Here is a 57,391-nt window from a genome sequence, read left to right as displayed (position 1 = left end):
CGCCGCGTCCCGAAACCACGGGACAAATTACCGCCTGATACCGCGCGACAGAACGAATTTCCCGCAAGATCGGCGTACTGTACCCTAAGTCGCGTCTTACTTAGCACAAGCCACTGCTTACAGGCGGCGAATTTTTACAGGCTGTCGAGCGTGCGTCTCAACTCCGCGGCATCGACTTCTCCCAATTTTGTCGAGCGGATCTGTCCTTTGGAATCGATGACCACGGTGAACGGCAAGCCACCCGCGTTATTGCCGAAGCTGCGCGCAAGATCCGCGCCGCCAAAGCCTGTGACATAGACCGGATAGGCGACGGGCACCTTTCTCAGGAAGTCGTTGACATTTTTCTCGCTATCTACGCCAAGTCCGATGAACTTGATGCCTTTCTTCTCGTATTCGCGCTGCATGGCGGAGAGCGTCGGCATTTCCTTGACGCACGGCCCGCACCACGACGCCCAGAAATTGACGACGACCGGCTGGCCCTTGAACGAGGCGAGCGGCGCGGACGTGCCTGACGCGCCCGGCGGCGTCGCTTTCCAGAGTTGGTCGACAGCGTTCCCGCCCGACTGGGTCGCGGCGACGGTATCGCCGCCGGTGAACATGTGACCCGCGTAAAAGCCGCCGACCGTCGCGGCGACCGCGACCACGAGGGCCGCCAAAATGCGTGTGCTTTTCATGAGCGTCCAGAAGAAAGTTCAGCCGCCGATTTCCAGCGGCGGGACATCGGGATGATCGAGCAGCGTGCGTACGGCCGCCGCGTTGGCGCGGGCGAGGCGTCCGCGACCGTCGGCGCGAACGGCGCCGCGCAGATCATCGGCGCCGTAGAGCGCGATATGCACGCCGATCGGCTCTTCATTGCGCACCCGATGCAGAAAACTCAGCGTCTCGACATAACCGCGGCCGGCGAAGTGCCGCGTCTCCGACACGTCGTACTGCACGTTCGCGTTCAGCAGATAGATCGCGACTTCCTTCGGATTGTCGCAGAAGCATTGCAGATGGACGTCGGAATGCTCGCCCGCCGTGCCGTTGAGCACCGCGCCCGTCAAGTACGGATCGAAGGGCTTCAGGCGCTCCATCCATTCGAGCGCGACTTCGCGCATGCGCCGCAAGACGAGCGGCTGGCTGTCGCTCTGGAAAATCGCCTGATACTCGCGGATTTCTTCTTCGATTTGATCGTTATCGGGCAAAAACTCGCCGCCGATCTTCGCCTCGCCGACGACCTGCCGCGCGGCCTTGCGCTTGGCGGTGGAGTAGTCGAGCCCATCTTCGGCGATCATTCTCGCGGCGGCAATCGCGATTTCCTCGCGCACGCGCTGCGGATCGAAATGTGATTTGCGAACCATGCCGGAATGATACTAGATAAGGTCGAACGGCCCTTTCGCGGACTGCGTGCGGCACGCTCGCGCCGGCGAAAGAGCGCCTGGCGTGCTCGGTTACAATATGCGCCTTCAGGCGCCTTTCTGCACGGGTTTGCCCCCACTTTCGCACGTACGGCGCCGTTCCTGTTTTGCATCTCAATCGCCCGCGCGGCGCGACACGGTTTATGCACATCCACATCCTCGGCATCTGCGGCACCTTCATGGGCGGACTCGCGGTTCTGGCGCGCGAGGCGGGCCACAAGGTCACTGGCTGCGACGCGGGCGTCTACCCGCCGATGAGCACGCAGCTCGAAGCGCAGGGCATCGAGTTGATCGAAGGTTACGGCGTCGAACAGCTCGCGCTCGAACCGGATCTGTTCGTCATCGGCAATGTGGTGACGCGCGGCAATCCGCTGATGGAGGCCATCCTTGATCGCGGCCTGCCGTACACGTCCGGTCCGCAATGGCTCGGCGAGCACGTGCTGAACGGGAAATGGGTGCTGGCCGTCGCGGGTACGCACGGCAAGACTACGACGAGCTCCATGCTGGCGTGGCTGCTCGAAGACGCGGGTATGAACCCCGGCTTTCTGATCGGCGGCGTGCCGCTCAACTTCGGCATCTCGGCGCGTTTGACCGATTCGAGCTTCTTCGTCATCGAAGCCGACGAATACGACACCGCGTTCTTCGACAAGCGCTCGAAGTTCGTCCACTATCGCCCGCGCACGGCGGTGCTCAACAATCTCGAATTCGATCACGCCGATATCTTCCCCGATCTCGCCGCCATCGAAACGCAATTCCATCACCTGGTTCGCACGGTGCCGGGCGTCGGGCGCATCGTCACGAACGGCCGCGAAGCCGCGCTCGAGCGCGTGCTCACGCGCGGCTGCTGGTCGGGCGTCGAGCGCTTCGGCGTCGACGGCGGCTGGCAGGCGCTGCCCGCCGAGCAGGGCGCGACCGTCGACGAGCGTTTCGCCGTGTATTGGGAGGGCGAGCGTCAGGGCGTCGTCGACTGGCAGGTGCAAGGCGAGCACAACCGCCTGAATGCGCTCGCGGCGATCGCGGCGGCGCGCTCGGTCGGCGTGCCGGCGGCGCAGTCGGTCAAGGCGCTTTCGAGCTTCCGCAACGTGAAGCGCCGCATGGAAGTGAAGGGCAGCGTGGACGGCGTCACCGTCTACGACGACTTCGCGCATCATCCGACGGCCATCGACACCACCGTCGCCGGATTGAGGACGCGAATCGGCGATGCGCGCATCCTCGCCGTGCTGGAGCCGCGCTCCAACACGATGAAGCTCGGCACGATGAAGTCGCAATTGCCCGCGAGTCTCGCGAGCGCGGATCTGGTATTCGGCTACGGCGCGCGCGAAGGCCGCGACAAGCTCGGCTGGGATCTCGCCGAGGCGCTGTCCCCGCTCGGCGACAAGGCGCGGGCATTCAACGAAATCGAACCTCTGGTGAAGGCGGTCACGGCCGCCGCGCGCCCCGGCGACCACGTGCTCGTGATGAGCAACGGCGGCTTCGGCGGCGTCCATCAGAAACTGCTCGACGCGCTTTCGGCGCGTGGCGCAGGAGGACATTCGTGATTCTCTATCTGCACGGCTTTCGCTCGTCTCCCCAATCGTTCAAGGCGCGCGTGATGCACGCGCGTCTCGCGGAACTCGGGCGGCTCGGCGAATGGCAGTGCCCGACGCTGCCGGTATCGCCGTTCGAGGCCGTCGCGCTGGCGGAATCGCTCGTCGCGGGCGAGCAAGAGACCGATGTGACCGTCGTCGGCAGCTCGCTCGGCGGCTATTACGCGACGTATCTCGCGGAAAAGCGCGGCTGGCGCGCCGTGCTGCTCAATCCCGCCGTGATGCCCGATCGCGATCTGAGCCGCTATCTCGGCGAACAGCCGTTGTGGCACGGCGACGGCAGCATCACCGTGTTGCCGCGCCATCTGGATGAACTGCGCGCGCTCGCGATCGACTCGATCACGCGGCCCGAGCGCTACTATCTGATCGCGGCGACGGGCGACGAAGTGCTCGACTACCGCACGATGCTCGACCACTATCCCGGCGTGCACACCACGCTGATTCAGGGCGGCGATCACGCGATCAGCGACTTTCCGGCCTATCTCGCCGATGTCATCGCGTTTTGCGATCAGGCGCCGCCACCGCTCGTCGCGCCGGCGGCGGCGTGAGCGTGGCGTCACACTAATTCAACCACCGGCGCAAATCACGCGGCCCGGTCCACCGTTTTACGAGAGTATTGAGTGAACGTTTTCTTCGAGGAATCGGGTAGTTTTAAGGCCGGATCGGTGTTGTCCAAACAGGGCGACGCGTTCCAGGTCGAGCTACCGGGCGGGCGGCGCGCCAAGGTGCGCGCGAAAGACGTGCTGATCGAATTCGACAAACCCGCCGCCGGCGACCTGATGCAGGAAGCCGACGCCATCGCGCAGGAGATCGATCTCGACTTTCTGTGGGAATGCGCGCCCGACGACGAATTTCCGTTCGCCGCGCTCGGAGCGGATTACTTCGGCGACAAATTCGGTCCCACGGAACGCGCGGCGCTCGTCCTGCGCATGCACGGCGCGCCGGTCTATTTCCGGCGCAAGGGGCGCGGCCAGTATCAGCGCGCGCCGCAGGAGCAATTGCAGATGGCGCTCGCGTCGCTGGAGCGCAAGCGTCAGCAGGCGCTCGTGCAACAAAGCTACGAAGACGATTTGAAGGCGGGCAAGCTGCCCGACGCGCTGAAGGACAAGGCGCTCGGCCTGCTCACCAAACCGGACAAGAATTCCATCGAGTACAAGGCGCTCGAAGCGGCGGCGGCCGCGCGCGGCATTTCGCAGGCGCGGCTGATGCTCGAATGCGGCGGCATCGCGTCGCCGCGCGCGTTGCATGAAGCGCGCTTCCTGTCGGAGTACTTTCCGCATGGCACCGGCTTTCCGTCGGTGCAACCGGGGCCGTTGCCCCAAGACTTGCCCGAGGCGGATGTCGAAGCCTTCTCCATCGACGACGTCACCACGACCGAAATCGACGACGCCTTCTCCGTCCAGCATCTCTCCGATGGCCGTGTGCGCGTGGGCATTCACATCGCGGCGCCGGCGCTCGGCATCGCGCGCGGCGACATGATCGATGCGATCGCGCGCGGGCGTCTCTCGACGGTCTACATGCCCGGCGACAAGATCACGATGCTGCCGGACAACGTCGTCGACGTGTTCACCCTCGGCGAAGGCGGGCTGCGCCCGGCGCTGTCGCTGTACATCATCGTGAATCGCGAAACGCAGGACATCGTCGCGACGGAAACGCGCGCCGAGCGCGTGTTCGTGAAGAGCAACCTGCGCCACAACCATCTCGACGCGTTCGTCACCGAGGAAAGCCTCGCCGCCGGCACCGGCGATTACGCGCACAAAGACGACATCGCGGTGCTGTGGCCGCTCGCGCAGGCGCTCTTCGAAAAGCGTCAGCAGGCGCGCGCGTCGTATGGTCTCAAGCGCGAAGTGCAGCGCAACAACGACTTCAACTTTTATGTCGATGGCGAGCACATCACGATCACGCCGCGCCGTCGCGGTTCGCCGCTCGATCTGATCGTCGCGGAACTCGCGATTCTCGCGAATTCGTCGTGGGGCGCGTTCCTCGACGACCACGGCGTGCCGGGCATTTATCGCTCGCAGCGCGGCTTCGGCGGTCCCGGACCGAAGCGCACGCGCATGCAGACGACGCCCGCGCCGCACGAAGGGCTGGGCGTCGCGCAATACGCGTGGAGCACGTCGCCGCTGCGCCGCTACGTCGATCTCGTCAATCAATGGCAACTGCTCGCGTGCGTCCAGCATGGCGTGACGGCCAAGCTCGCCGCGCCGTTCAAGCCGAAGGACGCGGATCTCTTCGCCGTCGTGCAGGGTTTCGACGACACGTACACCGCGTATGCCGATCATCAGCGCCGCATGGAGTATTTCTGGTGTCTGCGCTGGCTGAAGCAGGAGAACAGGAAGCATGTTCCGGCGTCCGTCATCAAGGACGATCTCGTGCGGCTGGAAGAAATCCCGCTGATCCTGCACGTGCCGGGTCTCGGCGTGCATGCGCGCGGCACGCGTGTGATGCTGGAAGTCGTGTCGATCGATGAATTGACCGTCGAGGCGTCCTGCCGTCTGCTGCACGTCATCGATGCGCCGTCCGCGAGCGCGCCGGCCGAGGAAGACGAAGCCGAGGAGGAGATCATCGAGACCGACGATCTGTCCGCAGAGAGCGAGGCGGAAGCGCAGGCCGAAGCCTCGGCGGAACAGCCACAACCGGAAGCGCCGGACAACGCGCAGGAGCCGACGCCATGAAAGATCGATACGCGGTGATCGGCAATCCGGTCGAGCACAGCAAATCGCCGTGGATTCACGCGAAGTTTGCCGAGCAGACTGGCGAGCCGATCGAATACGGGCGCATTCTCGGACCGCTCGATGGCTTCGAGCGTGAGGTGAAGAACTTCATCGCGTCGGGCGGGCGCGGCATGAACGTCACGGTGCCGTTCAAGCTCGAAGCGCACGCGCTCGCGGATTCGCTGTCGCCGCGCGCGGCGGCGGCGGGCGCGGTCAACACACTCGCCTTCGGTCCCGACGGCGTGCGCGGCGACAACACCGACGGCGTCGGCCTCGTGCGCGACATCGAAGCGAATCTCGGTGTGAGCTTGAAGGGCGCGCGCATTCTGCTGCTCGGCGCGGGCGGCGCGGCGCGCGGCGTCGTGTTGCCGATCTTCGATCGCGCGCCGGCGGCGCTCACCATCGTCAATCGCACGGCGGCGAGGGCTCATCAGCTCGTCGACCAGTTCGCGCGCAACGCGGCCGACTGCGGCGTACGCTTCTCGGGCGGCGGCGCCGGCAGCGCGGAAACGGGCCGCTACCACGTGATCGTCAACGCGACCGCGGGCAGTCTCGACGCCGCCTTGCCCGATTGCGACGACAGCGCATTCGGCGCGGGCACGCTCGCCTACGACATGATGTACGGCGCGCAACCGACCGTCTTCATGCAGCACGCCTCGACGCTCGGCGCGCGCGCGTCGGACGGCCTCGGCATGCTGGTCGAGCAGGCCGCGGAATCGTTCTTCATCTGGCGCGGCGTGCGCCCGGACGGCGGCGCGGTGCTGCGCGAACTGCGCCAGACGCTCGCTGCGAAAGCCTGATGACCACCGCGCCGCCCGGGACTCGCGCGCCACGCGTGCACAAAGCGGTGCGGCTCGGCCCGGCGCGATGGATCCTGTACGGCGTATCGGTGCTCGGCATCGCCTTCATCGCGACGCAACTCTACTTCTTCGCGCAGATCGGCATCTGGACGGTTGTGAATCCCGGCCCGACGGCCTTCATGCGCGCCGATGCATGGACGCTCGCGAAGACGCATCCCGGCGTGTCGCTGCAGCGCACGTGGGTGCCGTACGACCAGATTTCGCGCAACCTCAAGCGCGCGATTATCGCGTCGGAAGATGCCAACTTCGTCAACAACAACGGCTACGAAACCGACGCCATTCTTCAGGCGTGGGAGAAGAACAAGGCGCGCGGGAAAATTGTCGCGGGCGGTTCGACCATTTCGCAGCAGCTCGCGCGCAATCTCTTTCTGTCGCGCGAGAAGAGTTATGTCCGCAAGGCGCAGGAGCTCGCCATCACGTGGATGCTCGAATTCTGGATGGATAAGGAGCGCATCTTCGAGATCTATCTGAATTCGGTCGAGTGGGGCAACGGCGTGTATGGCGCGCAGGCGGCGGCGCAGTATTACTACAAGACATCGGCGGCGAATCTGACGGTCGGGCAGAGCGCGCGGCTCGCCGTGATGCTGCCGCGGCCGAAGTATTTCGACGACCATCGCAATGCGCCGTATCTGTCGCAGCGTTCCCGCGTGATCGCGCGGCGGATGGGTGCGGCGGAGCTGCCGCAGTGAAATTTAGCTTGCCAGCCTAAACAACGTAAAGCCCTGATTAATCAGGGCTTTTTTGCTTTCAAATCGCTGTCGTCTGTCAGGTTAATTCCCATTATGTGAGCGTGACGATCACATATTGAATAATTCGAAGTGCCGGAACTACAATCCGGCCAAAGCCTGAACGGCACATGCGTGCGACGACCGAAGGACCCAATGGCGCGCACGACCAGAACAATGGAGACACGTCATGCACTCGATCGCCTGCCCGCGCTCGCGGGCCTCTTCACACGATTCGCACGCCGCGGCGAGCGCGGACGCTTTCCGGCGCGTATCGTGATCGAGTCCCGCGCCATGACCAAATTCCAGGACCCGGAAACCGACGCCGCCGAAGCGCGATCAGCGCACGCCAGCGGCCCGAGCGTGAAGCGCAACGGCGCGAGCGGGACGAAGCACACGCCCGATCCCGATGCGATCGCGCTGCCGAGCGCGCTCGTCGACGTCACGCCGCAGCAAGCCGGCACGCAGACGCTCCTGCGCGGCCTCGCGATTCTCGAAGCCGCCGCGAATGGCGCACGCGATCTGCGCGCATTCGGCGCGGCGCTCGGCACGACGCGCAGCACGACGCACCGGCTCGTCAGCTCGCTCGTTCAGGCGCGCTATCTGCGCCAGGTTCAGGGCGGTTATCTGCTCGGGCCGAAGCTCATCGAACTGGGCACGATCGCGCTCGAACAGATGCCGCTCACGGCGGTCGCGCGCCCGCATCTGCAAGCGCTCGCCGAGCACACGCACGACACCATCCACCTCGGCGTGCGCGATGGCGACGACGTCCTCTACATCGACAAGATTCCGGGCACGCGCGGCCTGGAGATGCGCTCGCGCGTCGGGCATCGCATGCCGCTCGCGTCGACGGGCATCGGCAAGGCGATGATGCTCGACCTCGAAGCGAACGCTTGGAAGAAGCTGCTCGAAGCGTCGCATCGCGTGCTCGCGAAAACGAGCTTCAAGCCCGACAACCGCCCCGACTTCGAGACCTTCCAGCAGCGCATGACGCGCTATTCGCAAGGCGGCTTCACGTTCGATCTCGAAGAGAACGAGGCATCGATACGCTGCGTCGCCGCGCCGGTGCGCGATGCGTCGGGCGCGATCGTCGCGGCTTTGTCGGTGGCAAGCACCATTCCCTATATGCCGCATGAGCGTATGGAAGAACTGATTCCGGTCGTGCAGCGCGAGGCGCGCGCGATCTCCGAGGAACTCGGCTGGCGCGCTCCGCTGGCGGCGCGCAGGATCAAGCGATGAAGGCAACCGTTTCCGCGCCCGCGCTCATTGCGCTCGACTGGGGCACGACGTCGCTGCGCGCCTATCTGCTGGGCGCCGACGGCGCCGCGCTCGACACGCGCGCGTCGTCCGCCGGCATCATGAATCTGCCCGCGGGCGGCTTCGATCAGGCGTTCGAGAAAACCTGCGGCGCGTGGCTCGATGCGCATGCGCCGTTGCCCGTGATCGCCGCGGGCATGGTCGGCAGCGCGCAGGGCTGGGTGGAAGCGCCCTACGTCGAAACGCCCGCGGGCGCGGATGCGCTCGTCGCGGGCATCGTCACGGTGAAGGCGTCGCGCGGCGTCGCGGTGCATGTGGTGCCCGGCGTGCTGGAGCGCGGCGTGTTGCCCAACGTGATGCGCGGCGAGGAAACGCAGATCTTCGGCGCGCTGGCGAGCGAGCCGTCGCTCGGAACCTCGGACGGCGCGCTGATCGGCTTGCCGGGCACGCATGCGAAATGGGCGTTCGTGAGCGATGAGCGCATCGAGCGCTTCTACACCTTCATGACGGGCGAGACGTTCGCCGCGCTGCGCGATCACTCGATTCTCGGCCGCACGATGCATCCGAGCGCGACGCACGACGAACAGGCGTTCGTGCGCGGCGTCGATACGGCGCGCGATGCCGGCGACGCAGGCATGCTCGCGACGATCTTCACCACGCGCACGCTCGGCCTCACCGGTCAGTTGTCGGGCGAGCAGCAGCCGGATTATTTGTCGGGATTGTTGATCGGCCACGAATTGCGTGGCCTGAACGAAGTGCTCACGCGCGAACACGCCGCGCTCGCGGGAAAGACGTTGCGCCTGATCGGCAGCGACGCGCTCTGCGACCGCTATCGCGTCGCGCTTTCGCGCTTCGGTTGCCATGACGCGCCGACCGTCGCGCAGGCCACCGAGCACGGCCTTTACCGAATCGCAGCACTTGCCGGGCTCGTCGCCGCGCCCGTGCGCACCGCCTGAGAAGGAGCCACACGATGCAGCCTCACATCAATTTGCCCGCGCCGTACGGCATGCACGGCGGCCTCGCGCACGCGCTCGCTGCGTGCCCGCTGATCGCGATCCTGCGCGGCGTGACGCCCGCCGATGCAGCCGAACAGGGCCGCGCGCTGTACGAAGCGGGTTTTCGCATCGTCGAAGTGCCGCTCAATTCGCCGCAGCCGTTCGACAGCATCGCGGCGATCCGTCAGGCGCTGCCAGCCGATGCGATCGTCGGGGCGGGAACGGTGCTGCATCCGAGCTACGTCGACAGCGTGAAGGCCGCCGGCGGCGAGCTCGTCGTGATGCCGCACAGCGACGCCGATGTCGTGCGCGCCGCGAAGGCGCACGGTCTCGCGTGCGCGCCGGGCGTCGCGACGCCGAACGAGGCGTTTCTCGCGCTGAAGAACGGCGCGGACGTGCTGAAGATGTTCCCCGCCGAGCAGCTCGGCCCGACCGTGACGAAGGCATGGCGCGCGGTGATCGCGCAGGAAGTGCCGCTCGTGCCGGTCGGCGGCATTTCGCCCGACAACATGGGGCCGTTTTTGAGCGCGGGCGCGAACGGCTTCGGCCTCGGCTCCGCGCTGTACAAGCCGGGCCAGAGCGCGGAGACGACGGCATCCAACGCGCGGGCGTTCATCGACGGACTCGCGAAAGCGCGAGGCGACATCAAATGAACCGGCTCGCCGGCAAAGTGACGATGGTCACGGGCGCGGGACGCGGCATTGGCGCGGCGATCGCGCTCGCGTTCGCGCGCGAGGGCGCGTCGGTGGCGCTGGCGGAGCTCGATATCGACACGGCGCGCGCGACGGCCGAGCGCATTTCGTCGGAAGTGAGCGGCGCGCGCGTGCTCGCGGTGCAGACCGACGTGACGCAAAGCGCGCAGGTGAGGGAAGCCGTCGAGCACATCGAGGCTTCCTTGGGCCCGCTCGACGTGCTCGTGAACAACGCCGGCATCAACGTGTTTTGCGATCCGCTCACGATGACCGACGACGACTGGCGCCGCTGTTTCGCCGTCGATCTCGACGGCGTGTGGAACGGCTGCCGCGCGGTGCTGCCGGGCATGGTCGAGCGCGAGCGGGGCAGCATCGTGAATATCGCGTCGACGCACGCTTTCAAGATCATTCCCGGCTGCTTTCCGTATCCGGTGGCGAAGCACGGCGTGATCGGACTGACACGCGCGCTCGGCATCGAATACGCGCCGAACAACGTGCGCGTGAACGCAATCGCGCCGGGTTACATCGAAACGCAATTGACGCTGGATTGGTGGGAATCCCAAGCCGATCCGCAGGCCGCGCGCCAGGCGACGCTCGATCTTCAGCCTATGAAGCGCATCGGCCAGCCGCAGGAAGTCGCGATGACGGCGGTGTTCCTCGCATCGGACGAGGCGCCGTTCATCAACGCGAGCTGCATCACCGTGGACGGCGGCCGTTGCGCGCTGTACCACGACTGAACAACGAACCACCGAAGAATGACGCACTGGCCGCGGTGCGGCATCACGAAAGAAAACAACGCGGCCACACACCTTCGTTAGCGCCCGTGCGCGGGCATTGTTCGACATCGGAAGAAGTCGGGAGACAAAAAATGAAACGCAGACTGTTCCTCACGCTGATCGCCGCCGCCACGGCAACGAGCGCGTCCATGATCGCGGCGCCCGTCGCGCAGGCCGCCGACGACGTCAAGATCGGCTTCCTCGTGAAGCAGCCGGAAGAACCATGGTTCCAGGACGAGTGGAAATTCGCGGAAATGGCCGCGAAGGAGAAGGGCTTCACGCTCGTGAAGATCGGCGCGCCGTCGGGTGAAAAGGTGATGAGCGCGATCGACAACCTCGCCGCGCAGAAGGCGCAGGGCTTCATCATCTGCACGCCGGACGTGAAGCTCGGACCGGGCATCGTCGCGAAGGCGAAGGCCGACAAGCTCAAGATGATGACGGTCGACGACCGCCTCGTCGACGGCTCGGGCAAGCCGATCGAAGCCGTGCCGCACATGGGCATTTCGGCCTACAACATCGGCAAGCAGGTGGGCGACGGCATCGCCGCCGAAATCAAGAAGCGCGGCTGGGACATGAAGGACGTCGGCGCGATCGACGTGACCTACGAACAACTGCCGACCGCGCACGACCGCACGAGCGGCGCGACCGACGCGCTCGTCGCCGCCGGCTTCCCGAAGGCGAACATCGTCGCCGCGCCGCAAGCGAAGACCGACACCGAGAACGCGTTCAATGCCGCGAATATCGCGCTCACGAAGAACCCGCAGTTCAAGCACTGGGTCGCGTACGGCCTGAACGACGAAGCCGTGCTCGGCGCCGTGCGCGCGGCGGAAGGCCGCGGCTTCAAGGCGGACAACATGATCGGTATCGGTATCGGCGGATCGGACTCGGCGTTGAACGAGTTCAAGAAGCCGAATCCGACGGGCTTCTACGGCACCGTCATCATCAGCCCGAAGCGGCACGGCGAAGAGACGTCCGAGCTGATGTACGCGTGGATCAAGGACGGCAAGGCGCCGCCGCCGCTCACGCTCACGACCGGCATGCTGGCCACGCGTGACAACGTGGCGTCGGTGCGTCAGCAGATGGGTCTGGCGTCGAACTAAAAGTGCAATGGCGGGCCGCGTTTCGATGATGCGGCCCGCGCGAAACCAGGAGGCGATGTGTCAGCGACGCTGCGTTTTGACAATATCGGCAAGGTGTTTCCAGGCGTGCGCGCGCTCGATGGCGTGTCGTTCGACGTCAACGCCGGCGAAGTTCACGGCTTGATGGGCGAGAACGGCGCGGGCAAGTCGACCTTGCTCAAGATTCTCGGCGGCGAGTATCAGCCCGATTCGGGGCGCGTGCTCATCGACGACAAGGAAGTGCATTTCGCGAGCGCGGCGGCTTCGATCGCGTCGGGCATCGCGGTGATTCATCAGGAATTGCAGTACGTGCCGGACCTGACCGTGTCCGAAAACCTGCTGCTCGGCGCGCTGCCGAACCGGCTCGGCTGGGTCGACAAGCGTGCGGCGAAAGCGCACGTGCGCGAGCGGCTCACGGCGATGGGCGTCGATCTCGATCCGAACGCGAAGCTGCGCAAGCTCTCGATCGCGCAGCGGCAGATGGTCGAAATCTGCAAGGCGCTGCTGCGCAACGCGCGCGTGATCGCGCTGGACGAACCGACGAGTTCGCTGTCGCATCGCGAGACGGAAGTGCTCTTCAAGCTCGTGCGCGATCTCAAGGCGGACAATCGCGCGCTGATCTACATCTCGCATCGCATGGACGAGATCTACGAGCTGTGCGATGCATGCACGATTTTCCGCGACGGACGCAAGATCGCGTCGCATCTGGCGCTTGCGGACGTGCCGCGCGAAACGCTCGTGCAGGAAATGGTCGGCCGGGAAATCAGCGACATCTACAACTATCGGGCGCGGCCTTTGGGCGAAGTGCGCTTTTCAGTGAAGGACGTGCAGGGCGATGCGTTGAGCGCGCCCGCGAGCTTCGAGGTGAAGCGCGGTGAGATCGTCGGTTTCTTCGGGCTGGTCGGCGCGGGCCGCAGCGAGCTGATGCATCTCGTCTACGGCGCGGATAAAAAGAAGGACGGCACGATCACGCTCGACGGCCAGGCAATCCGCGTGCGCAGCACCGGCGAGGCGATTCGCCACGGCATTGTGCTGTGTCCGGAAGATCGCAAGGAAGAAGGCATCGTCGCGATGGCGACGGTCGCGGAGAACATCAACATTTCGTGCCGCCGTCACTATCTGCGTGGCGGGCTGTTTCTCGATCGGAAGAAGGAAGCGCAGACGGCCGAGCGTTTCATTCAGCTTCTCAAGATCAAGACGCCGAGCCGCAAGCAGCGCATTCGCTTTCTGTCGGGCGGCAATCAGCAGAAGGCGATTCTTTCGCGCTGGCTCGCGGAGCCGGATCTGAAGGTCGTGATTCTCGACGAACCGACGCGCGGCATCGACGTCGGCGCGAAGCATGAAATCTATAACGTGATCTATCAGCTCGCGGAGCGCGGCTGCGCGATCGTGATGATTTCGTCGGAGTTGCCGGAAGTGCTCGGCGTGTCCGACCGAATCGTCGTGATGCGGCAGGGGCGGATCGCGGGCGAATTGCCGCGCGACAAGGCGAGCGAACAGGCGGTGCTGAGTCTCGCGCTGCCGCAGAGCGATAGCGTCGCCGAAGCGGCGTAAGGACAAGAGGAGCGAATCATGGAAGCAAGAGAAAACATCGTGGGGCAGGCGACCGAGACCGTCGCGAACGCGCTGATCCCGCAAAAGAACGACAAGCAGAAGTGGTGGCAGCAGATCACGGAATACAGCTTGATCGTGATCTTCGTCGTCATGTTCCTGACGATGTCGCTGACCGTCGATCACTTCTTCTCGATCGAGAACATGCTGGGCCTGGCGTTGTCGATTTCGCAGATCGGCATGGTCGCGTGCACGATGATGTTCTGTCTCGCCTCGCGCGACTTCGACTTGTCGGTCGGTTCGACGATCGCGTTCGCCGGCGTGCTCTGCGCGATGGTGCTCAACGCGACGGACAACACCGCGATCGCGATCGTCGCGGCGGTGGCGGCGGGCGCGGTGATCGGCTTCGTGAACGGCGCGGTGATCGCCTATCTGCGCATCAACGCGCTGATCACCACGCTGGCGACGATGGAGATCGTGCGCGGGCTCGGGTTCATCGTGTCGCACGGACAGGCGGTCGGCGTGTCGTCGGATACGTTCATCGCGCTCGGCGGTTTGTCGATGTTCGGGATTTCCCTGCCTATCTGGGTGACGCTTGCGTGTTTCATCGTTTTTGGCGTATTGCTCAACCAGACTGTGTATGGACGCAATACGTTGGCGATCGGCGGCAATCCGGAGGCTTCGCGGCTCGCGGGGATCAATGTCGAGCGCACGCGCGTGTGGATCTTTTTGATTCAGGGCGCCGTCACCGCGCTGGCGGGCGTCATTCTCGCTTCGCGGATTACGTCGGGGCAGCCGAATGCGGCTCAGGGTTTCGAGCTGAACGTGATTTCGGCTTGCGTGCTGGGCGGGGTTTCGCTCCTCGGCGGGCGGGCTACGATTTCTGGCGTCGTGATCGGGGTGCTCATCATGGGCACGGTCGAGAACGTCATGAATCTTTTGAATATCGATGCGTTCTATCAGTACCTCGTGCGGGGGGCGATCTTGCTGGCTGCTGTGTTGCTCGATCAGTTGAAGAATCGCGGTTCCAGAGATTGAGGGTGAGGGTGCTTCGGCTTTCGTGGAGTTCTGCTTTCGTGTCGGTTTATTAGCGTTGCCCCTGTGCGGGGCGGCAGTCACTTTCTTTGCTGCTGCAAAGAAAGTAACCAAAGAAAGCAGCTTCTCACCGCCCGCGGTCACACGCAGTTTGGCCACGCGTGCCAGCCGCCGATGGCCCTCGCCTAAGTGTCGCCCTCAAAGGCCCAACCGGGCTTGGCTCGCGCACGGTCTGACGCGCTAATAGTTTAAGGGCGCTGGTTCCGCACGAAAGCGTTCCGGCACAGCGCTACGCGCTGCCGCCGGGTCTGCAAGGGAAACCGACGGAGCATATGTGCAGTGCGTTGAGCTGAGATGGCGGTGTGAGTAGAGAAGCATAGAAGTATGCGCGGACCCGATTGACCGGTCGGCCGCGAAGCGGGCCGGAGCTATTTGGTGCTGAACCAGCAAGTAAGGCGGTGCGATGTGACAGACCGTGCGCGAGCCAAGCTCAGTCAGGCCTTCGAGGGCGACACTTAGGCGAGTGCCACGGGCGGCTGGCAAGTATGGCCAAACTGCGTGTGACCGCGGGCGTGTGGAGCTGCTTTCTTTGGTTACTTTCTTTGCAGCAGCAAAGAAAGTGACTGCCGCCCCGCACAGGGGCAGAGCCGATAGACCGACACGAACACAGGATTCCACGAGCTCAAAAGCAAAGAGACAACCCAACATGGCACTCACCAACAATTCACTAGCAAGCTACCCCAGCCTGAAAGGCAAAACCGTCCTCATCACCGGTGGAGCAACCGGCATCGGCGAGGGCTTCGTCGAACACTTCTTCGATCAAGGCGCGAAGGTCGCCTTCTTCGACATAGACACTGACGCCGGCGAAGCGCTCGCCGACCGCCTCGGCGCAGCCCTGACAGCAAACCAGACCCGCCCGATGTTCCTGCGCGTCGACCTTACCGACATCGACGCACTGCGAAAAGGCATCGCAGATGTAAGAACCGCGCTCGGCCCGATCGGCGTGCTCGTCAACAACGCAGCCAACGACAAGCGCCACGCGATCGAGGACGTCACGCCGGAGTCCTACGACGCAGGCATCGCGGTCAACATCCGCCATCAGTTCTTCGCGGCTCAGGCCGTCATCGACGATATGAAGCGCCTGGGCGGCGGCTCGATCATCAATCTCGGCTCGATCAGCTGGATGCTCAAGCAAGGCAACTTCCCCGTCTACACGACGTCGAAATCAGCGGTGCAGGGCATGACGCGCGGCCTCGCGCGCGACCTCGGCAAGTTCGGCATCCGTGTGAATACGCTCGTGCCCGGCTGGGTGATGACCGAAAAGCAAAAGCGCCTGTGGCTCGACGAGGCCGGCAAGGAAGCGATCAAGCAAGGTCAGTGCATCGGCGGGGAATTGCTGCCCGCGCATCTCGCGCGCACGGCGCTCTTTCTCGCTTCGGACGATAGCAGCATGATTACGGCGCAAGACATCATCGTCGACGGAGGTTGGGCCTGATGAACTCGACTCGCGCGCAGCTTCTGGTCGACAGTCAATGTTCGCTCGGCGAGGGCGCGACGTGGTGCGCCGCGAGCGGCCGCTTCTGGTGGACCGATATTGAAGGCAAGGCGCTGTGGCGCTACGATCCGCGCGACGGCGCGAGCGAATCGTTCGCGATGCCCGAGCGGCTCGCCTGCTTCACGCCGTGCGCCGATGCGCGTTTCCTGCTGCTCGGCCTCGCGTCGCGGCTCGCGTTCTATGAAATCGCGACGGGTCACATCGACACCATCATGGAAGTCGAAGCCGATTTGCCGACGCGCCTCAACGATGGCCGCTGCGACCGCGAAGGCCGCTTCGTGTTCGGCACGAAGCACGACGTGGAAGATGCGCAGGCGATCGGCGGGTTTTATCGGCTGAACGGGGATCTGTCGCTGGAGCGCCTGCCGCTCGGCGATTGCGCGATCTCGAACAGCATCGGTTTTTCCCCCGACGGCGCGACGATGTATTACTGTGACTCCCCGACGCGCCAGATCCGCGTCTGCGACTATCCGACGTTCGCCAACGACCGCGTATTCGTCGAGCTGACGGATGCGGCCGGCGTGCCCGACGGCTCTATCCTCGATGCCGAAGGCGGCTTGTGGAATGCGCAGTGGGGCGGCGCGCGCGTCGTGCGCTACGGACGCGACGGCCGCGAGACGGCGCGCATCGACGTGCCGACCGCGCAGCCGAGCTGCGTCGCGTTCGGCGGCGCGGACTTCGGCACGCTGTATGTGACGAGCGCGCGCATCGGCCTCGCCGACGACACGCTGAAAAGCGATGCGCACGCAGGCGGCGTGTTCGTCGCGACGCCGGGTGCGCGCGGCATCGCCGAAGCGGTATTCGCGGGCAAGGCGTAACGAACATAGCGAGGCGGCGCGCGATCGACGCGCCGCCCGGCACACCCCGGCGCCGCCGGGTTCTTCGCCTCTCGATGGAGCACGAGTCATGGCTGTTGCGCGCACAGAGCAAAGACCGAATCCTGCATCGACGTCCAAGGCACAGGCGAACGCCCGCCGTTCGAGGCTCGCCGCTGCAGCCGAACCGCCAATCCGCCCCGGCCCGGGCACCGCGATGGTCGCAATGGGCGGCCGCGATGTCGACGGCTGTATCACGCTCGCGAACGCGCATCTGCGGCTCGAACTCGCGCCGTCGCTGGGCGGCGGGATCACGCGCTTCGACTGGCGGCATCAGGGCACGCTCGTGCCGATCTTCCGGCCGTGCGTCGATCCGGGACCGGACACCGATCCGAATCAGCTCGCGTGCTATCCGCTTCTGCCGTACTCGAACCGTATCGGCAACGGGCACTTTCAGTTTTCAGGACGCTCCATCGACGTGCCGTGCAATCGCGCCGGCGAACCGCTGCCGTTACATGGCGATGGCTGGCTCGGCGCGTGGGAAGTCGCGGAGGAAGCGTCCACGCGCGTGCGTCTGACGCTCGATCGCAGCGACGGCAAGCCCTATGCGTTTCGCGCCACGCAGACCTACACGCTCGACGACGCCACGCTCGCCGTAACGCTCGACGTCGAAAACACCGGCGACGAAGCGCTGCCGTTCGGCCTCGGGCTGCATCCGTTTCTGATGCGCGAGGCGGACACGGAGTTGTCCGCGGCGGCGGGCGGCGTGTGGCTCTGCGGCGACGACTGGCTCCCGGTGCGGCACGTGCCGGCGCCCCCCGCGTGGCAATTCGGCGTCGCGTATCCGATGCCGTCGGAGATGGTCAATAACGCGTTCACCGGCTGGAGCGGCCGCACGAGCGTGCTGTGGCCGAAGCGCCGCCTGTCGCTCACGATCGCCGCCGACACCGATTACTACGTGTTGTACGCGCCGCCCGGCGAGAGCTTTTTCTGCTTCGAGCCCGTCGATCACCCGATCAACGCGGTGAATTTGCCCGGCGGCGGCGAAGCGCACGGGATGACCGTGCTCGAACCGGGCGAGCGGCTGTCACGCGAGTTTCGGTTTACCGTCGAGCGCACCGGTGAAGCGGCGCGGCGTGCAAGGCCGCGCACGCGGGCGGGCGCGAAGGCGCGGGCGCGGGACGTTGCGCGCTGATCGGAAAGGGAAGCGAAGCCACGCACGTTAAAATGCGTGGCATCGACGTTCAACGAAATCCCGCCATGTCCTTCATCCAGACCCTCAACGCCGCGTGGTCGCGGACGCAATCGCTTCTGTGCGTCGGCCTCGACCCGGAACCCGCCAAATTCCCCGGCGCGCTTAACGGCCGCGCCGATGCGATCTTCGAGTTCTGCAAGACCATCGTCGATGCGACCGCGCCGTATGCGTCGTCGTTCAAGCCGCAGATCGCCTATTTCGCGGCGCATCGCGCGGAAGATCAGCTCGAAGCGCTGATCGCGCACATTCACGAGCAACACGCCGGCATTCCGGTGATTCTGGATGCGAAGCGCGGCGATATCGGCAGCACGGCCGAGCAGTATGCGAAGGAAGCATTCGAGCGCTACGACGCGGATGCCGTGACGGTCAATCCTTACATGGGCTTCGATTCGATCGAGCCGTATCTCGCGCATGAAGGCCGCGGCGTGATCGTGCTGTGCCGCACGTCGAACGCGGGCGGATCGGATCTGCAATTCCTCACGACGGACGGTAAGCCGCTATATCAGGTCGTCGCGACGCTCGCGGCGCAGAAGTGGAACGCGAGCGGCCAGCTCGGGCTGGTCGTCGGCGCGACGTTTCCGAAGGAAATCGAAACGGTGCGCGGGATCGTCGGCGATATGCCCTTGCTGATTCCGGGCATCGGCGCGCAAGGCGGCGATGTCGAAGCGACCGTGCGCGCGGGCCGCACCGCGAACGGCGCGGGCATGCTGATCAACTCGTCGCGCGCGATCATCTACGCGGGCAAGGGCGACGATTACGCGCAAGCCGCGGCCGAAGCGGCGAAGACGACGCGGGATACGATCAACGCGTACCGCTGAGCGCGCGCGTCAGGCATCAGGAATCGGCGCGAGCAGCGCGTCGATATCCTCGGCGGAGAACTTCTCCACGGCGCGCGCGTCATCGGACAGAATGCCCGCCGCGAGCGCCGCCTTGTGCTGCTGCATCGACACGATCTTTTCTTCGATGCTGCCCGTCGCGACGAGCTTGTACACGAACACCGGCTTGTCCTGCCCGATGCGATGGGCGCGATCCGTCGCCTGATTCTCGGCGGCGGGATTCCACCACGGATCGTAGTGGATGACGGTATCGGCGGCGGTCAGGTTCAGGCCGACGCCGCCTGCCTTCAGGCTGATCAGGAAAACCGGAACCTCGCCTGCCTGAAAGCGCCGCACGGGCGTCTTGCGATCCGCGGTCTCGCCGGTCAGCGTGACATACGCGAGACCGGCTTCGTCGAGCGCGGCGGCAATGATCGCGAGCATGCCCGTGAATTGCGAGAACACGAGCACGCGCCGGCCTTCTTCGATGAGATTCGGCAGCATTTCCATCAACAGCGCGAGCTTGGCCGATTCCGGCGGCTTCTTCGCGCCCGGCAGCTTGACCAGCGACGGATCGCAGCAGACTCGCCGCAGCTTCAGGAGCGCGTCGAGCATCAGGATATGGCTGCGCCCCGCTTGCCCTACAGCGCGTGGGTGTTGCCCGAATAGCCGCGCTCGGATCTGAGCGCGCGAATGCTGGCGTCGTCTTCCGAGGTCACGAATGTCGGCGGACTGTTCCAGGCTGCGTAGTTCGGGGTCCAGCTTTCGGTCGAGCGGATGGCGCCATCGACGCCGAGTCGCGCCTTGAAGGTCAACAGTCCGAAAGCGGACTGGGCGAGCAGGGCCGGCGCGAGCACGTGTACGATCCGGTACACCGCGCCCGTCGCGGGCTTGGCCGCATTCGCGCGCGCGAGCTGCGTCGACTCGACCTTTGTGCGAAAGCTGGAGAGCCATTGCTCGACTTCCATGCCTACCCCGGCTCGGGCGGCGCTTTCTTTTCTTTCCAGATAGGCGAGCAGCGTCGCGGCGACGTGCTTGCACGCATATCCGACCGGACACGAGCAATAGCCTATCGGCGGGTTGTTGATGAACGAGATCTCGACCACGTACGGCGCCGGTTGCGTACCCGGCACATGCGCGCGCAGGATGTCGTCCGCCCAGCCGATATCGCTGACGGCACGGACGTAGCCGCGCGCCTTGTCGATTGTCCTCGGGCCTAACCGGCGGGCGACCTGTTCTTCGGAATATGTCGGCGGATGTGCCGATTGGCCGTTTTGTCGTCGCATGCAAAGCGCTCGCGCATCAACGTTCGCGCTGCTCCAGAAACTCCAGCAGTTTGCGCAACGCATGCGCGGCCGCCTGCGTGCGCACCTGCTCGCGGTCGCCCTTGAAGAGTTGCGTCTCGACGCCGGTATGAAGCCGGTTGCTCCACGCGAACGAGACCGTGCCCACCGGCTTCGCTTCGCTTCCTCCCGCCGGGCCCGCGACGCCGGTGATCGCGACCGACACCTGCGCGCGGCTGTTGCGCAGTGCGCCTTCGGCCATCGCTTTCGCGACGGGCTCGCTCACCGCGCCGTGCTGCTCGATCAATGTCGCCGGCACGCCGATCATCTCGATCTTCGCGAGATTCGAATAGGTGACGAAGCCGCGCTCGAACCATGCGCTGCTGCCGGAAATGTCGGTGATGGCGCTTGCGACCATGCCGCCCGTGCACGATTCGGCGGTCGCGAGCATCAGCCGTTCGTCGCGCAGCTTGTTGCCGACGCGGATCGCAAGTTGGTGAACGACGGTGTCCGTTGGCATGGTGGTGTTCTCGAAGGATTGAAAATCAGACGGTCATGCGCCAGAGCGCGATCACGAGCAGCGTGGAAAAGGCCGCGACCAGGTCATCGAACATGATGCCGAAACCGCCTTTCAAATGGCGGTCGAAATAGCGGATGGGCGGCGGCTTCACCATGTCGAAGAAACGGAACACGATGAACGCCCACAACTGTCCGGTAAAAGTCGCGGGCGTGACGAGCAGCAGCACGAGCCAGAACGCGACGATCTCATCCCACACGACCGGCGACGGATCCGCGATACCCATCTTCTTCGCGGTGAAACCGGTGAACCAGCATCCGGCGACGAAGCCCGCTACGATCAGCGCGGCCCATTCCGCGACCGTCAGATGCGGATTGAACACGACGAACGATACCCACGCGAACAGCGTGCCGACCGTTCCCGGCGCAATGGGAGACAACCCGCTGCCGAAACCGAGCGAAAGAATATGAAGCGGATGGGTGAGCATGAAACGCGCGCTCGCCTTGCGCGGCGCGGCGCGCGGCGCATTGCGCGAATCGTTCGATTCGCCCGCGAGTCTCGGGTCAGTCTGCATGAAAATGATCGAAGCCTTGCAACGTCAGGGAGAGCGGGGCGCCCGAGGCATCGCGCCAGGCGATACCCGCGATACGCGGCGCACCGGATGATTCGATTGTACCGATGCGGGTCAGCGGCACTTCCACGCGCGTCGCGATATTCGCAAGCGCGTCGCGCGCATCGACAGGCGCGGTGAAGCAAAGCTCGTAGTCGTCGCCGCCCGCAAGCGTGCATGCGCGGCGCGCGGCGTCGGGCAGCGCGCGCACGGCGTCCGAGCACGGCACGGCATCGGCATCGACGACGGCGCGCACGCCCGAGCGCTTCAGAATGTGCATGAGATCGCCGGCGAGGCCGTCGGAGATATCGAGCGCCGCGTGCGCCACGCCGCGCAACGCGAGACCCAGCGCGACGCGCGGCTCGGGCCGCTCCAGCGCGCGCTTCCAGTCTGCGGCGACGGCGTCGTCGGGTGCGCGCCATTCGCCGCGAATCGCGCCGAGTTCCGCGCGCGCATCGCCCACTGTGCCCGATACCCAGATGTCGTCGCCGGGGCGCGCGGCGTCACGGCGCAATGCTGCGCCGTGCGGCACGTCGCCGAACACGGTGATGCAGAGGTTGAGCGGACCGCTCGTCGTATCGCCGCCGATGAGCGCGCAGTCGTGACGTTGCGCGAGCGCGAAGAGGCCGTCGCTGAACGCTTCGAGCCATGCTTCGTCGGCGCGCGGCAACGCGAGCGCGAGCGTGAACGCGTGCGGCTTCGCGCCCATCGCGGCCAGGTCCGAGAGGTTCACGGCAAGCGCCTTGTGGCCGAGCGCGTGCGGATCGACATCCGCGAAGAAGTGGCGGCCTTCGACCAGCATGTCCGTCGAAATGGCGAGCTGATGCCCGGCGGGCGGCGCGATGAGCGCGCAGTCGTCGCCAATGCCGAGCGGCGTAGCGGCCTCGTCGTCATGACGTGGCGAGGGCGCCGCCGCGCGGCGTGCGAAGAATCGGTCGATCAGTGAAAACTCGGAGAGCATCGTCGGCGATGAATAAGTTTTTGTGCGCTGCAAGAGGAAAGCGCGGGGCTCGCAAGGAACCACGAAAGCCTTCGCCCCGCATCTCGAAAAAATCGAACGATGTGCCACGAGCCTTGCTCCGCGAGGCGATCAGACCGTTTCCGGTCATGGCACTTGTAGCCGAAATGCATGGAGCGCGGTCCGAAACCGCCCCTGAATGGCGCTACAATGCGTTCGAACTTCCATTCTAATTCCCGCACTGCTAGCCCGCCTTATGACGACCGACGCCAATACCAAGTTGCGCGAAGCTGCGCTCGACTATCACGAATTCCCGGTTCCCGGAAAGATCGCGATCGCGCCCACCAAGCAGATGATCAACCAGCGCGATCTCGCGCTGGCCTATTCGCCGGGCGTCGCGTTCGCGTGTGAAGCGATCGTCGAAGATCCGCTGAACGCCGCGCGTTTCACCGCGCGTAGCAACCTCGTGGGCGTGGTTTCGAATGGCACGGCCGTGCTCGGTCTCGGCAACATCGGGCCGCTGGCGTCCAAGCCGGTCATGGAAGGCAAGGCCGTGCTCTTCAAAAAGTTCGCCGGCATCGACGTGTTCGACATTGAGCTGAACGAGAGCGATCCGCACAAGCTCGTCGACGTGATCGCCGCGCTCGAACCGACCTTCGGCGGCATCAATCTGGAAGACATCAAGGCGCCGGACTGCTTCATCGTCGAGCGGGAATGCCGCAAGCGCATGAAGATTCCCGTGTTCCACGACGACCAGCACGGCACCGCGATCGTCGTCGCGGCGGCGATCACCAATGGTCTGAAGGTGGTCGGCAAGGACATCGGCGAAGTGAAGCTCGTCGCCTCGGGCGCGGGCGCGGCGGCGCTGGCCTGCCTGAACCTGCTCGTCGATCTCGGCATGAAGCGCGAGAACATCTTCGTGACGGATCTGGCGGGCGTGGTCTACAAAGGCCGCACCGAACTCATGGATCCGGACAAGGAGCTCTTCGCTCGCGAAACCAGCGCGCGCACGCTCGCCGAAGTGATGGAAGGCGCGGACGTGTTCCTCGGTCTCTCGGCCGGCGGCGTGCTCAAGCAGGACATGGTCAAACAGATGGCCGTGAAGCCGCTGATTCTCGCGCTCGCGAACCCGACGCCGGAAATTCTGCCGGAGCTCGCGCTCGAAGTGCGCCCGGACGCGGTGCTGGCCACCGGCCGCACGGATTATCCGAACCAGGTCAACAACGTTCTGTGCTTCCCGTTCATCTTCCGCGGGGCGCTCGACGTCGGCGCGACCGTGATCACGAAGGAAATGGAAATCGCCGCGGTGAACGCGATCGCAGAACTCGCGCGTCAGGAACAGAGCGATATCGTTGCGACCGCCTATGGCATTCAGGATTTGTCGTTCGGCCCGGAATATCTGATTCCGAAGCCGTTCGATCCGCGTCTCATCGTGAAGATCGCGCCGGCCGTGGCGAAGGCCGCGATGGATAGCGGCGTGGCGACGCGCCCCATCGAGGACATGGAAGCCTACGAGCAGCATCTGCAGCAGTTCGTCTATCACAGCGGCACGACGATGAAGCCCGTGTTCCAGCTCGCGCGCAGCGTCGAGCCGGAGAAGAAGCGCATCGTGTTCGCGGAAGGCGAGGAGGAGCGCGTGCTGCGCGCGGTGCAGATCGCCGTCGATGAAAAGATCGCCAAGCCGATTCTCATCGGCCGGCCGGCGGTGATTCAGCAGCGCATCCAGAAGTTCGGGCTGCGTCTCGCGCCGGGCGTCGATTTCACGGTCGTCGACACTGATCACGACGAGCGTTATCGCGACTTCTGGCAGACGTACGCGAAGATGATGGCGCGAAAGGGCATCAGCGAGCAGATGGCGAAGCTCGAAATGCGCCGCCGCACGACGCTCATCGGCGCGATGCTGGTGCAAAAGGGCGAAGCCGACGGCATGATCTGCGGCACGGTGAGCACGACGCATCGGCATCTGCACTTCATCGATCAGGTGATCGGCAAGAAGGAAGGCGCGAAGGTCTACGCGGCGATGAACGCGCTGGTGTTGCCGGGCCGGCAGATTTTCATCGTCGATACGCACGTGAACGTCGACCCGACGCCCGAGCAGCTCGCCGAGATCACGATTCTGGCGGCGGAAGAAGTGAAGCGCTTCGGCATCGTGCCGAAGATTGCGCTGGTGTCGCATTCGAACTTCGGCACGAGCAACGCGCCTAGCGCGCAGAAGATGCGCGAGGTGCTCGCAATCCTGAAGGAGCGCGCGCCCGATCTCGACGTGGATGGCGAAATGCATGGCGACGTCGCGCTCGATGCGCGTCTGCGCCGCGAAGTGCTGCCGGAATCGACGCTCGAAGGCGACGCGAATCTGCTGATCCTGCCGAACATCGACGCGGCGAACATCTCGTACAACCTGCTGAAGACGGCGGCGGGAGGCGGCATCGCGATCGGGCCGATTCTGCTCGGCGCGGCGAAGCCGGTGCACGTGTTGACTTCGTCGGCGACGGTGCGTCGTATTGTCAACATGACGGCGTTGCTGGTGGCGGATGCGTCGGCGGCGCGCTGATCGCGGCTGTGGGGGATGAAACGCGGCGGGCTTGCCCGCCGCGTTTTTTTTGTCCGGGCGAAAAAAAAGCGTGCCGTGGGTCCACGGCACGCTCGAGAGAAAGCAAGAGGGGTATCTGCTTTAACCCGCAAAAAAAGCAGGATCGTCGGCGGAGCGCGATGCCGTGAAGCTGGCGATGAGTGAGGCGGCTCATCCAGGGGCTTCAAGATCCCACGAACGAAATTATTATCGCGTTCGCGATAAAAATCTCTCAGATTTGGGCTAATTCCTTGAACGGCGATCGATCAGAAATGGCCGCATTCCACCGAACCGCGAAAAAAATTCCGATTTTCCGCGCAACGTTGCTTCGCTCTGTCATTAGCGATACCCTTACATCTTTCATGGTCGCCGGTTTTTGGTGTAACGCGAGGACAGCCGTTTGGTGACACGCGCGCGAGGCATTTCCTTTTTCGTCGCTTTGAGCGTCCTGTTGGGCGCGTGCGGCAAGGAGGAACCTCGCAGCGGCGGTCAGGAACCGGTTGCTTCCGTGAGTCCGGCGCCGGTCCCGCAGACAGAGCCGGTCCGGGAGCCGCAGGCACGGCAACCGGACTCGACCCGCGGGCGGGAGCGTGACGGACTGGCCACCGTCCACATTGCGCAGTTGCCCAGGCAGGCGGTCGCGACCTTGCGGCTGATCGAAACGGGCGGCCCATTCCCTTACGAGAAGGACGGCGTCGTGTTCGGCAATCGCGAGCGTTTGCTTCCGCGGCATCCACGCGGCTACTACCACGAATACACCGTTCCCACGCCTCGCGCGAGGGATCGCGGCGCGCGCCGGATCGTATGCGGTGGTCCGAAGAAGCAGGTCGGCGACTGCTACTACACGGACGACCACTACGCTACTTTCAAACGGATTGCGGATTAACTACGGGATTTACGGCATGAGCGACAACATCTACGCGCACGACCACAGCGTCGCGAGTGATCTTTTCGCCACCGGCGACGGCAACCTGTTCCAGCGAGTATTGCGGCTACGCATGACAGAACACGACAACAGACCCGACGACGAGACGAGGCCTGAGGAGGGCCATCCGCACGAGGATCCGGAAGCGCTGTTCGCCACGGTGCGGCCGAATATCGTGCAGTCGATCCGCGCTTTCCGCGTGCAGGATCTCGCGGACGAGGCGAACCGCCTCGGCCAGCATTTTCTCTACGCCTATCTGGGCCAGGCCCAGAGCAAGCAGGAAGTGCTCGAAACCATCGCCACGTCGTTTCTGTTTCCGAAGCACTTTGGCAAGAACTACGACGCGCTCTACGATTCGCTCACCGATCTCGTCCACAAGGCGGGCTCTCAACCGGGCTTCGTGATCGTGCTCGAACAACTGCCGATCGCGCAGAAGTTCGACAAGGAAGGCCGCGAAGTGCTGCTCGACGTGTTTCGCGACGCTGCGGAATTCTGGGCGGAAAGGAAAGTGGCTTTCCGAGTGTTCTATTCGTTCGTCTGATTCAGCACGGCTGGCGTAAATACGTCAGTCAGAAAAGCAACAGCCCGCTGGACGCGGCCGCGCGTCGATCGGGCTGTTTTCATTTGCGTGCCGCGCGTATTACCAGCCGCCCCAGCGCGCGGCCAGCGCCCCGAGCACCGCGATGCCCGCCGTTTCCGTGCGCAGCACGCGCGGGCCGAGTCCGAGCGCGGAGAATCCCGCATCGATGATCGCGCTTTCTTCGCCGGGCGAAAAACCCGCTTCCGGTCCGATCAGCAAGGTGACGGGCTCGTGCGGCGCTTCGACCGGCAGCGCCGCGAAACTCACTTCGGCGCGCGGCGAGAGCAGCAGGCGCAATTCGCCATCGGCGGCGGCGGGAAGATCGGCGAGCCAGGCGTGGAGATCGCGCGGCGGCGCGACGTGGGGCACGCGGTTGCGTCCGCACTGCTCGCACGCCGCGCGCGTGAGCGCCTGCCAGTGCGCCTGACGCTTGAGCGCGCGCTCGCCGGTAAGGCGCACGACGCCGCGTTCGGCGGTAATCGGCGCGATGGCCGCCACGCCCAGTTCCACCGTCTTCTCGATGAGCCAGTCCATCTTGTCGCCGCCCGCGACACCCTGCGCGAGCGTCACGCGATAAGGCGGCTCGGCCTCGCGATCGCTGTGTTCGTCGATACGCGCCATCGTCGCGCGCTTCGCGATATCGACGAGCTCGCCGCGATATTCACCGCCGCGGCCGTCGAAGAGGGTGATCGCGTCGCCCGTTTGCAGACGCAGCACGTGCACGTGACGCACGACGTCATCGGGAAGGAGGAGGGTTTGGCCCGCGAACAGCGGACCTTCGACATGAAAACGTGGCATGAATGGTCGATCGCGGACGTTGCTGTTCGCGGATAGTGGTGATGCTTGCCGGCGACGCGCCGCTTCAGTTCAGATGCCGCGCGATCGCCCAGCGATAGCCGTCCGGGTCTTCGATCTGCGCGAAGCGGTCACCCCAGAACTGGTCTTGCGGCTCGATGAGCGGCTTCGCGCCGACGGCGAGCGCGTGCTGAAACGTCGCATCGACGTCATCGACATACAGATAGAACGACTGCGGCGCCATCAGCCCCGCGCTCTTCGGCGTGCGCGCCTGCGAACCGTATGCGCCTTCGGGCGCGAACATCACGATCAACTGTCCGCGATACGTCATCTCGACATGGATGATCGTGCCGTCGTCGTTCACGCTGTCGCGCACCGTGAAGCCGAGCGCCTTCTCATAGAACGCGATGCTTACGCGCGAGTCGCGCACGGTGAGATACGGGATCAGCCAGGGCACGTCGGCGGGGCGTGGGTCGGTCATCGAAAGCACTCCTTGAAGCCTTGCTGAACATTGGGAAACATTTTGCCATGAAGCCGTACTAACGACGGACCGGCAAGAACTTGCAAAACGGGTCGCGCCGGACGGATTTCGACGGAAGAACGTCCGTTGGCGGCGCGCGTTACCGTGTAATGTCACGCGTTGTCACAAGGTCGCGCTACTGTTGCAGCGCGACTCGCCGACCGTGTTTTGCACGGAACATGCCCGCGCGCCGGGACGCCCGGCCGCACCGGATTCGCTCCTTACAGGCGCGTGTCAATCGGACCGGTCTGTTAGAATGACGGCCTCCCGATCCTCGTCGTTTCTCGTCGTCCCGGTCCTGAAAACGTTGTGTCCCGCGGGTCCGGCTCAAGTGAGAAGTACGCCAGAGAAGCACCGCGGATCATTTCAGGACCTGCCCCAGACTCGACATGACGATCCCGACCTCCAGCCAGTCCGCCCTCATGGCCAACGCGATCCGCGCGCTTGCCATGGACGCCGTTCAACAAGCCAATTCCGGTCACCCCGGCATGCCGATGGGCATGGCCGAAATTGGCGTCGCGCTGTGGTCGCGCCATTTGAAGCACAACCCGACGAACCCGCACTGGTTCGATCGCGACCGTTTCGTTCTGTCGAACGGTCATGGTTCGATGTTGCTGTATTCGCTCCTGCACCTCACCGGCTACGACCTGCCGCTCGCCGAACTGAAGAATTTCCGCCAACTGCATTCGAAGACCCCGGGCCACCCGGAAGTCGGCATGACGCCGGGCGTCGAGACGACCACGGGTCCGCTCGGCCAGGGCGTCGGCAATGCGGTCGGCATGGCGCTCGCCGAAGCGCTGCTCGCCGCCGAATTCAACAAGGCGGACGCGAAGATCGTCGATCACTACACGTACGTGTTCCTCGGCGACGGCTGCCTGATGGAAGGCATCTCGCACGAAGCCTGCTCGCTCGCGGGCACGCTTAAGCTGAACAAGCTGATCGCGCTGTACGACGACAACGGCATTTCGATCGACGGCCACGTCGAACACTGGTTCCACGACGACACGCCTAAGCGCTTCGAAGCGTACGGCTGGAACGTGATCCGCGCCGTGGATGGCCATAACGTCGATGCGGTCGACGCCGCCATCGCCGCCGCTAAGAAGTCGGACAAGCCGACTCTGATCTGCTGCCGCACGGTCATCGGGAAGGGCGCGCCGACGAAGGCGGGCGGCCACGATGCGCACGGCGCGCCGCTCGGCGACAAGGAAATCGCGGCGACGCGCGCGGCCATCGGCTGGAACTATGGTCCGTTCGAGATTCCGCAGGAAGTGTACGCAGCGTGGGACGCGAAGGAACAAGGCGCGCATGTCGAAACCGAATGGAACAAGGCGTTCGACGCGTACAAGGCGAAGTACGCCAGCGAGGCCGCCGAATTCTCGCGCCGCATGAGCGGCGAGCTGCCGGCGAACTGGGCGGAAGCGGCCGCGAAGATCATCGAGGACGCGAATCAGAAGGCCGAAACGATCGCGACGCGCAAGGCATCGCAGAACACGATCGAAGGGCTGGCCGCGGCGCTGCCGGAACTGCTCGGCGGTTCGGCCGACCTGACCGGCTCGAACCTCACCAACTGGAAGGCTTCCAAAGCGGTCCGTGCCGCGGGCGACGCGGAAAACGCGAATCCGGAGCACGCGGGCATCCAGTGGGGCAACCACATCAATTACGGCGTGCGCGAATTCGGCATGAGCGCGGCCATCAACGGCATTGCGCTGCATGGCGGCTATCGTCCGTTCGGCGGCACGTTCCTGACGTTCTCGGACTACAGCCGCAACGCGCTACGCGTCGCTGCGCTGATGAAGTCGCGCTCGATCTTCGTGTTCACGCACGATTCCATCGGACTCGGTGAAGACGGCCCGACGCACCAGTCGATCGAGCACGTGTCGAGCCTGCGCCTGATCCCGAATCTGCAGACGTGGCGCCCGGCCGATACGGTCGAGACGGCCGTCGCGTGGACGCACGCCATCGCGCATCACGGTCCGTCGACGCTGATTTTCAGCCGCCAGAACCTGCAATTCTCGACGCGCAACGACATTCAGATCGCCAACATCGCGAAGGGCGGCTATGTGCTGCGCGACTGGAACGACGATATCCCCGCGCGCAAGATCATCCTCCTCGCGACTGGCTCGGAAGTGCAGCTCGCGATGGAAGCGGTCGAGGCGCTGGCGAAGGAAGGCATCGGCGCACGTGTCGTGTCGATGCCCTGCACGAACGTCTTCGACAGGCAGGACGCCGAATACCGCGAGCGCGTGCTCCCGAAGGGCGTGGCGCGTGTGGCGATCGAGGCGGGCGTGACGGATTTCTGGCGCAAGTACGTGGGCCTCGAAGGCGGCGTGGTCGGCATCGACACGTTCGGCGAGTCGGCCCCGGCGGGCGCGCTGTTCAAGCATTTCGGCTTCACGGTGGAGAACGTGGTCAAGACGGCGAAGGCCGTTCTCGCCGCGTAAGCACTGACGTCAGCGAAGCAAGGTTTTTTTAAGCCAAGGAGATAGACCATGACGATTCGCGTTGCAATCAACGGCTACGGCCGGATCGGCCGCAACACGCTGCGCGCCCTCTACGAGAACGGCAAGAAGCATGACATCGAGATCGTCGCCATCAACGACTTGGGCGATGCCAAGACCAACGCGCACCTGACGCAATACGACACGGCGCACGGCAAGTTCCCGGGCGAAGTGTCGGTGGACGGCGATTACCTCGTCGTCAACGGCGACAAGATCCGCGTGCTGGCGAACCGCAACCCGGCCGAACTGCCGTGGGGCGAGCTGAAAGTCGACGTCGTGATGGAGTGCACGGGCTTCTTCACGACGAAGGAAAAGGCGAGCGCGCACATCAAGGGCGGCGCGAAGAAGGTCATCATCTCGGCGCCGGGCGGCAAGGATGTGGACGCGACCATCGTGTACGGCGTGAATCACAACGTGCTGAAGGCTTCCGACACAGTCATTTCGAACGCTTCGTGCACGACGAACTGCCTCGCGCCGCTCGTCAAGCCGCTGAACGACAAGATCGGTCTCGTGAACGGTCTGATGACTACAATCCACGCCTACACGAACGATCAGGTTCTGACGGACGTGTATCACGAAGACCTGCGCCGCGCGCGCTCGGCGACGCACAGCCAGATCCCGACGAAGACGGGCGCGGCTTCCGCGGTCGGCCTCGTGCTGCCGGAACTGAACGGCAAGCTGGATGGCTACGCGATCCGCGTCCCGACGATCAACGTGTCGGTGGTCGATCTGTCGTTCATCGCCGCGCGCGACACGACGGTCGAGGAAGTCAACAAGATCATGAAGGAAGCGTCGCAAGGCGAGCTGAAGGGCATCCTCGGCTACAACGACGCGCCGCTCGTGTCGATCGACTTCAACCACAACCCGGCTTCGTCGACGTTCGACGCCACGCTCACGAAGGTCTCTGGCCGTCTCGTGAAGGTGTCGAGCTGGTACGACAACGAGTGGGGCTTCTCGAACCGCATGCTGGATACGGCTGTGGCGCTCGCGAACGCCAAGTAAGTTTCGGCTTGCTGAAACGACAAAGCCGCTCTTCGGAGCGGCTTTGTTTTTTGGTGCTTCAGCCTATCTCGGTTACGCGAGCTTTTCTCGCAGGAACGAGACGACGTAAGGCGTCGCCGCAGCGGCAACTGTCGATGCCGTGGCGGGATCGATTCCCATGCGTGCCGCGATCGATTCGGCGACGCGCCCCGTCAGGATGCCTTCGCCACCTTCTTCCATCGATTTCAGAAAGCCGTCGCCCCGCACGAGCCCTGCCGCGAACGCGGCGAAAAAGCTCTTGCCAGGATGATCACCCAGCAAGCCCTGATTCTGTTCTTCGGCGTGTGCGTGCGCGGTTTCCGCAGCGGTGCTGAGCATTTGCTGGCTATCTTCGGGACTGAAGCCTTGATCGGTCAGCGCTTGCGTGGCTTGCGCGCCGTGCTCCGAAGATAGAAATTCTGAAACGAGTTGTTGCATGTCCATCGATGCTGCTCCTCTTGATGTTCGCTAATTGCAGGGCAGCGCAAGCGGATAGAAACCTCCATCACGCACGGCCCTTGCTGAGACTGCGAACACGTCGAGAAGTGCCGTGCTTTATCTGTTCGGTACCGGAAAATGCACGCCCGCGCGCTGCGCCGCATTGACGATGTGCCCTTCGATCGCGCGGCCGGCCTTCTCTCCGTCGCGCGCCTTCAACGCTTCGATGATCACGGCGTGCTCGTGATACGTCGACAACACCAGCTCGCGCCGGTAGAAAGGCAAGCGCTGGCTTTCCTTCATGATGTCGGCGCTGCCGCGCAGGATGGATTCGATTGCCGCGTTCCCCGCGAGACTCACGATGCGCATATGGAATGCGAAATCCAGTTGCGCGGCTTCCTCGAGCGCCGATTCCGTCAACGCGGCGTGCAGCGAATCGAGATTGTCGTCGAGCCAGTCGATGTCGGCATCGCCGATCGAATGCGCCGCGAGCCGCGCGACGAATCCCTCCAGCGCGAAGCGCATCTGATACGTATCCGGCAGCGACGCCTGATCCGCGAAACGCCACGGATGCGCGGTGCTCGCCTGCGCGCTGCTGACGTACACACCCTTGCCCGGCCGGATATGCAACATGCCGAGCGCTTCGAGCGTCGAGAGCGCCTCGCGCAGCGACGCCCGGCTGATCGACAGTTCCTCCGACAGTTGACGTTGCGCCGGCAACAGGCTTCCGACCGGGTACATGCTCGATTCGATGCGCTCGCGGATGGTCGCGATAGCGGCGTCGGTCACGGTATGCGGAACGTTTTTCATAGGAAGAAAACAGTATTGGCCGGTCTGACCGCCATTGTATGCGTGTGCCGCGCGCGCGTGTGAACGGTCGTTCCACGCGTATTTCCATGCCCGGTCTGAACAGGGTAAACCGCTACCAATGCGTTCTTGACGGCGTTATATCGGCTTTCTAATATTCCTCATCACAGCACTGGTCCGACCAGTCGGAACAGTTGCTCGGGTCCTGAGACATTAGACGAGGAGACGGTCGTGTCGAGATTTTTGAATTCGCTGTTCGGCAGGGTGATGATCGCGCTGGTCATCGGCATCGTGGTGGGCGCGCTGTTTCCGCAATTCGGTCAGTCGCTGCGGCCACTCGGCGACGGCTTTCTGAAGCTCATCAAAATGGTGATCGGACCGATCGTGTTCTGCGTCGTCGTGAGCGGCATGGCGAGTGCGGGCGATCTGAAGAAGGTCGGGCGCGTCGGACTGAAGGCGGTCATCTACTTCGAAATCATGACGACGCTCGCGCTCGTGATCGGCGCGATTCTCGCGTGGGTAACGCGCCCGGGCGTCGGCATGAACATCGATCTGCATACGCTCAACGCCGCATCGCTCTCGACGTACACGGAGCACGCAAAGAGCCTGAAGGACACCGCGGGTTTTCTGCTCAAGATCATTCCCGATACCGCGGTCGATGCCTTCGCCAAAGGCGACATTCTGCAAGTGCTCGTGTTCGCGATTCTGTTCGGCGCGGCGCTCTCGATGCTCGGCGACAAGGCGCAGCGCGTGACGGTGTTCATCGACGAGCTGTCGAACGTGTTCTTCCGCATCATGGCGTTCATCATCAAGCTCGCGCCGCTCGGCGTGCTTGGCGCGATCGCGTTCACGACCGGTCAATACGGCGTCGCGTCGCTCAAGCAGTTGGGCTTGCTCGTGATCGTGTTCTACGCGAGCTGCTTCCTGTTCGTGTTCGTCGTGCTGGCCGTGGTGATGCGCCTCGCGGGCTTCTCGATCTTCAAGCTCGTGCGCTATCTGCGTGAAGAACTGTCGATCGTGCTCGGCACTGCTTCGTCCGATGCCGTGCTGCCCCAGGTCATGCGCAAGCTCGAATGGATGGGCGTGAAGGATTCGACCGTCGGTCTCGTGATTCCGACCGGCTACTCGTTCAACCTCGACGGCTTCTCGATCTATCTCACGCTCGCGGTGATCTTCATCGCGCAGGCGACCAACACGCCGCTGTCGCTGCATGACCTGATCGTCGTGGTGCTCGTGTCGCTGGTGACGTCGAAGGGCGCGCACGGCATTCCCGGCTCGGCCATCGTGATTCTCGCCGCGACGCTGTCCGCCATTCCCGCGATTCCCGTGCTCGGCCTCGTGCTGATTTTGCCGGTCGACTGGTTCGTGGGCATCGCGCGGGCGGTGACGAATCTCATCGGCAACTGCGTGGCGACGGTGGTCGTCGCCGTGTGGGAGAACGACATCGACCGGGCGCGCGCCAAGCGCGTGCTCGACCAGGACGCCGAATATCGCTTCGTGCCCGCCGCGCCGGAATCCGGGCACGGTCACGGTCATGAAAACGCACACGCAATGTGATTCACCGCAAAAGGAACTGAAATGGCCAACCCGATTCTCGACGCAGACGCTCCCGCTTTCGCCCGCCGCTACATGAATCTCGCGGACCCGCGGCTCGGCGCGCAGGCGCTCTTCGCCACCGACGAATTCTTCGCGCCCAAGGAGCGCATGCTGGAGCCGCAGCCCGCGGTGTTCATCCCCGGCAAGTACGACGAGCACGGCAAGTGGATGGACGGCTGGGAGACGCGCCGCAAGCGCACGACGGGCTACGACTACTGCATCGTCAAGCTCGCGCGAGCGGGCGTGATTCACGGCATCGATATCGACACGAGCCACTTCACCGGCAATTTTCCGCCGGCGGCGTCGATCGAAGCGTGCTACAGCGAGAGCGGCAATCCTCGGGAAGACGGCGACTGGCGCGAGATCGTGCCGTCGACGACGCTGCAGGGCAATCGTCATCACTATCTCGAGATCGCCGACACGCGCGCCTACACGCATCTGCGCGTGAACATCTATCCCGATGGCGGCATCGCGCGCTTGCGCGTCTACGGGCAGCCGAAGACGGATTTCTCACGCGTGGAACGCGGCACGCTGCTCGATCTCGCGGCGATCGAAAACGGCGCGTATCTTGTCGCGGCGAATAATCAGCACTTCGGTCCGGCGTCGCAGATGCTGATGCCGGGACGCGGCGTGAACATGGGCGACGGCTGGGAAACGCGCCGGCGTCGCGAGCCGGGCAATGACTGGGCGATCGTCGCATTGGCGAATCCCGGCGTGATCCGCGCGATCGAAGTCGATACCGCGCACTTCAAGGGCAACTATCCGGATCGCTGCTCGCTGCAGGCGGCGCGCGTGGAAGGCGGCACGGACGAATCGCTCGTCACTCAGGCGATGTTCTGGCCCGTGCTGCTCGGCGAGCAGAAACTTTCGATGGACAGCGTGCATCGCTTCGAGAAAGAGATCGCCGCGCTCGGACCGGTGACGCACGTGCGCTTCAACATCTATCCGGACGGCGGCGTGTCGCGTCTGCGCATCTTCGGTGAAATCGAATGAAGACGCTGACGCTCGAACCGTTGACGCGCGAAGCCTTCGCCCCGTTCGGCGACGTGATCGAACTCGAAGGCGCGCGCCATTTTCCGATCAACGCGGGCACGACCGAGCGCTTTCACGATCTCGCGAACGTGGAGGTCGGCTTCGAGAGCGGCGGACGGCCGCTCATCAACGTGTTTCGCGGCCAGCCGCGCACACAGCCGGTCGTGATCTCGATGATGGAGCGGCATCCGCTCGGCAGCCAGGCGTTCGTGCCGCTCGCGGACGTGCGCTATCTCGTGGTCGTCGCGCCCGCGGGTGAGTTCGATCCGGCCGCAATGCGCGCGTTCCATGTGCGCGGCTGGCAAGGCGTGAACTACGCGCGCGGCGTGTGGCATCACCCGCTGATCGTGCTCGACAAGGTGGCGGATTTTATCGTCGTGGATCGTGGCGGCGATCTTCCGAATTGCGACGAGATCGAACTGCCCGAGCGATACACGCTGATCGAACACGAAGTGCGCGCCGCATAGGGCAATTGGAGCGAATCGTAATGCAACTGCGAATCGATCGCAGACGCATATCACGAAACGTCGGGGCGAAACGAAACCGCCGTCCATCGAGCCGATGGACGGCGGTTTTTTCATCCACGCGCCGAAGAGCGGCGCGCGAATCTCAATGCTTGCGATGCGGGCAATTTTCCTTCGTGCATGCGCCGTACAGCGCGAGCGCGTGCTCGTGGAGCTTGAAGCCGCGATCCTTCGCGATCGATTGCTGACGGCGTTCGATCTCCGCATCGAAGAACTCTTCCACGCGACCGCAGTCGATGCACACGAGGTGATCGTGGTGCGATCCCTCGTTGAGCTCGAAGACGGCCTTGCCCGATTCGAAATTGCTTCGCGACAACAGGCCGGCTTGCTCGAACTGCGTGAGCACGCGATAAACCGTCGCGAGGCCGATATCGAGCTCTTCGTTGAGCAGGCTTCGATACACGTCTTCGGCGGTCAGATGGCGCACCGGACTATGCTGGAAAATTTCGAGAATCTTGAGGCGGGGCAGGGTCGCCTTGAGCCCGATATTTTTGAGATCGGCGGGATTGGTCATGGCTAGGCATCCCTAGAGTACAATTCAAGGTTCTCATAGTAATGCGTTTTTCCAATTCCCGACATCCCGTGCGGACGCAAGGCGAATTGGACGAAAAGAGCGCGACCTCGGAGCGCCTCGCGTGAAAGGTGAAATGTTTTCCAAATCTTTATCGAATTGCAGGGAGAGCCGTCGCATGCGGGGAACCGTGATCGCAGCAACCTTGGCCGCATTGCTCGCCGGCTGCTCGGCGTACGACAGCGTCACGCAGAAGATCGCGCAGAGCATCACACCGTATCGGATCACGGTCGTGCAAGGCAATTTCGTTTCGCAGGAAGCGGCGAATCAGATGCAGGTCGGCATGTCGCGCGATCAGGTGAAGCAGCTCCTGGGCACGCCGCTTTTGACCGACATGTTCCACGCGGATCGCTGGGACTATGTGTTCTATTTCAAGCGCGGGTCCACGTCCGTCGTGCAGCAGCGTGACTTCGTCGTGAACTTCGCGAGCGATCGGGTCGTGAGCTGGTCTGGCGGCGAGAACCTGCCGTCCAACCTCGAACTGCTCGCCGAAATCGACGGCGACAAGGGCGTGAAGGTGGCGAAGCCGGTCGCGACCGCGGCGGCATCGGCGCCGGTTGCATCGACGGCTGCGGTGACCGCGCCGTCCGGCGAGCCGTCCACGGAGCCGAATACCGCGGCCGCATTCGCAGGCGACGCCAATCAGCAAGCCGCGCAGGCCGCCAATCGCGCCACGGCGCAGGTCGATACGCCAACGGGCCGCACGCAGTCGTCGGTGCGCGTGAACGTGCCGCAGACAGCAGGCGGCGCGCCCGGTTCGAGCGGTCAAAGCGGCAGCAATTCGCAGATTCAATTGCAGCGCCGTCCGCAGACGATCAACATTCCGGACAGCAGCGCGGTAGGCCCGGCGGGCACCTCGCCGGCACCGGCCAACGCGGGCGGCCAGGCGCAGTTCTATCTGCCGCAGCAAAGCCAGTAAGCAGTTCAGCCGTTCGAAGCCGAAGCCGCGCCACGCGTTTGCACGGCGCCGCTTCGGCCGCATCGTCAATCCGCATCATCCAGCGCGCGTCTTGCGCGCGGTTCAATACGAGACTGCCATGAAGATCGCCATCGCCGGCGCATCGGGCCGCATGGGCCGGATGCTGATCGAAACCGTTCTCAACGATCCCGACACGCAACTCGCCGGCGCGCTCGACCGGCCCGGCGTGCCGCAACTGGGGCAGGACGCGGGCGCATTTCTCGGCAAGACCACGGGCGTTCTGCTGACCGACGACATCGAGCGCGTGTTCGCCGACGCCGACTATCTGGTCGACTTCACGCGCCCCGAAGGCACGATGGCGCATCTCGAAGCCGCGTTGCGCCACGACGTGAAGATGATCGTCGGCACGACGGGTTTCTCGGACGAGCAGAAGGCGCGGCTGAAGCAGGCGGGCGAGAAGATCGGTGTCGTGTTCGCGCCGAACATGAGCGTCGGCGTGAACGTCACGTTGAAGCTGCTCGAATTCGCCGCGAAGCATTTCGCGCAGGGTTACGACATCGAAGTCATCGAGGCGCATCACCGGCACAAGGTCGACGCGCCGTCGGGCACCGCGCTCGCGATGGGCGAGGTGATCGCCCACGCGCTCGGCCGCGATCTGAAGGACTGCGCCGTGTATGCGCGCGAAGGCGTGACGGGCGAGCGCGATCCGTCGACCATCGGCTTCTCGGCGATTCGCGGCGGCGATATCGTCGGCGATCATACGGTGCTCTTCGCAGGCATCGGCGAGCGCGTCGAGATCACGCACAAGTCGGCGAGCCGTTTGTCCTATGCGCAAGGCGCGCTGCGCGCCGCGCGCTTCCTGCAAGTGCACGAAAAGGGCTTCTTCGACATGCAAGACGTTCTCGGCCTGCGCTGATTCATCTTCCCGACAATGGCGGCAACCGGCGTTATCCACTATCTGCAATCCGGCGACGCCGTGACGCACGCGGTCGCGGGCTTGCTGCTCGCGATGTCGCTCGCGAGCTGGTGCTTCCTGCTCGTGAAGGCGTGGATTCTCGCGCGCGCCAAATGGCAAAGTCCGCGCGCGCTGCAGCGTTTCTGGCAGGCGCCGAGTCTGAAAGACGGGATCGGCGCATTGCGGCGCGCCGATCGCGAGCGCGTGTTTCTGCCGCTCGCCGAAGCAGCGTGGCGCGCATCGGAAGCCGAAATGCCCGGCGCGCTGCTCGCTCGTGTGGAGCGCAGCGAACGCGTCCTGCGCGCGCTACGTCATGCGTTGCTCCGTTCGCAACGCAGACTCGAATTCGGCCAGGTTCTGCTCGCATCTGTGGGCAGCACGGCGCCGTTCGTCGGCCTGCTCGGCACCGTGTGGGGCATTTATCACGCGCTCGTCAGCATTGCGTCGAGCGGGCAGGCGATGATCGAAAACGTCGCCGGTCCGGTCGGCGAGGCGCTCATCATGACGGCGTTCGGGCTGGTCGTCGCGATTCCCGCCGTGCTCGCGTACAACGTGCTCGGCCGCTACGTGCGGCAGATTTCCGAGGAGCTCGACGGCTTCGCGCACGACCTGCACGTGTTCGTCTGCGGCCCGGCCGAATAGGAGCGCACGGCGATGGCCTTCGGCGGACTCGACAAGAAATCCAACGGCCGGCCGATGGCCGACATCAACATGACGCCGCTCATCGACGTCATGCTCGTGTTGCTCGTCATCTTCATCATCACGGCGCCGCTTTTCACGCACGCGATCCGGCTGGATCTGCCGAAAGTCGCGTCGCAGCCCGCGCGCGAGACGCCGCAAACCATCACGCTTTCCATCGACGACGCCGGCAAGCTTTTCTGGAACGATACGCCGGTCAGTTTCGATCAGATGCGCGCGCGCTTTGCCGATGCAGGTAAGGCGGCGCAAAAGCCCGAACTGCATTTGCGGGCGTCGAGCGCGACGCGTTATGAAGTCATCGCGCAGGTGATGGGCGCGGCGCAGCAGGCGGGGCTGGAGCGCATCGGCTTCGTCACGCAGCCGGCGCGGCCGCAGGCACCGGCGCCCGCGCGATAAGCCCGCGAGTTGGCGCGCATCGAACGGTATAATCGCGATTTCTCCGTTCGGCGGGCCTTGCAGAAGCCAGCAGGCTCGATTTCCGACGCCGCGCCGTGTCAGCGATGCCGCGGCGCCTGGACTCGTCGCTCATATCGGTAGCGGCTGGTTCAAAGTCCGTTCCCAGCATTTGCCGAAAGCCAAACCACACCATGCACGATAAATACGTACCCGCCGACGTCGAATCCGCCGCGCAGAGCAACTGGCGCGCGAACGACGTCTACCGGACGACCGAGACGTCGGCCAAGCCCAAGTTCTATTGCGTCTCGATGCTGCCGTATCCGTCGGGCAAGCTGCACATGGGGCACGTGCGCAACTACACCATCAACGACGTGATGTACCGTTATCTGCGCATGAACGGTTACAACACGCTGATGCCGATGGGCTGGGACGCGTTCGGCATGCCCGCCGAAAACGCGGCGATGGCGAACAACGTGCCGCCGGCGAAGTGGACGTACGAGAACATCGCGTACATGAAGAAGCAGATGCAGTCCATGGGCCTCGCCATCGACTGGTCGCGCGAAGTGGCCACCTGCTCGCCCGAGTACTACAAATGGAACCAGTGGCTGTTCCTGAAAATGCTGGAAAAGGGCATCGCGTACAAAAAGACCGGCACGGTGAACTGGGATCCGGTCGATCAGACCGTGCTCGCGAACGAGCAGGTCATCGACGGGCGCGGCTGGCGCTCGGGCGCGCTCGTCGAGAAGCGCGAAATCCCAATGTACTACCTGCGAATCACCGATTACGCGGACCAGTTGCTCGACGACCTCGAAGGCCTCGGCTGGCCCGAGCGCGTCAAGATCATGCAGCAGAACTGGATCGGCAAGAGCTTCGGCGTGAACTTCGGCTTCCCGTATGAGATCGATGGCGAAGCGAAACTGCTGCGCGTCTTCACCACGCGCGCCGACACCATCATGGGCGTCACGTTCGCGGCGATCGCGGCGGAACATCCGCTCGCCACACGCCTCGCGCGCGACAACGCGGAGCTGCAGGCGTTCATCGACGAATGCAAGCGCGGCGGCGTCGCGGAAGCCGATGTCGCCACGATGGAAAAGAAGGGCGTGCCCACGGGCTTCTTCGTCACGCATCCGTTGACGGGCGCGCAGGTCGAAGTGTGGATCGGCAATTACGTGCTGATGTCCTACGGTGAAGGCGCGGTGATGGGCGTGCCCTCGCACGACGAGCGCGATTTCGCGTTCGCGAAGAAGTACGGTCTGCCCATCAATCAGGTGATCGATGTCGCCGGCAAGACCTATTCGACCGACGCATGGGAAGAGTGGTACGGCGACAAGACCGCGGGCCGTCTCATCAACAGCGGCAAGTACGACGGCTTGAGCACCGAGGAAGCGATCGACGCGATCGCCGCCGATCTCAAGGCGAAAGACCTCGGCGACAAGCAGATCACCTGGCGTCTGCGCGACTGGGGCATCTCGCGCCAGCGCTACTGGGGCACGCCGATTCCGATCATCCATTGCCCGAGCTGCGGCGACGTGCCGGTGCCGGAAAAAGATCTCCCTGTCGTGCTGCCGGAAGACCTCGTGCCGGACGGCTCGGGTAATCCGCTCGCGAAGTCGGAAGCGTTCCTGAATTGCGCGTGCCCGAAGTGCGGCGCGGCGGCGAAGCGCGAAACCGACACGATGGACACCTTCGTCGATTCGTCCTGGTACTTCTCGCGCTACAGCGCGCCGGACGCGCAGACAATGGTCGACGAGCGCACCGACTACTGGATGCCGATGGATCAGTACATCGGCGGCATCGAGCACGCAATTCTTCATCTGTTGTATTCGCGTTTCTGGACCAAGGTCATGCGCGACATGGGCCTCATCAAGTTCGGCGAGCCCGCGAAGAATCTGCTCACGCAGGGCATGGTGCTGAACGAAACGTTCTATCGTGAGGACGCGGCCGGCAAGAAGACCTGGTACAACCCGCTCGAAGTCACCGTCGCGCACGACGACAAGGGCCGCCCGACCGGCGCGACGCTCAACGCGGACGGTCGGCCGGTCGTGCTCGGCGGCGTCGAGAAGATGTCGAAGTCGAAGAACAACGGCGTCGATCCGCAGACGCTGATCGATCAGTACGGCGCGGATACCGCGCGCCTCTTCGTGATGTTCGCGGCGCCGCCGGAGCAGTCGCTCGAATGGTCGGGCGCGGGCGTCGAAGGCGCGAGCCGCTTTCTGCGCCGCGTATGGCATTTCGCGCACGACAACGCCGAAGCGCTGCGCCAGCACGCGAAGCTCGATGCATCGACGCTCAACGACGCGGACAAGACGCTGCGCCGCGAAATCTACACCGTGCTCAAGCAGGCCGATTTCGACTACGGCCGCCTGCAGTACAACACGGTCGTGTCCGCAGCGATGAAGATGCTCAACGCGGTCGAAGGTGCGAAGAACGCGGGCGTCGGCGTGCTGAACGAAACCTTCGGCGTGCTGTTGCGCGTGCTGTATCCGGTCGTGCCGCACGTCACGTTCCAGTTGTGGTCGGAGCTCGGATACGAGAAGGAATTCGGCCCGCTGCTCGACGCGCCCTGGCCGAAGGTCGACGAGGCCGCGCTCGAGCAATCCGAAATCGAGCTCGTGCTGCAGGTGAACGGCAAGGTGCGCGGCGCGTTGACGGTCGCGAAGGACGCATTGCGTGAAGACATCGAAAAGGCCGCGATCGCGCACGAAATGTTCGGGAAGTTCGCGGAAGGTCGCGCGCCGAAGAAGGTGATCGTGGTGCCCGGGCGTCTCGTCAACGTGGTCGTCTGATGCGCAAAACCAAGGGAGTCGATGTGACCGGGAAAGCCGTCGAGAAAGGCGTAAGCAGGCGTTCGTTCCTCGCGCTCGTGGGCGGCGCGGCCGCGCTGTCCGCATGCGGCTTCCAACTGCGCGGCCAGCAGGACTATGCGTTCAAGCGGCTCGCGATCACGGGCGGCGCGCCGCAGATGGTCGCGCGCCTCGAACGCATGGTTCAGGGTGGCAGCGACACGGTGATCGTCAAGCCTTTCGAAAAGCCGGACGCGACGCTCAATTTGTCCGAGGGTCAGGGCTTGCGCACGCTGAGCCTGAATGCGCAGGGCGTCGTGCAGGAATACGAGCTCGTCTACAACGTGAACTATTCGCTGATGGGCGCCGACGGCACGCTGCTGATTCCGCCGAGCGCCATCGTATTGAATCGTTCGATGACGTATAGCGATCAGTACACGCTCGCGAAAGGCCAGGAAGCCACGCTGCTTTATAACGACATGCGCAACGACGCCGTCGATCAGTTGACGCGCCGTCTAGCGACGGTGCGCTCGCTGCATCCGGCGCCGGGTGAGCAGACGCCGGGCGTTTCGCCGCGCGCGCCGCTGCCGGTGCCGCCGCTCTGATCGCGCGCTCGCCAGCATCATGCAACTGAAGCTCGACGCGCTCGAAGCGCACCTCGCGAAAGGCCTGAAGGGGCTGTACGTCGTCTACGGCGACGAGCATCTGCTCGCGCAGGAAGCGTGCGACCGCATTCGCGCCACCGCGCGCGCGGGCGGCTTCACGGATCGCACGGTGTTCACCGTCGAGCGCGGTTTCGACTGGAGCGCGCTCATCGGCGCGACGCAATCGATGTCGCTCTTCGGCGACCGTCAGCTGATCGAACTGCGGATTCCGACCGGTAAGCCCGGCAAGGAAGGCGCGGAAGCGCTGAAGATGCTCGCCGGCGCCGATAATTCCGATGTCGTGACGCTCGTCACGCTGCCGCGTCTCGACGGCGCGACGCAGAAATCGGGCTGGTTCACGGCGTTGCTCGGCGCGGGCGTCGCGCTGAAGATCGATCCGGTCGAACGCGCGCAATTGCCGATGTGGGTCGGCCAGCGGCTCGCGCAGCAAGGGCAGCGCGTAGCGCCCGGCGAGGAAGGGCGGCGCGCGTTGTCGTTCATCGCGGAACGGGTGGAAGGCAATCTGCTCGCCGCGCATCAGGAAATCCAGAAGCTCGGGCTGCTGTATCCCGAGGGCGTGCTCACGTTCGAACAGATTCACGACGCCGTGCTGAACGTCGCGCGCTACGACGTGTTCAAGCTCAACGAAGCGATGCTGACGGGCGATGTCGGCCGTCTCGCGCGCATGCTCGATGGACTGAAGGGCGAAGGCGAAGCCGCCGTGCTCGTGCTGTGGGCGCTCGTCGAGGAAGTGCGCACGCTGTTGCGCATCAAGCGCGGCGTCGCGGCGGGCAAGCCGCTCGCCACGCTCATGCGCGAAAACCGCGTGTGGGGGCCGCGCGAACGGCTGATCGGTCCGGCGCTTTCGCGCGTGACGGACGAAGCGCTGGAGAAGGGGCTGTCGCTGGCGGCGCGGCTGGATCGGCAGGTGAAGGGGCTTTCCGGCGGCACGGGAAAACACGGCAGCGAGACGCCGCCCGATCCGTGGGCCGGCATGTTCGAACTGGCGATGGCAGTCGCGCATGGCGGCAAGCCGGCGCAGGCCGCGCCACCGCCACGACCGCGTCGCTAGAACGCTTCTGTCACGCGCTGTTGCAATCCGCGCAACAGCTTAGAATGAACGCACTGACGCTTGGGCCTTGAAGGCGGCTCAAGCAAGCGGCACACGGAAGAGACCCACGATGAACATCGATCAATACATGACCGACCTCGGCCGACGCGCACGCACGGCGTCGCGCGCAATGGCGCGGGCGTCGACGGCGGCGAAAAATGCGGCGCTCAACGCCGTGGCGGACGCCATCGAACGCGAGCGCGATGCGCTCAAGGAAGCGAACGGCCGCGACCTCGCACGCGCGCGCGAGAAGGGCCACGACGCGGCGTTCATCGACCGCCTGACGCTCTCGGACAAAGCGATCGCCACGATGGTCGAAGGCTTGCGGCAAGTGGCCGCGCTGGCCGATCCGATCGGCGAAATCAGCGGGCTGAAGTTTCGTCCGAGCGGCATTCAGGTCGGCCAGATGCGCGTGCCGCTGGGTGTGATCGGCATCATCTACGAATCGCGGCCGAACGTGACGATCGACGCCGCCGCGCTGTGCCTCAAATCCGGCAATGCGACCATTCTGCGCGGCGGCTCCGAGGCGCTCGAATGTAATACGGCGCTCGCGAAGCTGATCGGCGTCGGGCTGGAAGCGGCGGGCTTGCCGCAGGACGCCGTGCAGGTCGTCGAGACGGCGGATCGCGCGGCGGTCGGCAAGCTCATTACCATGACCGAATTCGTCGACGTGATCGTGCCGCGCGGCGGCAAGAGCCTGATCGCGCGGCTGATGGAAGAATCGCGCGTGCCGATGATCAAGCACCTCGACGGCATCTGCCACGTGTACGTGGACGATCGCGCGGACCTCGACAAGGCAGCGGCCGTTTGCGACAACGCGAAGACGCATCGTTACGGCACCTGCAACACGATGGAAACGCTGCTTGTCGCGCGCGGCATCGCGCAACGAGCCTTGCCGCAACTTGCGCGCGCGTATCAGGCGAAGGAAGTCGAGCTGCGCGTGGATGCCGAAGCGCGCGCCGTGCTCGAAGCGGCGAAGATCGGCGGCCTCGTCGATGCGACCGACGAAGACTGGAGCACCGAATATCTCGCGCCTGTGCTGGCAATCAAGATCGTCGGCGGCCTCGACGAAGCCATCGACCATATCAACACCTACGGCTCGCATCACACCGACGCGATCGTCACCGAAGATCACGACCACGCCATGCGCTTCCTGCGCGAAGTGGATTCGGCGAGCGTGATGGTGAATGCATCGACGCGTTTCGCCGACGGCTTCGAATTCGGCCTCGGCGCGGAAATCGGCATTTCGAACGACAAGCTGCACGCGCGCGGGCCGGTCGGGCTCGAAGGGCTGACATCGCTCAAGTACGTGGTGCTCGGCCGCGGCGAAGTCCGTCAATAAGCGGGCTCGAACAAGAACGATGCTCTGGATCAAATCGCTGCATATCGTGCTGGTCGCTTCGTGGTTCGCGGGGCTTTTCTATCTGCCGCGCATTTTCGTAAACCTCGCGATGGAAACCGATCCCGCCGCCACCGCGCGTCTGTTGCTGATGGCGCGCAAGTTGTTTCGCTTCATGACGTTCATCGCGGTGCCCGCGCTCGCGTGCGGGCTATGGCTGTGGCTCGTCGTCGGCATCGGCGCGGGACAGGGCTGGCTGCACGCGAAGCTGACGATCGTCGTGTTGCTGATCGCCTATCACGCGTATTGCGCTCGCTTGCTGCACACGTTTCAACGCGGCGAGAACAAGCGCTCGGACAAGTGGTATAGGATGTTCAACGAACTGCCGGTGCTCGGGCTGCTCGGCGCGACCTTGCTCGTGGTGATCAAGCCGTTTTGATGCGCTGCTCCTTCACCAGATCGAGCACCATTTCGCCGAAGACTTCCGGACGCCCTTCGAAGAAGCGCTGCACTACGTTCTTTTCGAGCATGTAGCTGCGCAGCGCTTCGCGCTCCTCGTGATTGTTCGCGAGCCTCACCGCGGCTTCGACGTATTCCTCCACCGTATCGGCGACCATCCAGCCGGGCATGTAGGCGCGCATGAACATCGCGCCGTCGATCCGCTCGAACACTTCACGACCCGTCTTGCAGATGCCCGGTAACCCGACCGTGAACGCATCCACGATGCCGTTCGTGTTGCCGAAGGGGAATGGACTCAGGAACATGTCCATGTCGTTGAGGTAGTTGATGTAGTCCATATAGGGCTGGTGAGGCACGACAGTCCCGTTTGCTGCGCTCCAAGCCCCTCTGGCCACTTTCGCCAGATGCAGGAGCGTGACGGCGTTGGCGCCGCTCGTCAGAAAGTGGAAATAAACCGGAGTGTTGCTGCGCTCGGAAATATTCCGGCATGCCTTCAGAAAGCTCGGCGAGAGTTTCATCAGGGTCGCAGCCACTGCGATATCAATCCGCCCGGAAGCCTGCTTCTTTCGTGGACGAACGGGTTTCATAAACGGCGAAGGCCGATAAGGCTGGCCGTCTTTCGGAAGGCGCAGAAGCGCTTCGCTGAAACATCCCGGGTCGCCGACGAAGTCGTCCTCGACGCTGACATAGTCGATGCACTCGGAGTGCGTCGTGGCGGGATGGCCCAGTCCTGCAATCTGTAGCGGTGCGAGACGCAGATTGGACACGGAGATTGTCAGCACCGACATGCCTACGCTCGGCATATAGAGAACGTTGGGACATTCCGACTCCGCGAACTCGCGAATCGCGGCGAGCATCGGCACGAAGCCTTGGTCCTCATGCAATTCGATCACTCGCGTGAAGACCTCGCGTCCGAGATCGCCGATCGCGTTGGGCAGGCACATCGCCACGACATCGAAATGGACGCGCGCGGCCGACAGCGTGCGGGAATGAGTACGCATGATCGAATGGCCGTCGGTGAAGGCTTCCAGCACGACGAGCATCAGCGGTCGTGCGCGGTTGGCGCGTCGGGAGGCGGTGAGGGCTGGATCCAGATCGGCGAGTTCGGTGCCTGCGAACGTCTTGCGCACGAGCTTGTTGATGCTCCGTTTGATTGCGTGCCGATGCTCGATTTCGGCATAGGTGCAATGCATGTAAGTTGACAACAACGGATGCATCTCGATATCCCGTAGATCGCTCTGATCGTCGAGTGCCTTGTCGAGCCATTCGAGGAGCGCTTCGCGGTTGCGATGCGCCTCGGCGCTGCCGGGAAGCATTTCACCGGCTATCGAAATAGCAAGATTCAGCGCGGGTATGGGGTCCGCGCGCATGCACGCCGAATAGTCCAGCGGCAGACGCGATTCGGCGTTGCAGACAATGTTGAGCCGTCTTATCGCGTCCGTAACGGGCAGTTGAACCGTTCCATCTTCTGCAACGATCGGAAGGAACTGGCGAGCGACATGATCCGCATTCTTCAGAGGCGCAGCGCCGAGCATGTGCTGAATCAACGAGCGGGAGGCTGTCAGGTGCCTGAATCGCTCGTCGGTGAGCGTAAATCCGGTGTCTCCGACAAGGGCAACGATGGCTGCGGCCATGCGACCGGCAAAACGTTCGAGCAACCAGCTTCGGCTGAGACGTGGCCATGCATTGGAAGGCGCCATCAAAGTCAGCAGATCGACGGATGGTCTTTCTTCAAGCAATGCGCCGAGTTCGGAAAGCTGCGCGATGGCTTCGTCCGGCTTTTCGCCGTAGACGCAGGATTCGAAACGCTCGACAGAAAAAGAACTGCTCATGCGTGCTCCCAGTGAGCAAGTGAGTGATAAACAGCATAGGCGAACGCCTGCCCTCATTCGAAGGCGACGCAGCCTTCGCTGCCTACGCGCCCACCCGCCGCCCTTCAAGCACGTCCTTCGCTTCGGCCAGCTTGTCCGCCAATGCGGGCCCGCGGGCCAGCGCCAAGCCGACCGCCAGAATGTCGCCGATCGCGAGATGCGACACGCGCGATGTCATCGGCGAAAAAATGTCGGTGTCTTCATCGACATTCGCGAACAATCCGACCGTCGCCATGCGCGCGAGCGGCGAGTGTCCGTGCGTGATCGCGATGACCTTTGCGCCGCCGTTCAGGGCCGATCTGCTCGCGTCGAGAATGTCGCGGGTGCGCCCGGTGTTGGAAATCGCGACGACGACATCGCCCGGACCGAGCAGGGCGGCAGAAGTGGTGTACGTATGCGGATCGGAGTATGCGACAGACGGCACGCCCAACCGAAAAAATTTGTGCTGCATGTCGAGCGCGGCGATACCCGATCCGCCCGCGCCGTAGAACTCGATGCGCCGCGCATCGGCCAAGATCGCGATGGCCGCCGCGACGCTATCCGACGACAGCGTGTTGCGCACGGCGATCAATGCGCCGATGGTTCGGTCGAGCACTTTGGCCGCGACGCCCGCGGGCGGCTCGTCGGAGCGCACGTCGCGATAAACGGTGGGAACGTCCGCTGCTATGTTTTGCGCGAGGCGAATCTTGAATTCCCGGAAGCCCGAAAAGCCCAGCGCCTGGCAGAACCGCGCGATAGTCGGCTGGCTGACGCCCGCGCGCGCCGCGAAGTCGGTCATCGACAAATCGAGCACCTCGCGCGGCGCTTCGAGCACGTAGTCGGCCAGCTTGCGCTCGGACGGCCGCAGTTGCTCGCGCTTCGCTTCGACTTGAGACAGCAACATCGGAAATCTCGCCTATGCTGAAAATTGCTTGGACTATAGCCGAAGAACGGTAATGTACAAATACTACAGAATCTGTTGGCGCAATCTAAGGTGAAACCCTGAGATCGTTCCTGCGTAAGCGATCTGTCTAATGCGATCGCTTAAACGAATGTATAAATCCACGTTGTCAGCGTGTAGTTTTTCTACTAATATCGCGAGGCACGGCAATATCCACGACAACAATTCGAACGCCGTTCTTTGCAACATTTCAACCCACCTCGACGGCAGACGCGCCGGGCGTAGACGAAGGAGCTTCGATGGTTTCCCCGCATTCGCAACTCAAAAAAGTCACCGATCGCATCATCGAGCGCAGCAAGCCGACGCGTTCCGCGTACCTGGCGCGCATCGATGCCGCCCACGGCAAATTCCCGGCACGCGGTGCGCTTTCATGCGCGAATCTGGCACATGGCTTCGCCGGACTCGAAGGTGAGGAAAAGATAGCGATCAAGACGATTCGCGAGCCGAATATCGGCATTGTGTCGTCTTATAACGAGATGCTGTCCGCGCACGCGCCGTACAAGAGCTTCCCCGACATCATCAAGCAGGCGGCGCGCGAGCATGGCGGCATCGCGCAATTCGCGGGCGGCGTGCCCGCCATGTGCGATGGCATCACGCAGGGCAACGCCGGCATGGAGTTGTCGCTCTTTTCGCGCGAAGTCATCGCGATGAGCACGGCCGTCGCGCTCACGCACAACATGTTCGACGCGGCGCTGTGCCTCGGTATTTGCGACAAGATCGTGCCGGGGCTCGCGATCGGCGCGCTGCAGTTCGGTCATCTGCCGACCATTTTCGTTCCCGCCGGCCCGATGACGAGCGGTCTCACCAATGACGACAAGGCCAAGGTGCGCCAGGAATTCGCCACCGGCAAATGCGATCGCGCCGCGTTGCTCGAAGCGGAGTCGGCGGCATATCACGGCCACGGCACCTGCACGTTCTACGGCACGGCGAACAGCAATCAGATGCTCATGGAAGTGATGGGCCTGCATCTGCCGAGCGCGGCGTTCGTGCATCCGCACACGCCTTTGCGCGACGCGCTCACGGCACAAGCTGCGCGTCGCGTGCTCGACCTCACGCTGGAGCGCGGCAACTACACGCCGATCGGCCATGTGGTCGATGAAAAGGCGATCGTGAACGGCATCGTCGCGCTGCTGGCGACGGGCGGCTCGACCAACCACACGCTGCATCTCGTGGCGATCGCGCGCGCGGCGGGCATCGTGATCGACTGGAACGATTTCGACGAGCTCTCGCAAGTGGTGCCGCTGCTCGCGAAGATCTACCCGAACGGCAAAGCCGACGTGAACCATTTCCATGCGGCCGGCGGCGTCGCGTTCCTCGTGCGCAATCTGCTCGAGGGCGGCTTGCTGCACGAAGACGTGCAGACCGTTGCGGGCAAGGGGCTGTCGCACTACACGAAGGAGCCGAAACTCATCGACGGCAAACTGGAATGGGTCGACGGCGCGCCTGAAAGCCACGATACCAAGGTGCTGCGCGGCATCGGCGAGCCGTTTCAGCCGGACGGCGGGTTGCGTCTGATGCAGGGCAAGCTCGGGCGCGGCGTCATCAAGATTTCGGCGGTCGCGCCGGAGCATCGCGTGGTGAAGGCGCCGGCCATCGTATTCAACTCGCAAGAGGAAGTGCAGGAAGCGTTCGACAAGGGCGAGCTGAAGCGCGATTTCGTCGCCGTGGTGCGCTTTCAGGGCGCGCGGGCGAACGGCATGCCCGAACTGCATCGTTTGACGCCGCTGCTCGGCGTGTTGCAGGATCAGGGCTTCCATGTCGCGCTGGTCACGGACGGGCGCATGTCGGGTGCATCGGGCAAGGTGCCTGCGGTCATTCACGTGTCGCCGGAAGCGCTGCTGCAGGGTCCGCTCGGCAAGGTCCGCACCGGCGACACGCTCTTGATCGATGCGCCCGCCGGCGTGCTCGACATCGAAATCGACGGGAACGAGTGGGCATCGCGCGAAGTGCAAGCGCCGCTGCATCAGGCGGACAACGAAGCAGGATTCGGACGGGAACTGTTCGGCGTGTTCCGTAGCGCGGCGCTGCCGGCAGAAGAGGGGGCATCGGTGTTCGGTGCGCTGATCGGCGCGGCTTCCGCCGACGGGCAAGCGAACGGCGCGGCCTCGCACGAGAGAAACCCGCTTCGCGACAACGCGCGCGCCGCGGCATCGGCGCTGAACAAGGCGCACGCCACGCATCATTGACGTTCGAAAGGGCGAACTGCTCGAATCTGAGAAACCCGCGGATAGACCACAAGGCGCCGCACCAAAACAGGAGTCGCATCAAATGAAATCGGTAAGCGAAATCGTGCGTCTGGGCCCGGTGATTCCGGTGCTGGCGTTCGAAACGGTCGAGCAAGGTGAACATGTTTCGCGCGCGTTGCATGCGGGCGGTGTGAAAGTGCTGGAAATCACGCTGCGCACACCCGCGGGCATCGGCGCGATCGAGCGCGCGAGCGAACTGGCGGACGATATCGTCGTTGGCGTCGGCACGATCACGAAGCCCGAGCATTGCGCGCAGGCGAAAAAGGCGGGTGCCCAGTTCGGGGTGTCGCCCGGTCTTACGAAGGACATGCACAAGGCCGCGCAGGACGCAGGATTGCCGCTGCTACCGGGCGTGATGACGCCCAGCGATATCATCGCCGCAATGGAACTGGGTTACGAAATCGTCAAGTTCTTCCCGGCGCAACAGGCGGGCGGCATTCCGATGCTGCAGGCGTTCTATGGGCCGTTCCCAAATCTGAAATTCTGCCCGACGGGCGGCATTACGGCTGAGACCGCATCCAACTTTCTCGCGCAGCCGAATGTCGTGTGTGTCGGCGGTTCGTGGCTGACGCCGAAGGCCGCGCTTGCCGCGCAGAACTGGGAGGAAGTCACGCGTCTTGCACGCGCAGCTAGCGAGTTGGCGCCGCACCAGTAAAGCTCTTTGCATCAGAAAGCGCGTCGTGACTGTCTAAGCGGTCCGACGCGTTTTTTTTCGGCCCGACTTCCTGTTTGACTCTGTTCTCTCACTCGCTCCGCCTGGCGTTCGGAGTTTGCACAACCATTCTTTCGCTTTGCGAATCGGATTAATTCGAATTTCAAAATCTCGGCGATTAAGACGGTTTGAGTTTCTCTAAGAGAGAGATAAGAAGGTTCTCAATTATCCGGGATGTGCTGGGAATTTTAACGCTTGTTCTATATATTTAGGTCTTAGACGTTCCTCGATATATCAGACGCGGAAGCGTTCCAGCCCGGAGATTCGGCGCGTCTTGCGCGAAAATCCCTTCCTTCCGCCGATGCTGCCTGTACCCAGCAACGCGACGCCGCACGCTGCTTCAGCACTGCGCGCGGCCGCGATCACATTACCGCGGAACCTCTTTTTTTAAAAGCGTAGTTTCGTCTTTTTCAGGATGCCAATCCGATGACCATTCGAATCGGAATTTCAGTCGTCACGCATCAAGGCCAAAACATCTGGCAGAACGGCCTGGGCCAGAACGTGATCTTTTTGTCGGAAGCGCTACAGAAGCTTCCATTCGTCGAGAGCGTTTCGCTGATCGACGTGGGCGACCAGAACGCTTTGCCGCCGCAAGTCGACGCCGCGTCGAAGGGCTTGCGCATCATGCGCATTCCGGATGCGACCGATGCCGTTGACGTGATCTTCGAAATGGGCGGCGCACTCGACACGCAATGGCTCGATCTCATGCGGGCGCGTGGCAAGAAAGTCGCATATTACTGCTGCGGCCAGCCTTACGTCGGACTCGTGGAGTCGCCAGTGTTCGACAAGCCCGTTCATGTGATGCGCCCTGACCGTTACGACCAGGTCTGGTTGATGTCGAAGGACCGTCTGTCCGTCCCGATGATGCGCACGCTGCATCGCTGCCCGGTTCATCTCATTCCGTTCATTTGGCATCCGCAGTTCCTTGAACAGCGCATCGCGGAAGTCGAAGAGCACGGTCTGCGCTTCGGCTATGAACGCCGCTCGGACGCGGCCAAGCCGACGATCCAGCCGCAAGGTTTCCGCGTTGCAATGTTCGAGCCGAATATTTCGGTGGTGAAAACGTCGAGCATTCCGATGCTCGCCTGCGAGGAAGCCTATCGCGCGGACCGGTCGAGCATTTCCGCCATGCATGTGCTCAATTCGATGCACATGAAGGATCACCCGACGCTCATGTATATGGCCAACTCGCTGGATCTGGTCAAGGATTCGAAGGCGACGTTCCATGGCCGTAACGACATCGCCGGCTTCATGGCGCAGTACGCCGATGCAGTGGTGTCGCATCAATGGGGCAACGATCAGAATTATCTGTATCTCGACGTGCTCTACGGCGGCTATCCGCTGATCCATAACTCGCCGTGGCTCAAAGACGCGGGCTACTACTTCCCGGGATTCGACGCGCAAGAGGGCGGGCGCCAGTTGCTGCGCGCCTTCCATGAGCACGACAGCAATCTCGATGCATATCGCGCGAACGCGCAACGCGTCATCGATGCGGTGAGTCCTTTCAATCAAGCAAACCTGGATGCTTTCGCAGACCGGTTGATCAACCTTTGTCAGGGAAGCAAGCTCGAGGTAGGCGTATGAACATGCAAAGCAAATCCCGCATGCCGGAGCGGATCAACGTCGGCGTTTCCATCTACATCCGCAAGGGCGAGCAATCGCTTTGGGAAAACGGCATTTTTCAGAATTGTCTCTATCTCGTGATGTTGTTGATGCGCTCGCCGCGCGTGAAGTCGACCTATCTGGTGACGGGTGGCGGCGACGGCGGTCCTGAAGACGCCAAGCGCTTTCTTTCGGATTCGCCGGTGCCGCTCATCGACATGGAAACGGCGTTGTCGAAGCTCGATGTGATGATCGAAATGAGCGCGCAGCTCAACCGTGAGTGGTCGGTTAAGTTTCGCGAGCGCGGCGGCAAGATCATCACGATGCGCGTGGGCAACGACTACGTGATCGATATCGAACGGATGGTGTTCAACCTTCAGCACGCGCTGCTCGTTTCGGGTGCGCCTTACGATGAAGTCTGGACACTGCCGGAATACGAAGTCAGCTGCAAGCCGTATTTCGAAACGCTGTTCCGTGCGCCGGTCAAGCTCATGCCGCATCTGTGGAGTCCGGTCGTCCTCGAACGCGAAGCCGCGAAGCTGTCGAACGGGCTGAAGTTCGGTTATCAGCCGGGCCGCCGCCGCTGGCGCGTGGGCATTTTCGAGCCGAACGTCTGCATGGTGAAGACGAGCTATATCCCGATGCTCGCCTGCGACGCCGCGCATCGCGAGAACCCGGACATGCTCGAACGCGTGTGGGCGTACAACACGTTCAAGTTGAAGGATCACGCGGCGTTCGTCGGCTTCGCGCAGAGCCTCGACTACGTGAAGCATGGGCTCGGCAACTTCGAAGGGCGTTTCCCGTTCGCGCAGATCGTGCCGACTTCCGTCGATGCGGTGGTCAGTCACCAGTGGGAAAACCCGCAGAACTACGTGTATTACGAGGCGCTCTACGGCGGCTATCCGCTGATCCACAACTCGCATTTGATCGGCGATTGCGGCTACCGCTATCACGATTTCGATTGCGAAGAGGGCGGCCGCGCGTTGCTGCGCGCCTTTGCCGAGCATGACGCCAATCTCGAGAGCTACCGCGCGACCGCGAAGAAATTTCTGCACACGCTCGATCCGGAAAACGAAGAGAACGTGCGGACCTATACCGAGGCGATCGAGGCGGTCTACGCGAGAGCGTGAGCGCGGGATTCAGGCATTCTGCCGCGAGGCAATGGAGTTACTTGGAATGAAGAAGTTGCGAATTGGCATCACCATTGGCCTGTTTCATGAGGCCGAGACGCTGTGGAACAACGGCATCAAACAGAACGCAGTCTTTCTCGCTGAAGCACTTAAGAACTGTCCGAATGTCGAGAGCGTCGTGCTCGTCAATACGACGCATGTCGCGATTACGAAACAATTGCCATGGGACCTGGAGCGCTGGCCCACGGTGACTTTCGATGGCGCGAAAGACAACATCGACGTGCTGATCGAACTCGGCGGCCAGATCGATCCGAACGCAACGGAATACCTGAAGCAGCGCGGCGCACGCCTCGTTTCGTATTGTTGCGGTTTCGAATACGTCCACACGATGGAGTCGATTCTGTTCAACCGGCCGAGCTTCGGCGACAACCTGTTCGTGAACCAGCGCTACGACAACATCTGGATGATTCCGCAGGTCGCGAACATCAGTGCGCCGTACTTCGAGGTGATGCGTCGCCAGACGGCGCAGGTCGTGCCGTTCATCTGGAGCCCGATGTTCCTCAATGCTCGTGCTGCTTCGTTGCCGTATTCGGGCGAGTATCAGCCGAAGGCGGGACCGCGTCGCCTGAGCGTGATGGAGCCGAACATCAACGTTGTGAAATTCTGTCTTTATCCGGCGATGATCGCGGAAATGGCGTACCGCGAGCGCCCGAACGACATCCAGTTGCTCCAGGTGACGAACGCGCAACACCTCGCTACGGAGTGCAGGGAATTCATCGCGCTGATGAACCAGCTCGACATCGTGCGGAATCACAAGGCGGTATTTCTCGGCCGCTTCGACACGCCGACGTTTCTTGCCGAGCATACGGACATCATCGTGTCGCATCAGTGGGAAAATCCGCTGAACTATTTCTATCTGGAAGTGTGCTGGCAGGGATACCCGCTGGTTCACAACGCCACGTTATGCACGGATCTCGGTTACTACTACCGAGACAACGATGTGCGCGAAGGCGCTCGGAGAGTGGTCGAAGCCATCGATCAGCACGATTCTCAACTCACGCAATATCGCGATAAGCAGCGTTCGCTGATTGGGCGTTATCTGCCGGACAACGCCGAACTGGTCAGTGGCTACACCGGGTTGCTCGACGCACTCATCAAGAAGCCGTTGCGCTAATCCGACGTTTCTCGACGCGACCGTTAAAAGTTTCCGGGCGCCATGTCTGATCGGACGATCAGACATGGCGCATTGTGCTTTGCGCGGCTCTGGCCGATGAGAAATTGTTCTGCCACCTTGGTCGATTCCGCCGGAATCTCGCAGCCGGTCTCGGCGATGTCTGATTCTTCGAGCATCTCGGAGTTTGGAACAGGGAAGCGTCAAAACGGCTTTAATTTTCGTTCATTTGGTTAGTATAACTAATAAAAATTTGGTCAATAGGACTTTTCCTAAGTCCGTAACTTTCTGTGCATTTTTGCGCGCTTTCTACGGTTCCGTTGAATTTAGGACATGTCCGCTTCATCGAGGTGGTCCTCCCTAATATTCTGTGCCGTGGTCAAAAGGTGTTTTCCTTTTTTATTTTGTAAAAGACGCTCGTTTTTGTGGGTCAATTCGGTTTATGAATAAGTCATACCGCAGTATCTGGAATGAGAAGGTAGGGACGTTCGTTGCGGTCGCTGAGACCGCGATGGCGCGTGGCAAGAAGAGTTCTGGCGGCGCGGTATGCGACCCGGAAGGTGATGCGGAAGCCATTGATGCATATGTCCGTCAGGACGACGACTCTTCCCCAAAAGTTGCATTACGCGCGGCGGCCGGTGTGGGTGCTTCGGTGGCGTTCCTTTTCGCTGGCACGAGTGCCTGGGCTGCTGCTCTTCCTGGGGACGGCACTGTTGCCAGTGTGGCAGCGTGTTCAGGCGGGACCGTCACAGGCTTCAACAATACCTCGAACTCCGTCAATGCGAGCAGCACCAACAACCCCCTTTGTGCTCCGGGGTTCGCCGGTGCGGGTTTCAACGGTGTCGTGCTTCAGGGCGGCACCGGCGAATACATAACTATCGGCGCCGACGGAAATATCAGAATGGCGGCGCCGAACTCTCTTGTATTCAACGCTGCTACGGTTACGTTCAGCAATGGCGTGCTGACAAACTTGGCGAACGGCAATATTGCCGCGTCCAGTACCGAGGCAGTGAACGGCGGGCAGTTCTTCACCTTCTCTTCATCGCTTTCTGCGTCGATAAGCACGGTATCCACGTCGCTTTCGAGCAGCTTTGCATCGATGTCCACGTCGGTCAGTTCCATGTCGACGGCCGTGACTGGGGCATCGTCGAGTATGTCTACCGCGGCGAGTTCGTTGTCCACGGGCTTAAATTCCCTTTCGACCAGCACGTCTACCGCGCTCAATTCAATGTCGACGGCGTTTAGTAGCCTTTCGACGAACACTTCGACCTCCACGGGCATCAGCTCGCTGTCGACGGGTCTGAACTCGCTGTCGGCCTCGACCTCCACGGGCATCAGCTCGCTGTCGGCCTCGACCTCGGCGGGAATCAGCTCGCTGTCGAGCGGCGTGAGCTCGCTCTCCGTTGGCGTGAACTCGCTGTCCGCAGGCATCAGCACGCTGTCGAGTTCGACTTCGACGGCAGTGAACTCGCTGTCCACGGGCCTGGCCAACGCGGTGATGTACGACGACGCATCGCACTCGAAGGTCACGCTGGGCGGCTCGGGCCATGCGCCGGTGAAGCTCACGAATGTGGCTAACGGCACGGAGAATCCGGATGCGGTGAACTTCGGCCAGTTGAGCTCGCTGTCGAGCTCGGCCTCGACGGGCTTCGACTCGCTGTCGACGGCGATCTCCAGTTCGAACGGTAACTTCGACTCGCTGTCCTCCAGCGTCACGTCGCTGTCCACGGGCGTGAGCTCGCTGTCCACGGGCATGAGCTCGCTGTCGAGCTCGACCTCGGCTGCGATCAGCTCGCTGTCCACGGGTGTGAGCTCGCTCTCGGCTGGCGTGAGTTCGCTCTCCGCAGGCGTGAGTTCGCTGTCGACGGGCATGAGCTCGCTGTCGAGCTCGACTTCGGCTGCGATCAGCTCGCTGTCGACCAACGTGAGCTCGTTGTCGACCAATGTCAGCTCGCTGTCCACGGGCATGAGCTCGCTGTCGAGCTCGACCTCGGCTGCGATCAGCTCGCTGTCCACGGGCGTGAG

52 protein-coding genes and 1 pseudogene are annotated in these 57,391 nt (G+C 63.4%); 39 read left to right on the top strand and 14 right to left on the bottom strand.

All coding sequences use genetic code 11. The features are described from left to right. Positions 1 to 134 precede the first annotated feature (134 nt). Together NCS28_RS11530 and NCS28_RS11525 are read right to left on the bottom strand one after the other, a co-directional pair. Positions 135 to 674, bottom strand: a complete 540-nt coding sequence (locus NCS28_RS11530) for a TlpA family protein disulfide reductase (protein WP_250513954.1) — start codon at positions 672 to 674, stop codon at positions 135 to 137. Positions 675 to 692: 18 nt separating this feature from the next. Further along, positions 693 to 1,340 carry a UDP-N-acetylmuramate--alanine ligase gene (locus NCS28_RS11525; protein ID WP_250513953.1) on the bottom strand — a complete coding sequence of 216 codons (648 nt, stop codon included), beginning with the start codon at positions 1,338 to 1,340 and terminating at the stop codon, positions 693 to 695. Between the two features lie 164 nt (positions 1,341 to 1,504). On the opposite strand from NCS28_RS11525, the gene mpl reads away from it, so the two are divergent. The 16 genes from mpl to pyrF all read left to right on the top strand — a co-directional run bounded on the left by mpl (position 1,505) and on the right by pyrF (position 19,149). Then, positions 1,505 to 2,935, top strand: coding sequence for a UDP-N-acetylmuramate:L-alanyl-gamma-D-glutamyl-meso-diaminopimelate ligase (gene mpl, locus NCS28_RS11520; protein WP_502801179.1), 1,431 nt, complete (start codon positions 1,505 to 1,507; stop codon positions 2,933 to 2,935). Next, positions 2,932 to 3,531: a YqiA/YcfP family alpha/beta fold hydrolase gene (locus tag NCS28_RS11515; RefSeq protein ID WP_250513951.1), complete on the top strand. Its 600-nt coding sequence runs from the start codon at positions 2,932 to 2,934 to the stop codon at positions 3,529 to 3,531. The genes mpl and NCS28_RS11515 overlap by 4 nt, the downstream gene beginning before the upstream one ends. 72 nt (positions 3,532 to 3,603) lie before the next feature. Further along, a complete protein-coding gene (locus tag NCS28_RS11510; RefSeq protein ID WP_250513950.1) occupies positions 3,604 to 5,658 on the top strand; it encodes a ribonuclease catalytic domain-containing protein in 2,055 nt (684 codons plus the stop codon). Next, the gene (gene aroE, locus NCS28_RS11505) at positions 5,655 to 6,497 is read left to right on the top strand and encodes a shikimate dehydrogenase (protein WP_250513949.1); all 843 of its coding nucleotides are present in this window, start codon (positions 5,655 to 5,657) and stop codon (positions 6,495 to 6,497) included. The genes NCS28_RS11510 and aroE overlap by 4 nt, the downstream gene beginning before the upstream one ends. Next, a complete protein-coding gene (gene mtgA / locus NCS28_RS11500) occupies positions 6,497 to 7,246 on the top strand; it encodes a monofunctional biosynthetic peptidoglycan transglycosylase (RefSeq protein WP_250513948.1) in 750 nt (249 codons plus the stop codon). Before aroE ends, mtgA begins: the two co-directional genes overlap by 1 nt. A gap of 330 nt (positions 7,247 to 7,576) precedes the next feature. Next, on the top strand, positions 7,577 to 8,521 hold the full coding sequence (locus NCS28_RS11495; RefSeq protein WP_250514007.1) for an IclR family transcriptional regulator: 945 nt from the start codon (positions 7,577 to 7,579) through the stop codon (positions 8,519 to 8,521). Next, complete coding sequence (locus NCS28_RS11490) at positions 8,518 to 9,495, top strand: 2-dehydro-3-deoxygalactonokinase (RefSeq protein ID WP_250513947.1); 978 nt, start codon at positions 8,518 to 8,520, stop codon at positions 9,493 to 9,495. Before NCS28_RS11495 ends, NCS28_RS11490 begins: the two co-directional genes overlap by 4 nt. Before the next feature lie 14 nt (positions 9,496 to 9,509). Beyond that, positions 9,510 to 10,187: a 2-dehydro-3-deoxy-6-phosphogalactonate aldolase gene (locus NCS28_RS11485; RefSeq protein WP_250513946.1), complete on the top strand. Its 678-nt coding sequence runs from the start codon at positions 9,510 to 9,512 to the stop codon at positions 10,185 to 10,187. Continuing rightward, positions 10,184 to 10,963, top strand: a complete 780-nt coding sequence (locus NCS28_RS11480) for an SDR family oxidoreductase (protein ID WP_250513945.1) — start codon at positions 10,184 to 10,186, stop codon at positions 10,961 to 10,963. The genes NCS28_RS11485 and NCS28_RS11480 overlap by 4 nt, the downstream gene beginning before the upstream one ends. A 131-nt stretch (positions 10,964 to 11,094) precedes the next feature. Continuing rightward, a complete protein-coding gene (locus NCS28_RS11475; protein ID WP_250513944.1) occupies positions 11,095 to 12,102 on the top strand; it encodes an arabinose ABC transporter substrate-binding protein in 1,008 nt (335 codons plus the stop codon). 57 nt (positions 12,103 to 12,159) lie between these two features. After that, entirely contained in the window at positions 12,160 to 13,674 is a 1,515-nt protein-coding gene (araG, locus tag NCS28_RS11470; RefSeq protein WP_250513943.1) for an L-arabinose ABC transporter ATP-binding protein AraG, read from the top strand. Between the two features lie 18 nt (positions 13,675 to 13,692). After that, positions 13,693 to 14,709, top strand: a complete 1,017-nt coding sequence (gene araH / locus NCS28_RS11465) for an L-arabinose ABC transporter permease AraH (RefSeq protein ID WP_250513942.1) — start codon at positions 13,693 to 13,695, stop codon at positions 14,707 to 14,709. 703 nt (positions 14,710 to 15,412) lie between these two features. Then, positions 15,413 to 16,201 carry an SDR family NAD(P)-dependent oxidoreductase gene (locus NCS28_RS11460; protein ID WP_250514006.1) on the top strand — a complete coding sequence of 263 codons (789 nt, stop codon included), beginning with the start codon at positions 15,413 to 15,415 and terminating at the stop codon, positions 16,199 to 16,201. Further along, positions 16,192 to 17,079, top strand: coding sequence for an SMP-30/gluconolactonase/LRE family protein (locus NCS28_RS11455; protein WP_502801178.1), 888 nt, complete (start codon positions 16,192 to 16,194; stop codon positions 17,077 to 17,079). The genes NCS28_RS11460 and NCS28_RS11455 overlap by 10 nt, the downstream gene beginning before the upstream one ends. An 88-nt stretch (positions 17,080 to 17,167) precedes the next feature. Further along, positions 17,168 to 18,271 (top strand): aldose 1-epimerase, encoded by a 1,104-nt coding sequence (locus NCS28_RS11450; RefSeq protein WP_250513940.1) that lies wholly within the window; start codon positions 17,168 to 17,170, stop codon positions 18,269 to 18,271. A gap of 65 nt (positions 18,272 to 18,336) precedes the next feature. Then, entirely contained in the window at positions 18,337 to 19,149 is an 813-nt protein-coding gene (gene pyrF / locus NCS28_RS11445; protein WP_250513939.1) for an orotidine-5'-phosphate decarboxylase, read from the top strand. 9 nt (positions 19,150 to 19,158) lie between these two features. Here pyrF and NCS28_RS11440 read toward each other — a convergent pair. The 5 genes and pseudogenes from NCS28_RS11440 to thiL all read right to left on the bottom strand — a co-directional run. Then, positions 19,159 to 19,779: pseudogene (locus tag NCS28_RS11440) on the bottom strand (DEAD/DEAH box helicase); the annotation flags it as partial. Positions 19,780 to 19,787: 8 nt separating this feature from the next. After that, complete coding sequence (locus tag NCS28_RS11435) at positions 19,788 to 20,432, bottom strand: SWIM zinc finger family protein (protein ID WP_250513938.1); 645 nt, start codon at positions 20,430 to 20,432, stop codon at positions 19,788 to 19,790. A gap of 16 nt (positions 20,433 to 20,448) precedes the next feature. Then, the gene (locus NCS28_RS11430) at positions 20,449 to 20,949 is read right to left on the bottom strand and encodes a CinA family protein (RefSeq protein ID WP_250513937.1); all 501 of its coding nucleotides are present in this window, start codon (positions 20,947 to 20,949) and stop codon (positions 20,449 to 20,451) included. A 25-nt stretch (positions 20,950 to 20,974) separates the two neighbouring features. Further along, on the bottom strand, positions 20,975 to 21,520 hold the full coding sequence (locus NCS28_RS11425) for a phosphatidylglycerophosphatase A family protein (protein ID WP_250513936.1): 546 nt from the start codon (positions 21,518 to 21,520) through the stop codon (positions 20,975 to 20,977). Further along, on the bottom strand, positions 21,510 to 22,517 hold the full coding sequence (gene thiL / locus NCS28_RS11420; RefSeq protein WP_250514005.1) for a thiamine-phosphate kinase: 1,008 nt from the start codon (positions 22,515 to 22,517) through the stop codon (positions 21,510 to 21,512). The genes NCS28_RS11425 and thiL overlap by 11 nt, the downstream gene beginning before the upstream one ends. A 253-nt stretch (positions 22,518 to 22,770) precedes the next feature. Here thiL and NCS28_RS11415 point away from each other — a divergent pair, with 253 nt between their 5' ends. The 3 genes from NCS28_RS11415 (at position 22,771) to NCS28_RS11405 (ending at position 26,549) form a co-directional block, all read left to right on the top strand. Further along, entirely contained in the window at positions 22,771 to 25,065 is a 2,295-nt protein-coding gene (locus NCS28_RS11415) for an NADP-dependent malic enzyme (protein ID WP_250513935.1), read from the top strand. 421 nt (positions 25,066 to 25,486) lie between these two features. Further along, positions 25,487 to 25,969 carry a ribonuclease gene (locus NCS28_RS11410; RefSeq protein ID WP_250514004.1) on the top strand — a complete coding sequence of 161 codons (483 nt, stop codon included), beginning with the start codon at positions 25,487 to 25,489 and terminating at the stop codon, positions 25,967 to 25,969. A 16-nt stretch (positions 25,970 to 25,985) separates the two neighbouring features. Further along, positions 25,986 to 26,549, top strand: coding sequence for a barstar family protein (locus tag NCS28_RS11405; protein WP_250513934.1), 564 nt, complete (start codon positions 25,986 to 25,988; stop codon positions 26,547 to 26,549). Between the two features lie 99 nt (positions 26,550 to 26,648). On the opposite strand, the gene NCS28_RS11400 is transcribed toward NCS28_RS11405, so the two are convergent. Next, positions 26,649 to 27,386 carry a 16S rRNA (uracil(1498)-N(3))-methyltransferase gene (locus tag NCS28_RS11400; protein WP_250513933.1) on the bottom strand — a complete coding sequence of 246 codons (738 nt, stop codon included), beginning with the start codon at positions 27,384 to 27,386 and terminating at the stop codon, positions 26,649 to 26,651. 64 nt (positions 27,387 to 27,450) lie between these two features. Then, entirely contained in the window at positions 27,451 to 27,864 is a 414-nt protein-coding gene (locus NCS28_RS11395) for a VOC family protein (RefSeq protein WP_250513932.1), read from the bottom strand. A 428-nt stretch (positions 27,865 to 28,292) separates the two neighbouring features. Between NCS28_RS11395 and tkt the strand changes: the two genes are divergently transcribed. Together tkt and gap are read left to right on the top strand one after the other, a co-directional pair. Continuing rightward, a complete protein-coding gene (gene tkt / locus NCS28_RS11390) occupies positions 28,293 to 30,344 on the top strand; it encodes a transketolase (RefSeq protein ID WP_250513931.1) in 2,052 nt (683 codons plus the stop codon). A gap of 48 nt (positions 30,345 to 30,392) precedes the next feature. Further along, on the top strand, positions 30,393 to 31,403 hold the full coding sequence (gene gap / locus NCS28_RS11385) for a type I glyceraldehyde-3-phosphate dehydrogenase (protein WP_061135374.1): 1,011 nt from the start codon (positions 30,393 to 30,395) through the stop codon (positions 31,401 to 31,403). A 72-nt stretch (positions 31,404 to 31,475) separates the two neighbouring features. Here the strand turns inward: gap and NCS28_RS11380 are convergent, their stop codons facing one another. Beyond that, on the bottom strand, positions 31,476 to 31,865 hold the full coding sequence (locus NCS28_RS11380; protein ID WP_061121321.1) for a hypothetical protein: 390 nt from the start codon (positions 31,863 to 31,865) through the stop codon (positions 31,476 to 31,478). Between the two features lie 111 nt (positions 31,866 to 31,976). Continuing rightward, entirely contained in the window at positions 31,977 to 32,669 is a 693-nt protein-coding gene (locus NCS28_RS11375) for a FadR/GntR family transcriptional regulator (protein WP_250513930.1), read from the bottom strand. Positions 32,670 to 32,897: 228 nt separating this feature from the next. Between NCS28_RS11375 and NCS28_RS11370 the strand changes: the two genes are divergently transcribed. From NCS28_RS11370 to NCS28_RS11360, 3 genes are read left to right on the top strand one after another with little or no spacing between them, the layout of a single operon-like run. Continuing rightward, on the top strand, positions 32,898 to 34,223 hold the full coding sequence (locus NCS28_RS11370) for a C4-dicarboxylate transporter DctA (protein WP_250513929.1): 1,326 nt from the start codon (positions 32,898 to 32,900) through the stop codon (positions 34,221 to 34,223). A 21-nt stretch (positions 34,224 to 34,244) separates the two neighbouring features. Next, complete coding sequence (gene alc / locus NCS28_RS11365) at positions 34,245 to 35,255, top strand: allantoicase (RefSeq protein WP_250513928.1); 1,011 nt, start codon at positions 34,245 to 34,247, stop codon at positions 35,253 to 35,255. Next, positions 35,252 to 35,761 (top strand): ureidoglycolate lyase, encoded by a 510-nt coding sequence (locus NCS28_RS11360; protein WP_250513927.1) that lies wholly within the window; start codon positions 35,252 to 35,254, stop codon positions 35,759 to 35,761. The genes alc and NCS28_RS11360 overlap by 4 nt, the downstream gene beginning before the upstream one ends. Positions 35,762 to 35,903: 142 nt before the next feature. Here the strand turns inward: NCS28_RS11360 and fur are convergent, their stop codons facing one another. Beyond that, positions 35,904 to 36,332, bottom strand: a complete 429-nt coding sequence (gene fur, locus NCS28_RS11355; RefSeq protein WP_035507641.1) for a ferric iron uptake transcriptional regulator — start codon at positions 36,330 to 36,332, stop codon at positions 35,904 to 35,906. Between the two features lie 175 nt (positions 36,333 to 36,507). On the opposite strand from fur, the gene NCS28_RS11350 reads away from it, so the two are divergent. From NCS28_RS11350 to NCS28_RS11310, 9 genes are all read left to right on the top strand, one after another. Next, complete coding sequence (locus tag NCS28_RS11350; RefSeq protein ID WP_250513926.1) at positions 36,508 to 37,308, top strand: outer membrane protein assembly factor BamE; 801 nt, start codon at positions 36,508 to 36,510, stop codon at positions 37,306 to 37,308. Between the two features lie 118 nt (positions 37,309 to 37,426). Further along, a complete protein-coding gene (dapB, locus tag NCS28_RS11345; protein ID WP_250513925.1) occupies positions 37,427 to 38,224 on the top strand; it encodes a 4-hydroxy-tetrahydrodipicolinate reductase in 798 nt (265 codons plus the stop codon). Between the two features lie 15 nt (positions 38,225 to 38,239). Continuing rightward, complete coding sequence (locus NCS28_RS11340; RefSeq protein WP_250513924.1) at positions 38,240 to 38,905, top strand: MotA/TolQ/ExbB proton channel family protein; 666 nt, start codon at positions 38,240 to 38,242, stop codon at positions 38,903 to 38,905. Between the two features lie 12 nt (positions 38,906 to 38,917). Next, positions 38,918 to 39,358 carry an ExbD/TolR family protein gene (locus NCS28_RS11335; RefSeq protein WP_250513923.1) on the top strand — a complete coding sequence of 147 codons (441 nt, stop codon included), beginning with the start codon at positions 38,918 to 38,920 and terminating at the stop codon, positions 39,356 to 39,358. Positions 39,359 to 39,549: 191 nt separating this feature from the next. Further along, positions 39,550 to 42,144 carry a leucine--tRNA ligase gene (leuS, locus tag NCS28_RS11330; protein WP_250513922.1) on the top strand — a complete coding sequence of 865 codons (2,595 nt, stop codon included), beginning with the start codon at positions 39,550 to 39,552 and terminating at the stop codon, positions 42,142 to 42,144. Continuing rightward, a complete protein-coding gene (locus NCS28_RS11325; protein WP_250513921.1) occupies positions 42,144 to 42,746 on the top strand; it encodes an LPS-assembly lipoprotein LptE in 603 nt (200 codons plus the stop codon). Before leuS ends, NCS28_RS11325 begins: the two co-directional genes overlap by 1 nt. Positions 42,747 to 42,765: 19 nt before the next feature. Beyond that, entirely contained in the window at positions 42,766 to 43,857 is a 1,092-nt protein-coding gene (gene holA / locus NCS28_RS11320; RefSeq protein WP_250513920.1) for a DNA polymerase III subunit delta, read from the top strand. Between the two features lie 109 nt (positions 43,858 to 43,966). Then, on the top strand, positions 43,967 to 45,238 hold the full coding sequence (locus tag NCS28_RS11315; protein ID WP_250513919.1) for a glutamate-5-semialdehyde dehydrogenase: 1,272 nt from the start codon (positions 43,967 to 43,969) through the stop codon (positions 45,236 to 45,238). 19 nt (positions 45,239 to 45,257) lie between these two features. Beyond that, positions 45,258 to 45,674, top strand: coding sequence for a CopD family protein (locus NCS28_RS11310; protein ID WP_250513918.1), 417 nt, complete (start codon positions 45,258 to 45,260; stop codon positions 45,672 to 45,674). On the opposite strand, the gene NCS28_RS11305 is transcribed toward NCS28_RS11310, so the two are convergent. Together NCS28_RS11305 and NCS28_RS11300 are read right to left on the bottom strand one after the other, a co-directional pair. Further along, positions 45,661 to 47,634, bottom strand: coding sequence for a glycosyl transferase family 1 (locus NCS28_RS11305; RefSeq protein WP_250513917.1), 1,974 nt, complete (start codon positions 47,632 to 47,634; stop codon positions 45,661 to 45,663). The two genes, NCS28_RS11310 and NCS28_RS11305, sit on opposite strands and share 14 nt — an antisense overlap. After that, a complete protein-coding gene (locus NCS28_RS11300) occupies positions 47,609 to 48,448 on the bottom strand; it encodes a MurR/RpiR family transcriptional regulator (RefSeq protein ID WP_250513916.1) in 840 nt (279 codons plus the stop codon). Before NCS28_RS11300 ends, NCS28_RS11305 begins: the two co-directional genes overlap by 26 nt. Positions 48,449 to 48,744: 296 nt before the next feature. Here NCS28_RS11300 and edd point away from each other — a divergent pair, with 296 nt between their 5' ends. The 6 genes from edd to NCS28_RS33345 form a co-directional block, all read left to right on the top strand. Then, entirely contained in the window at positions 48,745 to 50,691 is a 1,947-nt protein-coding gene (gene edd, locus NCS28_RS11295; protein ID WP_250513915.1) for a phosphogluconate dehydratase, read from the top strand. Between the two features lie 82 nt (positions 50,692 to 50,773). Continuing rightward, on the top strand, positions 50,774 to 51,406 hold the full coding sequence (gene eda, locus NCS28_RS11290; protein WP_250513914.1) for a bifunctional 4-hydroxy-2-oxoglutarate aldolase/2-dehydro-3-deoxy-phosphogluconate aldolase: 633 nt from the start codon (positions 50,774 to 50,776) through the stop codon (positions 51,404 to 51,406). 483 nt (positions 51,407 to 51,889) lie between these two features. Then, complete coding sequence (locus NCS28_RS11285) at positions 51,890 to 53,047, top strand: DUF2827 domain-containing protein (protein ID WP_284504824.1); 1,158 nt, start codon at positions 51,890 to 51,892, stop codon at positions 53,045 to 53,047. Then, positions 53,044 to 54,195 carry a DUF2827 domain-containing protein gene (locus NCS28_RS11280; protein ID WP_250513913.1) on the top strand — a complete coding sequence of 384 codons (1,152 nt, stop codon included), beginning with the start codon at positions 53,044 to 53,046 and terminating at the stop codon, positions 54,193 to 54,195. The genes NCS28_RS11285 and NCS28_RS11280 overlap by 4 nt, the downstream gene beginning before the upstream one ends. A 46-nt stretch (positions 54,196 to 54,241) precedes the next feature. Continuing rightward, positions 54,242 to 55,369: a DUF2827 domain-containing protein gene (locus NCS28_RS11275; RefSeq protein WP_250513912.1), complete on the top strand. Its 1,128-nt coding sequence runs from the start codon at positions 54,242 to 54,244 to the stop codon at positions 55,367 to 55,369. Between the two features lie 439 nt (positions 55,370 to 55,808). Further along, the coding region (locus NCS28_RS33345; protein ID WP_350029783.1) for an ESPR-type extended signal peptide-containing protein at positions 55,809 to 57,391 on the top strand (1,583 nt) is incomplete at its 3' end.

Source organism: Caballeronia sp. INDeC2, from assembly GCF_023631325.1.
GTDB lineage: Bacteria > Pseudomonadota > Gammaproteobacteria > Burkholderiales > Burkholderiaceae > Caballeronia.
The sequence above is the reverse complement of the archived record's forward strand: the minus strand, read 5'-3'. Positions and strand labels throughout refer to the sequence as shown.

Excerpts from the sequence above, each read along its gene's own strand:
- NCS28_RS11530 (WP_250513954.1), bottom strand. The coding sequence starts at position 674 with ATGAAAAGCACACGCATTTTGGCGGCCCTCGTGGTCGCGGTCGCCGCG.
- NCS28_RS11525 (WP_250513953.1), bottom strand. The coding sequence starts at position 1,340 with ATGGTTCGCAAATCACATTTCGATCCGCAGCGCGTGCGCGAGGAAATC.
- aroE (WP_250513949.1), top strand. The coding sequence starts at position 5,655 with ATGAAAGATCGATACGCGGTGATCGGCAATCCGGTCGAGCACAGCAAA.
- mtgA (WP_250513948.1), top strand. The coding sequence starts at position 6,497 with ATGACCACCGCGCCGCCCGGGACTCGCGCGCCACGCGTGCACAAAGCG.
- NCS28_RS11495 (WP_250514007.1), top strand. The coding sequence starts at position 7,577 with ATGACCAAATTCCAGGACCCGGAAACCGACGCCGCCGAAGCGCGATCA.
- NCS28_RS11490 (WP_250513947.1), top strand. The coding sequence starts at position 8,518 with ATGAAGGCAACCGTTTCCGCGCCCGCGCTCATTGCGCTCGACTGGGGC.
- NCS28_RS11485 (WP_250513946.1), top strand. The coding sequence starts at position 9,510 with ATGCAGCCTCACATCAATTTGCCCGCGCCGTACGGCATGCACGGCGGC.
- NCS28_RS11480 (WP_250513945.1), top strand. The coding sequence starts at position 10,184 with ATGAACCGGCTCGCCGGCAAAGTGACGATGGTCACGGGCGCGGGACGC.
- NCS28_RS11475 (WP_250513944.1), top strand. The coding sequence starts at position 11,095 with ATGAAACGCAGACTGTTCCTCACGCTGATCGCCGCCGCCACGGCAACG.
- araH (WP_250513942.1), top strand. The coding sequence starts at position 13,693 with ATGGAAGCAAGAGAAAACATCGTGGGGCAGGCGACCGAGACCGTCGCG.
- NCS28_RS11460 (WP_250514006.1), top strand. The coding sequence starts at position 15,413 with ATGGCACTCACCAACAATTCACTAGCAAGCTACCCCAGCCTGAAAGGC.
- NCS28_RS11450 (WP_250513940.1), top strand. The coding sequence starts at position 17,168 with ATGGCTGTTGCGCGCACAGAGCAAAGACCGAATCCTGCATCGACGTCC.
- pyrF (WP_250513939.1), top strand. The coding sequence starts at position 18,337 with ATGTCCTTCATCCAGACCCTCAACGCCGCGTGGTCGCGGACGCAATCG.
- NCS28_RS11435 (WP_250513938.1), bottom strand. The coding sequence starts at position 20,432 with ATGCGACGACAAAACGGCCAATCGGCACATCCGCCGACATATTCCGAA.
- NCS28_RS11430 (WP_250513937.1), bottom strand. The coding sequence starts at position 20,949 with ATGCCAACGGACACCGTCGTTCACCAACTTGCGATCCGCGTCGGCAAC.
- NCS28_RS11425 (WP_250513936.1), bottom strand. The coding sequence starts at position 21,520 with ATGCAGACTGACCCGAGACTCGCGGGCGAATCGAACGATTCGCGCAAT.
- thiL (WP_250514005.1), bottom strand. The coding sequence starts at position 22,517 with ATGCTCTCCGAGTTTTCACTGATCGACCGATTCTTCGCACGCCGCGCG.
- NCS28_RS11415 (WP_250513935.1), top strand. The coding sequence starts at position 22,771 with ATGACGACCGACGCCAATACCAAGTTGCGCGAAGCTGCGCTCGACTAT.
- NCS28_RS11405 (WP_250513934.1), top strand. The coding sequence starts at position 25,986 with ATGAGCGACAACATCTACGCGCACGACCACAGCGTCGCGAGTGATCTT.
- NCS28_RS11400 (WP_250513933.1), bottom strand. The coding sequence starts at position 27,386 with ATGCCACGTTTTCATGTCGAAGGTCCGCTGTTCGCGGGCCAAACCCTC.
- NCS28_RS11395 (WP_250513932.1), bottom strand. The coding sequence starts at position 27,864 with ATGACCGACCCACGCCCCGCCGACGTGCCCTGGCTGATCCCGTATCTC.
- tkt (WP_250513931.1), top strand. The coding sequence starts at position 28,293 with ATGACGATCCCGACCTCCAGCCAGTCCGCCCTCATGGCCAACGCGATC.
- gap (WP_061135374.1), top strand. The coding sequence starts at position 30,393 with ATGACGATTCGCGTTGCAATCAACGGCTACGGCCGGATCGGCCGCAAC.
- NCS28_RS11380 (WP_061121321.1), bottom strand. The coding sequence starts at position 31,865 with ATGGACATGCAACAACTCGTTTCAGAATTTCTATCTTCGGAGCACGGC.
- NCS28_RS11375 (WP_250513930.1), bottom strand. The coding sequence starts at position 32,669 with ATGAAAAACGTTCCGCATACCGTGACCGACGCCGCTATCGCGACCATC.
- alc (WP_250513928.1), top strand. The coding sequence starts at position 34,245 with ATGGCCAACCCGATTCTCGACGCAGACGCTCCCGCTTTCGCCCGCCGC.
- NCS28_RS11360 (WP_250513927.1), top strand. The coding sequence starts at position 35,252 with ATGAAGACGCTGACGCTCGAACCGTTGACGCGCGAAGCCTTCGCCCCG.
- fur (WP_035507641.1), bottom strand. The coding sequence starts at position 36,332 with ATGACCAATCCCGCCGATCTCAAAAATATCGGGCTCAAGGCGACCCTG.
- NCS28_RS11350 (WP_250513926.1), top strand. The coding sequence starts at position 36,508 with ATGCGGGGAACCGTGATCGCAGCAACCTTGGCCGCATTGCTCGCCGGC.
- dapB (WP_250513925.1), top strand. The coding sequence starts at position 37,427 with ATGAAGATCGCCATCGCCGGCGCATCGGGCCGCATGGGCCGGATGCTG.
- NCS28_RS11340 (WP_250513924.1), top strand. The coding sequence starts at position 38,240 with ATGGCGGCAACCGGCGTTATCCACTATCTGCAATCCGGCGACGCCGTG.
- NCS28_RS11335 (WP_250513923.1), top strand. The coding sequence starts at position 38,918 with ATGGCCTTCGGCGGACTCGACAAGAAATCCAACGGCCGGCCGATGGCC.
- leuS (WP_250513922.1), top strand. The coding sequence starts at position 39,550 with ATGCACGATAAATACGTACCCGCCGACGTCGAATCCGCCGCGCAGAGC.
- NCS28_RS11325 (WP_250513921.1), top strand. The coding sequence starts at position 42,144 with ATGCGCAAAACCAAGGGAGTCGATGTGACCGGGAAAGCCGTCGAGAAA.
- holA (WP_250513920.1), top strand. The coding sequence starts at position 42,766 with ATGCAACTGAAGCTCGACGCGCTCGAAGCGCACCTCGCGAAAGGCCTG.
- NCS28_RS11315 (WP_250513919.1), top strand. The coding sequence starts at position 43,967 with ATGAACATCGATCAATACATGACCGACCTCGGCCGACGCGCACGCACG.
- NCS28_RS11310 (WP_250513918.1), top strand. The coding sequence starts at position 45,258 with ATGCTCTGGATCAAATCGCTGCATATCGTGCTGGTCGCTTCGTGGTTC.
- NCS28_RS11300 (WP_250513916.1), bottom strand. The coding sequence starts at position 48,448 with ATGTTGCTGTCTCAAGTCGAAGCGAAGCGCGAGCAACTGCGGCCGTCC.
- edd (WP_250513915.1), top strand. The coding sequence starts at position 48,745 with ATGGTTTCCCCGCATTCGCAACTCAAAAAAGTCACCGATCGCATCATC.
- eda (WP_250513914.1), top strand. The coding sequence starts at position 50,774 with ATGAAATCGGTAAGCGAAATCGTGCGTCTGGGCCCGGTGATTCCGGTG.
- NCS28_RS11285 (WP_284504824.1), top strand. The coding sequence starts at position 51,890 with ATGACCATTCGAATCGGAATTTCAGTCGTCACGCATCAAGGCCAAAAC.
- NCS28_RS11280 (WP_250513913.1), top strand. The coding sequence starts at position 53,044 with ATGAACATGCAAAGCAAATCCCGCATGCCGGAGCGGATCAACGTCGGC.
- NCS28_RS11275 (WP_250513912.1), top strand. The coding sequence starts at position 54,242 with ATGAAGAAGTTGCGAATTGGCATCACCATTGGCCTGTTTCATGAGGCC.